Genomic DNA, 56566 nt, shown 5'->3' on the forward strand with positions numbered 1-56566 from the left:
CGTATCGCTTGCTTTAAAACAATTAATAGTTGCTTGATCAAACGTCTGCAAGATGGACAATCATCCTTCCTGCAGGCGCCTTCACAAGATACCTGCGCATACTTTCAAAGATCCGGGGAAGTGGCCTCAGCGCCGTTCCCGTGTGCCGCGAAGTTTCCTTCGTAGCGAGCCGCCCATTATGCCAGACTTTTTCAGTCCGTCAACACCTTCGTTCGATCATCTCGTTCGGCGGTGGTGGGCGCCCTGGCGTCGCTGAAGCCCCTTGGTGGCGACCCCTGCGACGGTGGAGGAGAAGTATGTCCCCATTCCCATCATTTGTGAAGGGGGTGTGGCGATTTTTTTCACCGGATGTTGCATCTGTTCATGCGCCGCGCTGCGGTAGGACCCCGTGAAGAGCAGCCGAGCGTGGGCTTGGCTCTACAAGAGCATAAGGAAGGGCCGGCTGGCGCCGGCCCTTCCTTGATGTCAGGCAGCGATCAGGCGTACGCGGGCGAAGGTGCGCTTGCCTACCTGCAGCAGGCCTTCGAAGCCCGGCTGCAGCACCTGCTGGCCGTCTTCGACCACTTCGCCATCCACCTTCACCGCACGCTCCTTGAGCTTGCGGTTCGCTTCGGAGTTGCTCGGAGTCAGGCCGGCCGCGGTCAGCAACGCGGCGATGCGCAGGCCCTCGGCCGGAATCGCCACCTCCTGCAGCGGCAGCTGGGTGATGTCGCCCTGCCCGGTCACCGCCGCTTCCCAACCGGCGATCGCCTGTTCGGCCGCCGCGGCGTCATGGAAGCGGGTGGCCAGTTCACGCGCCAGGCGCAGCTTGACCACGCGCGGGTTCAGGCCGCCATTGGCCACCTGCTCGCGCAGCTGCACGGCCTCGGCCTGGCCGATGTCGAAGGACAGCAGCTCGATCCAGCGCCACATCAGGGTGTCGTCCACCTTCATTGTCTTGGTGACGATGTCGATGGCCGGCTCGCTGATGCCAATGTAGTTGCCCAGCGACTTGGACATCTTGTTGACGCCGTCCAGGCCTTCCAGCAGCGGCATGGTCAGCACCACCTGCGGCTTCTGGCCGTGGTGTTCCTGCAGGCCACGGCCCATCAGCAGGTTGAACTTCTGGTCGGTGCCGCCGAGTTCGACGTCGGCCTCCAGGGCCACCGAGTCGTAGCCCTGCACCAGCGGGTACAGGAACTCATGGATGGCGATGGACTGCTGGGCGGCATAGCGCTTGGCGAAATCGTCGCGCTCGAGCATGCGCGCCACGGTGTGCTGGCCGGCCAGACGGATCATGTCGGCCGCGCCCATCTTGCCGAACCACTCCGAGTTGAAGCGGACTTCGGTACGGCTGCGGTCCAGCACCTTGAAGACCTGCTCCTCGTAGGTGCGGGCGTTGGCCAGCACATCGTCGCGGCTGAGCGGCTTGCGGGTCAGGCTCTTGCCGGAAGGGTCGCCGATCATGCCGGTGAAGTCGCCGATCAGGAAAATGACCTGGTGGCCGAGGTCCTGGAACTGGCGCATCTTGTTCAGCAGCACCGTATGGCCCAGGTGCAGGTCGGGGGCGGTGGGGTCGAAGCCGGCCTTGATCCGTAGCGGGCGGCCTTCCTGCAGGCGCGCACGCAGATCCTCGAGCTTGAGGATCTCGTCGGCACCGCGGCCGATCAGGGCAAGGGCTTCTTCAATCGAGGACACGTGACTACTCCCGGCAACGCCGATTCTTCTGTGGGGTGTTAAAGCAAAGTTAACCCGATTGGCTTCACAAAAGCCAATGGGCACAAGGGTTTGACGCGCTTTTATCAGGTGTCTATGGTAACCGGCGATCAGGCCCGCGCTCCCGGGCTGCAAGGAAAGAACCGCCGATGCACAACTCCGAACAAGGGCGCGCACGCAAGCAGCGCTTCCAGGAACGCCTCCACGTCCTGCACGACAACGCCCTGCATCGGAAGCTCAGGCAACACCTTCCCGCGGCCTTCAATGAGCGCTGGACCCGCCGCCACTGGGTGCATGCCAGCCTGTTTGCCACCATCGGCGCCCTGGTGGCGACGATCGTGCCGGGCTTCTCGCACACCATCGACGCCCCCTTTGCCGACAGCCATACCAGCCTGGCACTGCCGTTGCCGCCGCTGACCATGGCCCGCCAGCAGCAGGTGCCGGGCGACAGCTGGCAGGTGCTGCGCGTGCAGCGTGGCCAGACCCTGAGCGACCTGTTCGACAAGGCCGGCATTCCGGCCACCACCCTGCACCGGGTACTGGACCACCCGGGGGCGCGCGAGGCGCTGACCAAGCTGCGCCCCGGTGCCGAGATAGCCTTCGACATGCCGCTGTCCGGCGACCTGCGCAGCATCCGTTTCGACCGCGATGCCGACAACCGGGTGGAACTGAGCCTGGTTGGCGATGACATCAAGGAGAAGGTGACCCGACGCGAGACCTCCACGCGCACCGTGGTCACCAGCGGCGAGATCACCAGTTCGCTGTATGCCGCGGCCCGGCGGGCCGGGCTGTCGCCCTCGGCGATCGCGACGATGACCGACGAGATCTTCAAGTACGACATCGACTTCTCCAAGGACCTGCAGCCGGGCGACCGCTTCAGCGTGGTGATGGATGAAACCTGGCGCGAAGGCGAGAAGGTGGACACCAGCAAGATCCTGGCGGCGACCTTCACCACCGGCGGCAAGACCTATTCCGGCTTCCGTTTCGACCGCAACGGCAAGGCCGAGTACTACGACATCAACGGCCGTTCGTTGAAGAAGAGCTTCATCCGCATGCCGATTCCGTTCGCGCGGCTGAGCTCGACCTTCGGCGCGCGCAAGCACCCGGTGCTGGGCAAGATGCGCATGCACAAGGGGGTGGACTACGCCGCGCGCACCGGCACCCCGATCATGGCCGCCGGCGACGCCCGCGTGCAGTTCGCCGGCGTGCAGCGCGGCTATGGCAACGTGGTGATCCTCGATCACGGCCGCGGCCATACCACCCTGTACGGGCACATGTCGCGCTTTGCGAACATCAAGACCGGCCAGCGCGTGGCCCAGGGCACGGTGATCGGCTACGTCGGCTCGACCGGCCTGGCCACCGGCCCGCACCTGCACTACGAATTCCGCGTCAACGGCGAGCACCGCAACCCGCTGACCGTGACCATGCCGCCGCCGGAGCCGCTGAAGGGCGCCGAGCTGGTCGCCTTCCGCGCGCAGACCGCGCCGGCGATGGCCCGCATCCAGGGCATGGAGAAGCTGATCTACGCCGATGCCAGCCCGGCACCGACCAGCCGCGACGAGGCCGCCACCGAGGTTGCCAGCGCCAAGGACAAGCAGGCAACCGGCCGCAAGCGCGGCTGAGCCCCTTCGTTGACGAAGAAGGACGCGGCAGCACAAGCTTGCCGCGTCCTTTTTTTATGCCTGCCATGAACACACCTGCCGACGCTGACGCTCCCCTGTACCTTGGCCTGATGTCGGGCACCAGCGCCGACGGCATCGATGCCGCGCTGGTGCAGTTTCCCGCCGACGGTGGCTGCCGCTTCGTGCACGGGTTGACCGCCCGCTGGGAGCCGGTGCTGCGTGCGCGGCTGGTGGCGCTGGGTGAAGGCGGCCCGCTGGACTCGCTGGAGGAGCTCGGCGAGCTGGATGCGCGCATCGCGATCAACTTCGCCGAGTCGGCCAACCAGCTGCTGGCCGAAGCCGGCGTGGACCGCAGCCAGGTGCGCGCGATCGGCTCGCACGGCCAGACCGTGCGCCACCGCCCGCTGGCCGATCCGGCGTTCACCGTGCAGCTGGGCGACGGCAACCGCATCGCCGAGCTGACCGGAATCACCACGGTGTCCGACTTCCGCCGCCGCGACCTGGCAGCCGGTGGCCATGGCGCACCGCTGATGCCGGCCTTTCACCTGGGCATGCTGGGCACCGCCGATGAGGACCGCGCGGTGCTCAACCTGGGCGGCATCGCCAACCTGACCCTGATCCCGCGCGAAGGTGCGGTGCGTGGCTTCGATACCGGCCCGGCCAACGCGTTGATGGATGCCTGGTGCCAGCGCCATACCGGCCGCACCTTTGATGCCGACGGCGCCTACGCCGCCAGCGGCGCGGTGGACGAGGGCCTGCTTGCCGGCTGGCGTTCGGACCCGTGGTTCGCGCTGCCGCCGCCGAAGAGCACCGGGCGCGAGCAGTTCCACCTGGCCTGGGCCGAGGCGCACATGGGGGAAGGCCAGTACGCCGCCGCCGATGTGCAGGCCACCCTGCTGGAGCTGACCGTGGCAACCGTGGCCGATGCGCTGCTGACGCAGCAGCCGCAGACCCGGCGCCTGCTGGTCTGTGGCGGCGGGGTACGCAACCGGCAGCTGATGACGCGCCTGGCGGCGCGGCTGCCGGGAGTGCAGGTGGAGTCCAGCGCGGTACACGGGCTGGACCCGGAATACGTGGAGGCGATGGGTTTTGCGTGGCTGGCGCAGCGGACCATGGAGGGACTGGCCGGCAACCTGCCGAGCGTGACCGGGGCCAAGGGGCCGCGGATCCTGGGGGCGATCCACCTGGCGTGAGCTGGCGCCATCCACGCATGGCGTGGATCTACCGGGCAGCCGCGCGTGGGCTCGGCTCTACAGCATTGCGGCGCGGCCGCTAATCGAAGCCCTGCCCTGCCGGCAGGGCCTGCAGGGCGGCGATGGCGTCGGAGAGTGCGTCCACTTCGGGATCGCCGAAGCCGGAGCGGACCTCCAGTTCACTGCTGAACAGGCCCTGCTCCAGCAAGGCGGCGCAGGTCTGTTCGTGAGTCCAGCCGCGGGCGACCGCGACGCGTTTGATGCGTTCCAGCAGCAGCGGGTCCAGGTCCCGCAGCACAACGTCGGCCATGCTCGCTTCCCCGTTCGCAAGGCACCGCCCCCTCGGCGCGTCGGGGCGATGATCCCGCAGACCGGACGGGCAGGCAATCAGGTCGAGCTGGCGGCCTGGCGACGACGCTGCTGCAGGATCAGCAGGGCGCACAGGATCACCACCGGGATCGCCACCAGCGCGGTACCGACGAAGAACAGCGCGTAGCCTTCCAGCAGCGTCCGGCCTTGTGCGAGCGCCTGTACCGACCACCCCGAGAGCCCCTTGAGCGCCTTGCCGGGCATCGCGTAGAACGAGCTCAGCAGCGCGTACTGGGTTGCCGTGTATCCGATGCTGGTCAGGCTGGACATATAGGCGATCAGCGCCGTACCGGCGAAACCGCTGGCGAAGTTGTCGATGGCCATGGCCACGGCGAAATGGGTTGTGTCCGGGCCGGAATAGGCCAGCCAGGCAAACGCCAGGTTGGAGGCCGGCCCCAGCACGGCGCCCACCATCAGCGCCGCCAGCACGCCCCAGCGCACCGAAACCAGGCCCGCCGCAGCAATGCCGACGAAGGTCGCGACCAGGCCCACCGAGCCACGCACGGCGCCCACGGTGTCCTCGTCCAGGCCGAGATCGACATAGAAGGGGTTGGCCATCGGCCCCATGACGAAGTCGGCCATGCGATAGATGCTGATGGCCACCAGGATCAGGATCGCGCCGCTGCGGTGTTCGCGGACGAAGGCGATGAACGGCCCGGCCACGGCGTCGAACAGACCGCGTGGCGTCCACAGCGAGGTCGCCTGTGCCTGCACGGCAGCCACTTCCCGCGCGGGCTCGCGGGCCATGAGCACGGCCACCACGCCAAGCGCCATCAGCACGGCCATGATCTCGTAGGAGACCTGCCAGCCGACACGGGCCGCGATGATCAGGATCAGCGCATCGGTGACCAGCAAGGCAGTGCGGTAGCCCAGCGCCGAGGATGAGGTCAGCAGGCCGAGCTGCTCGCTGTTGTCAGCGCTTTCGATGCGCCAGGCATCGATGACGATGTCCTGGGTGGCCGAAGCAAACGCCACGATCACGGCCATCACGCCGAATACGACGATGTGCTGCCAGTCGACACCCAGGAACTGGATCTGGCCGCCCTTGGGCTGGACCAGTGCCATGCCGACCAGCCCCACCACCACGACCAGCTGCGACAGCAGCATCCAGCCGCGGCGGCGGCCGAAACGACCGAACAGAGGCACGTCGGTCTTGTCGACGATCGGCGCCCACAGGAACTTCATGGTGTAGGCCAACCCGACCCATGACAGGAAACCGATCGTGCTCAGCTCGATGCCTTCCTTGCGCATCCAGAAGCCGAGCGTGTTGCCCACCAGATAGATGGGCAGGCCCGAACTGAAACCGAGCAGCAGCATCGCCAGCACCTTGCGCTGGCTCAGGTTGGACAACACCTGCTGCCACGGTCGGCGCGGCTTGGCGGCCTCGGTCACAGGTCGTAGTCCACGGTGAACGGGGCGTGGTCGGAGAAGCGCTCGTCGCGGTAGATCGAACAGCTACGCAGTTTGTCGCGCAGGCCCGGGGTGATGAACTGGTAGTCGATACGCCAACCGACGTTGTTGGCACGGGCGGCGCCGCGGTTGCTCCACCAGGTGTAATCCTCGCCGGTGGGGTTGAGCAGGCGGTAGGCATCGGCCCAGCCACGGCCGGCGGCGACATCGGTGGCCTGGCCATGGTCGGCGCACAGGGCGTTGAGCCAGTCGCGCTCCTCCGGCAGGCAGCCGGAATTCTTCTGGTTGGACTTCCAGTTCTTGATGTCCAGCGCCGAACGCACGATGTTCCAGTCGCCGCACAGCACGTAGTCGCGGCCGCTGCGCGCCCACTCCTCCAGGATCGGCCGCAGCCATTCCATCACTTCGAACTTGAAGCCCTGGCGCAGGTCGCCCGAGCTGCCGGACGGGATGTAGAAGGAGACCACGCTGAGGTTGCCGTAGCGTGCCTCGATATAGCGGCCTTCGTCGTCGAACGGGGCCCAGCCCAGCGAGGTGATGACCTGGTCCGGTTCGCGCTTGCTGTAGATCGCCACGCCGCTGTAGCCCTTCTTGGTGATGGCATCGCGATAGAAGCAGTGGTGCCCGTCCGGACGGAACATCGGGTCGGTCAGCTGGTCTTCCTGGGCCTTGGTCTCCTGGATGCACAGGACGTCGGCGTCCTGGGCACGGAACCAGTCGAGGAAGCCCTTGGTCGCGGCGGAACGGATGCCATTGGCGTTGAAACTGATGATGCGCATGCAAGGGACCTACGACAGGAAACCGGGCAAGCATACCGGTTGCCCACGGGGCTGCGCAGTCTGCCCGGCCGGGCCGCGACGCCCTTCACACGGGTCCGGACGAGCGCGAAACGCCCAGCTGGATTAGGATTTGTGCTCCAAATGAAGATGAATCGAGTTTTGATGAGCGACCACCGCCACCGTTTCCTGCAGCTGGCCCTGACCGCCGATGCCCTGCGCTTCGGCCAGTTCACCCTCAAGTCCGGCCGGCTGAGCCCCTATTTCTTCAATGCCGGTCGTTTCGACTCCGGCTCGCTGCTGTCGCAGCTCGGCGCCTGCTACGCCGATGCCATCGATGCCAGCGGGATCAAGTACGACGTGGTGTTCGGCCCGGCCTACAAGGGCATTCCGCTGGCCACCGCGATGGCCTGCGAGCTGGCCCAGCGTGGCCGTGACCTGCCGCTGTCGTTCAACCGCAAGGAAGCCAAGGACCATGGCGAAGGCGGCCAGCTGATCGGCGCGGACATGAATGGCAAGCGCGTGCTGATCGTCGATGACGTGATCACCGCCGGTACCGCGATCCGCGAAGCGCTGGGCATCATCCGCGCCGCCGGTGGCACCCCGGCCGGCATCGTGGTGGCGCTTGACCGCCAGGAGATCGCTTCGGAAACCGATCGCCGTTCGGCGGCGCAGTCGGTGGCCGAAGAGGCCGGCATTCCGGTGATTGCCGTGGCATCGCTGGCCGATCTGCTTGATTTCGCCTCCGGCAACCCGGAACTTGTGGGTTACCGTCAGCCGCTGGAAGCCTACCGGGCCCAGTACGGCGTTCGTTCGATCCGCTGACCGACCAGGGGAAAGGTCATGTCCCGAGTTCCTGCTGTTCTCCTTGCCGGCCTGCTGCTGGCCATGCCGTTCACGCTGCCGGCGCAGTCGCGGGGTGGCGACAAGGTGGAGAAGAAGCTGTACTGCTGGAACGAGGGCAAGGAGCGGATCTGCAGTGATTCGCTGCCGGCCGATGCGGTCAATCACGCCCGCGAAGAGTTCAACGCGAAGAGCGGCCTGCGCAATGCGCAGGTCCAGCGCGCGTTGACCGACGAAGAGCGTGCCGCCGCCAGCACGGTGGCCGCGCAGCAGCAGCTGGACCTGATGGCTGCGCAGACCCGCCAGCGCACCGAGCAGGCGATGCTGACCACCTATGGCAGCGAGGACGACCTGCGCCGGGTGTTCGCCGAACGCCAGGAAGTGCTGGACAACAACCTGAAGACAGCCGAGTACAACGTCACCAGCCTGCGCGAATCGCTGGTGGCGCTGCTGTCGGCCGCCGGTGACCGCGAACTGGCCGGTGGCAAGGTGGCCGACAAGCAGGCCGAGGCGATCCGCCAGCGGCATGTGCAGCTGCAGGCGCAGCAACGCCTGCAGGCCGGGTTCCTGCAGCAGCAGCAGGCGTTGAAGGCCGAAATTGAAAGCACCCTGCAGCGCTATCGCGAGCTGAAGGGCGTGGCGCCGGCGAGCCAGGCCCCGTGATTCGCTTGTAGAGCCGAGCCCATGCTCGGCTCCGCGTGACCTTGGGAAAGAGCAGCCGAGCATGGGCTCGGCTCTACAGTAGTCGGCGCCTGGTTACGGCCTGGCCCACGAAATTTATGCACTCTTTACGCGTCGGCCCGGTCCGGCGCGTAGTGCGTTTATGGGCGGCAGGACGACGATGGCGGCCTGAGGTGGAGGGGTTCCACCAGGACGCTACTGCAATGTCCCCCTGGCTGTCGTTGTTGTGTGGCGTGCTGGTGCTGGTCGCCGCCGCCTATCTTCTTTATGTCGTGCTGCGGCCCGAGTCGTTCTGAGCGGAGCCGGCCATGACTGAGATGCTTGTGATTATTGCCGCCAGCCTGCTGCTGGCGTGGCCGCTGGGCCTGTACCTGGCCCGCGTGATGCGTGGCACGCCGATGAAGGTGGACGTGCTGTTCCACTGGATCGAGAAGCCGCTGTACAGGGTGTTCGGCGTCGATCCATCGCGCTCGATGTCCTGGCGCGGCTACGTGCTGGCCTTCGTGCTGAGCAACGTGGTGGTCGCGGTACTGACCCAGGCGGTGTTCATGACCCAGGCCTGGCTGCCGCTGAATCCGGACCAGATCCCGAACATGCGCTGGGACACCGCGCTGCACACGATGATCTCGTTCCTCACCAACACCAACCAGCAGCACTATTCGGGCCAGGCGCAGCTGTCCTACCTCTCGCAGATGACCGGCATCACCGGCCTGCAGGTGGTGACGCCGATGATGGGCCTGGCGCTGGCGGTAGCGACACTGCGCGCGCTGTTCTCGCGTGCGCCGCAGGCTGCGGCCGCCACCGGTAGCGGCGATGACCGCCAGGTGGCGGTGGGCAACTACTACGTGGACGTGGTGCGCCTGTGCGTGCGCTTCCTGTTGCCGCTGTGCCTGGTGTGGACCCTGCTGCTGACCAGCCAGGGCGTGCCATCGACGATGGCCGGTGGCCCGCAGGCCACGCCGATCGATGCCAGCGCCGGCATGGCCCAGCAGAAACTGCCGCTGGGCCCGGTGGCAGCGATGGTCGCGGCAAAGCAGCTTGGCGCCAACGGTGGCGGCTGGTACGGCCCGAACAGCAGCTTCCCGCTGGAGAACCCCACCCCGCTGTCGAACGCGCTGGAGATCGTCGGCATCCTGCTGGTGCCGATGGCGGTGATCTTCATGATCGGTGCGTTCACTGGCCGGCGCCGGTTCGGCGCCCTGGTGTTCAGCTGCATGCTGGGCATGTCGCTGCTGTCCACCGGCGCGATGATGTGGAGTGAAGGGCACAGTGCCAGCGCCGCCACGCCGCTGCTGATGGAAGGCAAAGAGGTGCGCTTCGGCGCCGACGGCACGGCGCTGTGGGCCGCGGTGACCACCCAGGTTTCCAACGGCTCGGTCAACGGCATGCATGACTCGCTGGCGCCGCTGAGTGGCGGCATCGCGATGGTCAACATGCTGGTCAGCGCGATCTGGGGTGGCATCGGCTGTGGCCTGCAGCAGTTCATCGTGTACCTGCTGCTGGGCGTGTTCCTGGCCGGGTTGATGACCGGGCGTACGCCGGAACTGTTCGGCCGCAAGCTGGAAACGCCACAGGTACGCCTGCTGGCCCTGCTGGTGTTGCTGCAGCCGATCACCCTGCTGGTGTTCACCGCGATCACCCTGGCCGTGCCCGGGCTGGCCGGTACCTCCAACCCTGGCTTCCATGGCATCAGCCAGGTGTTCTACGAGTACGTCTCGGCCTACGCCAACAACGGCTCGGGCTTCGAGGGGCTGGGCGACGCCACGCTGTGGTGGAACCTGAGCTGCTCGCTGGTGCTGCTGCTGGGCCGCTTCCCGCTGCTGATCATCCCGCTGGTGGTGGCCGCACAGCTGGCCGCCAAGCGCCAGGCGCCGGAGTCTGCCGGCAGCCTGCAGATCGAAACCCCGACCTTCGCCCTGACCCTGGTCTCGGTGATCGTCATCCTGACCGTGCTGCAGTTCATGCCGGCGCTGGTACTCGGCCCGATCGCCGACCACCTCAGCCTGGGACTGCACTGAGGACACCCCGATGAGTACCCACGCAAGTTCCACCCGTAGTTCCCTTGCCCCGCGCCCTGCGCTGCTTGATGGCGCCGGCCTGCGCCGTGCGTTGATCGAGGCGGTGCGCAAGCTGTCGCCGATGCACCTGGTGCGCAGCCCGGTAATGGCGGTGGTGATGGCCGGTACGATCGTTGCCGCGATCGTCACCCTGACCGGCAATGCGCCGCTGGGCTTTGGCCTGGCAGTGACCGCGATCCTGCTGGTGACCGTGCTGTTCGGCAACTTCGCCGAAGCGGTGGCCGAAGCACGTGGCCGTGGCCAGGCCGCATCGCTGCGCCGCGCGCGCCAGGACCTGGTGGCGCGCCGCCTGGCCGCACCGCAGCCGGGGGCTGCGGAAACCCAGGTACCTGCCGCCGAGCTGCGCCCGGGCGACCATGTGATCGTCAGTGCCGGTGAGCTGGTGCCGGCCGATGGCGAGATCGTGCAGGGCCTGGCCACCATCAACGAGGCGGCGGTGACCGGCGAGTCCGCGCCGGTGCTGCGCGAGGCCGGTACCGACCGTTCCGGCGTGATCGGCGGCACCAAGGTGCTGTCCGACCAGATCATCGTGCGGGTGACCGCCGAGCCGGGCCACAGCTTCCTGGACCGGATGATTGCCCTGGTGGAGGGTGCCAACCGGCAGAAGACGCCGAACGAGATCGCGCTGACCCTGCTGCTGGCGGCGATGACGCTGACCTTCCTGGTGGTGGTGGCCACGTTGCCGGCCATTGGTGCAGCCGTCGGCGTCAAGGTCGATCCGCTGCTGCTGATCGCGCTGCTGGTGTGCCTGATCCCGACCACCATTGGCGGCCTGCTGCCGGCCATCGGCATCGCCGGCATGAACCGTGCGCTGGCCGCGAACGTACTGGCCAAGTCGGGCAAGGCGGTGGAAGTGGCCGGCGACGTCGACGTGCTGCTGCTGGACAAGACCGGCACCATCACCTACGGCGACCGCCAGGCCAGCCACTTCCATCCGCTGGCCGGCATCGATGCCAGCCAGCTGCGCGAGGCGGCACTGCTGTCCTCGCTGGCCGACCCGACCCCGGAAGGCAAGTCGATCGTGCGCCTGGCGCGCGAACAGGGCTGCGCCACCGCCGAGCCGGACCATGCCGACTACCTGGCCTTCAGTGCCCAGACCCGCATGTCCGGCGTGGATCTGGAACATGGGCGGCAGATCCGCAAGGGCGCCGCCGATGCGATCCGTGCCCACGTGCAGGCGCTGGGCGGCAACGTGCCGGCTGAACTGGCCGGGCGCGTCGAGCAGGTCGCGCGCAATGGCGCCACCCCGCTGGTGGTGGCCGAGGGTCGCCACGTGCTGGGCGTGATCGAGCTGTCGGACGTGGTCAAGCACGGCATGCGCGAGAAGTTCGCGCAGCTGCGAGCGATGGGCATCCGCACGGTGATGATCACCGGCGACAACCCGATGACCGCCGCCGCGATCGCTGCCGAGGCCGGCGTCGACGACTACATCGCCGAGGCCCGTCCGGAAGACAAGCTGGCACGCATCCGCCAGGAACAGGCCGGTGGCCGCCTGGTGGCGATGGTGGGCGATGGCACCAACGATGCTCCCGCGCTGGCCCAGGCCGACATCGGCCTGGCGATGAACTCCGGCACGCAGGCGGCGAAGGAGGCCGGCAACATGGTCGACCTCGATTCAGACCCGGCCAAGCTGCTGGCGGTCGTGGAAGTGGGCAAGCAGCAGCTGATCACCCGCGGCGCGCTGACCACCTTCTCGCTGGCCAACGACGTGTCCAAGTACTTCGCGATCCTGCCGGCGCTGTTCGCCGCGGCCGTTCCGACCATGGCCGCACTGAACGTGATGCAGCTGTCGAGCCCGCGCAACGCGGTGCTGGCGGCGCTGATCTTCAACGCCCTGGTGATTCCCGCGCTGATCCCGCTCGCCCTGCGTGGCGTGCGCTTCCGCCCGGCCACCGCAACGGCGCTGCTGCGCCGGAACATGCTGGTGTACGGCCTCGGCGGCGTGCTGCTGCCGTTCGCCGCAATCAAGCTGATCGACCTCCTTCTTGTCCTGGTATTCGGCGCATGAACCGTTCTGTTTCCACCTCCACCTCCCTGCCCCGCGAAGCGAAAGCCGAGGCCCGCGTGGCCAGCCTGCAGGATGGCGCCTGCTGGCGCCCGGCGATCGGCCTGGGTCTGGCCACCCTGCTGCTGGCCGGCGCGGTCTACGCCGGCATCGCCACCGGCTTTGCCGGGCTGGCCTACCCGACCCAGGCCGAAGGCAGCCTGCTGCGCGATGGCAGCGGCCAGGTGCGCGGCTCGGCATGGCTGTCGCAGCCGTTCACCGGTGACGGCTACTTCCAGGCGCGTCCGTCAGCGGCCAACTACGATCCGATGGCCGCGGCCGGTTCCAACCTGGCGCGCAGCAACCCGGCGTTGGCCGAACGTGTTGCCGCCAGCACGGCTGCGGTTGCCGCGCGCGAAGGTGTCGCCCCGGCGCAGGTGCCAGCGGACCTGGTCACCCAGTCCGCCGGCGGACTGGATCCGCAGCTGTCGCCGGCCGCCGCGCAGCTGCAGGTGGCGCGCGTGGCGCGTGCCCGTGGCCTGCCGGTGGAGCGCGTGCAGGCACTGGTGCAGGCGCATACCGAAGGGCGCCAGTGGGGCCTGTTCGGGCAGCCACGGGTGAACGTGGTGACGTTGAACTTCGCGCTGGACCATGCGGCCAAGGCACCGTGATGCCGGCCTGCACCGGCTGCGCGCACAATGGCACCCATGACTGATGCGCGTACCCGCCAGGCCGATGCCCTGGTCGAAGGCCTGCAACGCGAAGCCGGCGGCAAGCTGACCGTGTTCCTCGGCGCGGCGCCGGGCGTGGGCAAGACCTACGCCATGCTGACCCGCGCGCAGGAACAGCTGCGCCGCGGCGTGGACCTGGTGGTGGGGCTGGTGGAAACCCATGGCCGCGCCGACACCCAGGCCCTGCTGGAGGGCCTGCCGCAGCTGCCGCTGAAGGAAGTGGCCTACCACGGCCACACCCTGCAGGAGATGGACCTGGATGCCGTGCTGGCACGGCATCCGGCGCTGGTGCTGGTGGATGAACTGGCCCACCGCAATGCACCGGGCAGCCGCCATGAGCGCCGCTGGCAGGATGTGATGGAGCTGCTGGACGCCGGCATCGACGTCTGGACCACGGTCAACATCCAGCATCTGGAAAGTCTCAACGACGTGGTGATGCGGATCACCGGCGTGCGCGTCAGCGAGACCGTGCCGGATGGCGTGCTCGATCGGCTGCACGACATCGTGCTGGTCGATCTGCCGCCGCGCGAACTGATCGCGCGCCTGCAGCAGGGCAAGGTCTATGTGCCCGAACAGGCCGCGCAGGCACTGCAGGCATTCTTCTCGCCGGCCAACCTGACCGCGCTGCGCGAACTGGCCATGCAGGAAGCTGCCGACCGCGTCGACAGCAGCCTGCGCGAAGCACGCGCCGCACGCGGCGAGAGCAACCTGCCGCTGCGTCGCGGCGTGCTGGTGGCCATTGATGGCGGCGGCCAGAGTGAATACCTGGTGCGCGTGGCGAGGCGCATCGCCGAGCGGCGCGACGCACCGTGGACGGTGGTGACCGTGCAAGGGCGACGCCAGGACGAGGCGACCCGGCGCGAGATCGATGCGGCCTTCGCGCTGGCACGGCGCCTGGGCGGCGACGCCGAACTGCTGCACGGATCGAGCATCGCCGATGCCCTGCTCGACCATGCCGCGCACAATGGCGTATCGACCCTGGTGCTGGGCCGGACCCGCGAACGGCCGCTGGCGCGGATGTTCAACCGCACCCTGACCCAGCAGCTGATCCAGCGCGGCGCGCACTACGAGATCACCATCATCAGCACGCCGCAGGCACGCGCACGCTCGCGCCGCGAGAGCCTGCTGCCGCCGATGCGCGGCATCAGCTACGAGCCTGCACAAGCCCTGATCGCGACCGCATTGGCCTGTGCGGTGGCGTGGCTGGCCGAACACTGGGTGGGCATGGCCGACCTGTCGATGGTGTTCATCGTGGCGGTGGTGCTGGTGGCCGCACGCACGCGCGCCAGCGTGGCGGTGATGGCGGCGATCCTGTGCTTCCTCGCCTACAACTTCCTGTTCATCGCGCCCCGCTTCACCTTCGCCATCGGTGCACGCCAGGGTGTGATCACCGTGTTCCTGTTCCTGGCCGCGGCACTGGTGGCCGGGCGCCTGGCCTCGCGCCTGCGCATGCAGGTCATCGCGCTGCGTGCGGCCAACCGGCATGCGCGTGCGCGCCAGCAGCTGGGGCGGCAGCTGGCCAGTGCGGCCGGCAATGGCGAGGTGGCACAGGCGGGTCGGCACGCACTGGAACAGGCCATGGACGTACCTGCGTGGCTGCGGATCGGCGCCGATACCGCAACCGGTGGCCGTTCGCAGCCGGGCGATACCGATCTGGCCGCCGCCGACTGGGCCCTGCGCCACGGCCAGCCCAGCGGCCGCTTCACCGACACCCTGGCCGGTGCGCAGTGGTGGTTCCTGCCGCTGCTGGATGGCGAAGACCGCGCCATCGGCGTGGCTGGCCTGTACCTGCCCGGCGCGCAGGCGCGCCTGCTGCCCGAACAACGGCAGCTGGCCGAGGCGATGGTGGATGACATCGCGCAGGCCGCATTGCGCACGCGGCTGGTGGCCGAACTGGAGCAGGCGCATGTCAGCAACGAAACCGAGCGGCTGCGCTCGGCCCTGCTCTCTTCGGTGTCGCACGACCTGCGCTCGCCGCTGGCGGCGATGATCGGTTCGGCCGACAGCCTGGCCAGCTATGGCGCGGCGATGGATACGGCCGATCGCCGTGCTCTGCTGGACACCATACTGATAGAAGGCGAACGGCTGGATCGCTACATCCAGAACCTGCTGGACATGACCCGCCTCGGCCACGAAGGGCTGAAAATCAACCGCGACTGGATCGGCGTGGACGAACTGATCGGCTCGGCGGCGCGGCGCCTGCAGCGCTACCAGCCGAAGGTGCGGCTGGAACTGGACATCCCGGCCACGCTGGCGCCGATCTGGGTGCACCCGGCGCTGGTCGAGCAGGCGGTGTTCAACGTGATGGAGAACGCGGCCAAGTTCTCGCCGCCCGATGCCGCCGTGCAGGTGCAGGCGCGCGAACTGGACGGCCAGCTGCGCATCGACGTGATCGATGCCGGCCCCGGCATTCCCGACGACGAACGCGCGCGCATCTTCGACATGTTCTACAGCGTCGAGCGCGGCGACCGCGGCCGCCACGGCACCGGCCTGGGCCTGACCATCTGCCAGGGCATGATCGGTGCGCATGGCGGCAGCGTGCAGGCGCTGCCCGGACGCGACGGTCGCGGTACCCTGATCCGCATCACCCTGCCCCTGCTCAAGCCAGCCTCCCACGATGAGCCCGACCCCGATTGAAGCCAGCGCGCCGGCCGCGCGCGTGCTGGTGATCGATGATGAAACCCAGATCCGCCGGTTCCTGGATATCAGCCTGCGCGCGCAGGGCTACCAGGTACGGCAGGCCGCGACCGGCCAGGAAGGCCTGGAGATGGCCGCCAGCGAAGACATGGACCTGGTGATCCTGGACATCGGCCTGCCGGACATGGAAGGCCACGAGGTGCTGGAGCAGCTGCGGCAATGGAGCCAGGTGCCGGTGATCATGCTGACCGTTCGCGCCGGCGAAACCGAGAAGGTGCGGGCGCTGGACAACGGCGCCAACGACTACGTGACCAAACCCTTCGGTACCCAAGAGCTGATGGCGCGGGTACGGGCGCTGCTGCGCACGCGCAGCGTGCCCAGCGACGGCACCCCGCCGGTGTTCGACGACGGCCATCTGCATGTGGACCTGGTGCGCCGTGAAGTGGCACTCGATGGTGAACCGGTGGCGCTGACCCGCAAGGAATACGCGCTGCTGTCGCTGCTGCTGCGCAATGCCGGGCGCGTGGTGACCCAGCCGCAGATCCTGCAGGAGATCTGGGGGCCGACCCACCAGCACGACACCCATTACCTGCGCATCCTGGTCGGCAAATTGCGGCACAAGCTGGGTGATTCAGCGCTGGATTCGCGCTACCTGTTCACCGAGCCGGGCGTGGGATTGCGGTTCAAGGGGTGAGGGTGTGCCGACCAACGGTCGGCACCTACCAAAGCAAATGCGGAAGAGCATCCACGCATGGCGTGGATCTCTGCTGTGTCGACCAAGGTCGACACCTACCAAGAGCAGTTCATGCGGTTCGGACAGATCGCGGGAATCTGTCGAAGGCGGGGTGGGTCCGGTTGCGGGGGCGTGAGCCGCATGGATGCGGCGACCGAGCTTACATGGACGTACTTGCAGAGTCCCCCGTAACCGGACCCACCCCGCATCCTACGGATAGCCGGCCTTTGACGTTGACGTTGATTCGGCGGGTGCCGGGCGCCGCCCGGCCCCACCTCAGAACCCCAGCGGGGTGTCGCCCAGCACCGGCTGCAGCTGGCTGCGGAACAGCGCCTGGATGCGTTCCAGTGCGGCCTCGTCGTTGCCCTCGAAGCGCAGCACCAGCACCGGCGTGGTGTTGGAGGCCCGCACCAGGCCCCAGCCATCGGGGAAGTCCACGCGCAGGCCGTCGATGGTCGACAGTCGGCCGCCGACATACGGGTTGTCCGGCGACTGCGCCGCCGCCACCAGCATTGCCACCAGCGCATGCGGCGTGCCGTCGGCCACCGGCACCTTCAGCTCCGGCGTGGCCACCATCTCCGGCAGCTCGCCCAGTACCTCGTCCGGGGTCTCCTCGCGCTGGGCCAGGATCTCCAGCAGGCGCGCCGCCGCATACAGGCCATCGTCGAAACCGAACCAGCGCTCCTTGAAGAAGAAGTGGCCGCTCATCTCGCCAGCCAGTTCGGCATCGGTCTCGCGCATCTTCGCCTTCATCAGCGAATGCCCGGTCTTCCACATCAGCGGGCTGCCACCATTGCGCAGCACGTGGTCGGACAGCTTGCCGGTGCACTTCACGTCGTAGATCACCATCGCGCCGGGGTTGCGCATCAGCACGTCGGCGGCGAACAGCATCAGCAGGCGGTCGGCATAGATGATTTTGCCGTCAGCACTGACCACGCCCAACCGGTCGCCATCGCCATCGAAGGCGACGCCGAGGTCGGCCCCGAAGCGCTTGACCGTCTGCACCAGGTCTTCCAGGTTGGCCGGTTCGCTCGGGTCGGGATGATGGTTGGGGAAGGTACCGTCGACATCGCAGTACAGCGGAATGACTTCAGCACCGATGGCTTCCAGCAGTTGCGGTGCCAGTGCGCCGGCCACGCCGTTGCCGGCATCGACCACGACCTTCAGCGGACGGTCCAGCTGCACGTCGTCGGCGATGCGCTGGATGTAGTCGGCACTGACATCGCGCTGCTGGTAATCGCCCGGCTCCGCAGCCTGTACCAGGCGGCCCTCGACGATGCGCGCGTAGAGATCGGTGATGGCATCGCCGGACAGCGTCTCGCCGCCGATGACCACCTTGAAACCGTTGTACTCGGGCGGGTTATGACTGCCGGTCACCGCCACGCAGGTGCCGGTACGCAGGTGGAAGGCGGCGTAGTACACCACCGGAGTCGGCGCCAGGCCGATGTCGATCACCGCACAACCGGCGCGGCGCAGGCCCTCGGCCAATCCTGCGGCCAGTTCCGGGCCGGACAGGCGGCCATCGCGACCGATCACCACCTCGCGCAGGCCCTGCTCCAGTGCCACGGTACCGATGGCCTGGCCGATCAGCGCGGCGGTCTTCGGCGTCAGTTGGCTGCCCACCACGCCGCGGATGTCGTAGGCGCGGAAGATACCGGCCGCCAGTTCCTCGGCCGGAACCGGCGGCGGGGGCGGCGGTGCACTTTCAGTGGTGCTGGCCCCGGCCACCGGCGGCGGCGCCATCTGCAGGCTCTCGCTCAGGGTCGGGCCATGATCCGCTTCCGCCACGGCCGCACGCCGCGGCAGCGGCAGCGTCTTCGGCAGGCGGCCGCGACCCACCACCAGCAGTACGGCGATGAACGCCAGCAGCAGCGCAACGATGGCGCTGACCAGCGAACCCAGGCCCAGCGGACCGGGTTCGATATTGGGTACCGCGGCCACCAGCCGCAACGGGGTACCCGGGATCGGCCGCGCCAGGACTTCGGCACTTTCGGCCAGGCTGGCATCGCCCAGGGCGACGAGGTCATGCGCGCCCTGGCGCAGGCCAAGGAAACCGGCCGATGGCGCACTCACCTGGTCCAGCGGCGAGGTCAGGCGCAGCAATGGCTGGCGCACGTAGAGCACTGCCGGGCCCAGGCTGCCCAGCGGCACCGGTGCCGCCAGGCCAAGACGATTGCCACCCCCATCGCGGACCACGCGCAGGCTGGGGCCGGCCTCGGCAAGCGCTCCTTCCAGCAACGCCAGGCGGGCATAGCCGAACGTGGCCGGGTCGGCGTAGGCATTGGCCAGATCGGCGGTCAGCACTTCAGCATGCTCGACGCCGGTCCAGCTCTCGCGGACCGCGAGTGCCGCCGCAGCGGCATCGCCGGCCTGCAGCGCCTGCTGCACGCGCTCGTTCTTCAGCTGCTGCTGCAGCTGCTTCAGCTGGCCGGCGGCGGCCTCCTGCAGGCCCTGCACAGCCTGGTCGCGCGCAGCTTCCAGCGCCTGGCCGTTGGCCTCCTGGCGCCATTGCTGCACCGCGCTCCATCCGAACCAGCCGGCCAGCAGGACCAGCAGCACCCCCAGTAGTGGTGCACTGCGTCCCAACGACCGTCCCCGCTGTCCTTCCCCGATGCCGCTCATCGATGTCCCCTGTCAACGCACCCCGGTATGGCCGAATCCACCCGTTCCGCGCACGCTGTCGGTGAAAGTATCCACCACCTGCAGGCTGACGCGGGCAATCGGCACCACCACCAGCTGCGCGATGCGATCACCCGGCTCGATGGTGAATGCCTCGCGGCCGCGGTTCCAGACGCTGATCAGCAGCGGTCCCTGGTAGTCGGCGTCGATCAGGCCGGTGCCATTGCCGAGCACGATGCCGTGGCGGTGGCCGAGCCCCGAACGCGGCAGGATCACCGCGCACAGGTGCGGGTCGGCGATGTGGATGGCCAGGCCACTGGGCACCAGCGCGGTGTCGCCCGGCTGCAGGGTCAGCGCGGTATCCAGCGCCGCGCGCAGGTCCATGCCGGCGCTGGCTTCGGTGGCGTAGGCCGGCAGCGGCCAGCTGTCGCCAAAGCGCGGATCGAGCAGCTTGACCTGCAGGGGTTGGGAAGTGAAAGCCTGGGTCATGCCTGGAGTCTCCGCGCGATCAGCGCCAGCAGTTGTTCGGCCAGCTCGCGCTTGGAGGTGGCCGGGAATACCTGTTCACCGTCCTGCCAGAAGGCAGTGGCGGCATTGTTGTCGCTCTCGAAACCACCGCCGCTGATGCCGACCTGGTTGGCGATCACCAGGTCAAGGCGCTTGTCGACCAGCTTGCCACGCGCATACTTCTCCACGTCGTGGGTTTCGGCGGCAAAGCCGACCACCAGCTTCAGCGACTGCGTCTGCGCGGCAACTTCGGCCAGGATGTCCGGCGTGCGCACCAGCTCGATCACCAGCGACTGGCTCTCGGCGGTCTTCTTCAGCTTCTGCGGTGCAACCTGGCGCGGTGTGTAGTCGGACACCGCAGCGGCACCGATATAGATGTCGGCCGGCAACGACTTCAGCACGGCATCACGCATCTGCGCGGCCGAGCGCACGTCCACACGCTGCACGCCGGGAGGCGTCGGCAGCTGCACCGGGCCGCTGACCAGCACCACCTGGGCGCCCATCGTCGCGGCGGCCGCAGCCAAGGCAAAGCCCATCTTGCCGCTGCTGCGGTTGCCGACGTAGCGCACCGGATCGATGTCTTCATAGGTCGGGCCAGCGCTGATCAGCAGGCGCAGGCCCTGCAGCGCGTGGGTTTCCGGTGCGGCAACCGCCGCTGCAGCACTGCCATTGGCCGCCAGCGCGGCGACGATGTCGCCGGGCTCGGCCAGACGACCCGGACCGGATTCGCCTTCGGCCAGCGGACCGTCGACCGGGCCGATCACCTGCGCGCCGCGCTGGCGCAGCAGGGCGATGTTGGCCTGGGTGGCCGGATGCAGCCACATGCGGTGGTTCATCGCCGGGCAGATCGTCAGCGGCGCGGTGCTGGCCAGGCACAGCGTGCTGACCAGGTCATCGGCGTGGCCCTGGGCCAGCCGCGCGAGCAGATCGGCGGTACCTGGGGCGACCACGATGCGATCGGCCCAGCGCGCCAGTTCGATATGGCCCATGGCCTGTTCGGCGGCGCTGTCCCACAGCGTGGTGCGGGTCGGCTGCCCGGACAGCGCCTGGAAGCTGAGCGGAGTGACGAACTGCTGGGCACCGGCAGTCATCGCCACCTGCACCTGGGCACCGGCGTCGCGCAGGCGCCGCACCAGTTCCAGGGCCTTGTAGGCCGCGATCCCGCCTCCGACGCACAACAGCAGTTTCTGACCTTCCAGCGCGCGGGCCGGCGCGGGAGAAGCGTTGGGGGAGTCAGCCACCTGGAATTCCTGTGCAAACGAGGGCGCTAGCTTACCCGAAGGTCGGTAATGTCCCGGTGCCCGGTGCACATAGCGGGCGGCTATCAGCAGATGGAGCCCGCCTGCATTGACCCGGCATTCACCCGGTATCGGTTTCGGACCTTTCCTATACCTCCAGGGGCCTGCGCTTTTGCAGAATCAGGCATTGGCTGCCGCCCGCCGTGGCCTGTTCGATCTTCGAGGAACCGCGTGCGTCCACGCATCATCATTGCCGACGACCATCCCGTGGTCCTGCATGGCATCGCCATCGTGCTGCAGACCTACCTGATGGACATCGTCGGCAGTGCGCGTGACGGCGCCCAGCTGCTGGACCTGGTGGACCGCCACGACTGCGATGCAGTCCTGACCGACCTGTCGATGCCGGGTGCCGGCCCGGACGGTCCGGAGCTGATCGACGCGCTGCGCATGCGTCGCCCTGGCCTGCCGGTGGTGGTGCTCACCGGCGCCCGCCATCCCGGCCTGCTGGACGGCCTGCTGCGGGAGGGCATCAGTGGCCTGGTCGACAAGTGCGCCGATTTCGCCGAGCTGCCCCAGGCGCTGAACGCCGCACTGGCCGGGCACGTATTCGTCTCCCAGCAGCTGCGCCATCACCTGCAGGCCCGCGACCTGCTGTTCCCGCGCGAACCGGCACCGCTGTCGGCACGCGAGAAGGAAGTGCTGGATCTGCTGGCGACCGGGCTCAACGTGAACGAAGTCGCCAAGCGTTGTGGGCGCAGCCCGAAGACCATCAGCCGGCAGAAGGCCGAAGCCAAGCGCAAGCTGGGGCTGCAGAACAACCAGGAACTGTTCGACTACCTGCAGACCCGGCGCGACTGAGGTATCGACCGACCCGGGACCGCGGCAAGCCCCGATGGGAGACGCCGCCGAAGCTGGCGATGATGCAGGCATGCCCATCCACGACTGGCCCGAACAGGAACGTCCCCGCGAGAAGCTGATCGCGCGCGGGCCCACGGCACTTTCCGACGCCGAGCTGCTGGCCCTGTTCCTCGGCTCCGGCTTCGGCGGCCGTGATGCCGTGCAGACCGCGCGCGACCTGCTGCAGGCGCATGGCCCCTTGCGGGTGCTGCTCGACCGTCCCGCGGGCGAACTGGCCCGCTTGCCCGGGCTGGGCCCGGCGCGCAGCTGTACGCTGGCTGCCGGGCTGGAACTGGCCCATCGCTACCTGGCGGCTGAGCTGGAGCACGGCGAAGCGGTGGGTAACAACCCTGCCGCGGTCGGCCGCTATCTGCAGCACCGCCTGCGAGGGCAGGCGCGGGAAATCTTCATGGCCCTGTTCCTGGACAACCGCCACCGCCTGATCGCCTGCGAAGAGCTGTTCCACGGCACCATCAACGCCGCGCCGGTCTACCCCCGCGAGGTGGTCCGGCGTGCCCTGCTGCACAACGCGGCGGCGGTGATCCTCAGCCACAACCATCCTTCGGGCGACCCTGAACCGTCCAGCGCCGATACCCGCATCACCGATGAACTGCAGCAGGCGCTGGCGATGGTGGACGTGCGCCTGCTGGACCACTTCGTGGTCGGCGAGGGCCGTCCCGTTTCATTTGCTGAACGGGGCCTGCTGTCCCCGCCCCAGCCTCGGCTGTTCGGCTGAGCGCGCCCCCTTCAGGCGCCACCGGCCGCCCCCGCAGGCATGTTCTGGTCAGCGTGGGCGCGGGTACATGCGCTAAAATGGGCGATTCCGCCGCTCATTCTCACAGCAGGCCTCGTGAAAAATCTCCTCCGCGCCCTGATCAGCCAAGGCATCGAAGCCTTGCGCGCCAATGGCACCCTGCCCGCCGACTCCCTGCCGCCGGACTTCGTGGTCGAGCGCCCGAAGACCCGCGACCACGGCGACTTCGCCACCAACGCCGCGATGCTGCTGGCCAAGGCCGCGCGCAGCAATCCGCGCGCACTGGCGCAGGCGCTGGTCGAGGCGCTGCCGCGCAGCGAGGACGTCAGCAAGGTCGAGATCGCCGGCCCCGGCTTCATCAACTTCCACCTGGCCCCGGCCGCGTACCAGCGTGAAGCCGCGTCGGTCATCAAGGAAGCCCACGACTACGGCCGCAACCTGTCCGGCAATGGCCGCACGGTGGGCGTGGAGTACGTGTCGGCCAACCCGACCGGCCCGCTGCATGTCGGCCATGGCCGCGCGGCGGCCATTGGCGACTGCGTGGCGCGCGTGCTCGATGCCAACGGCTGGAACGCCAAGCGTGAGTTCTACTACAACGACGCCGGCGTGCAGATCGAGAACCTGGCGCTGTCCACCCAGGCACGGATCAAGGGCATCGCGCCGGACCAGGACGGCTGGCCGGAAGGTGGCTACCGCGGTGAGTACATCGTCGACGTCGCCCGCGCCTACATGGCCGGTGCCAGCGTCGACCTGGAAGGCAGCACCGTGGTGGGCGCCAAGGACCCGGACGACATGCAGGCGATCCGTCGCTTCGCCGTGGCTTACCTGCGCAACGAGCAGAACCTGGACCTGGCCGCGTTCGGCGTCGACTTCGACATCTATTTCCTGGAAAGCTCGCTGTACGCCGACGGCAAGGTGGCAGAAGCGGTGGCCAAGCTGCAGGCGTCGGGGCATACCTACGAGGAGGGCGGCGCGCTGTGGCTGCGGAGCACCGACTTCGGTGACGACAAGGACCGCGTGATGCGCAAGTCCGACGGCACCTTCACCTACTTCGTGCCGGACGTGGCCTACCACCTGTCCAAGTGGCAGCGCGGCTACGAGCGCGCGATCACCGAACTCGGTGCCGACCACCACGGCTCGCTGGCGCGTGTGCGCGCCGGCCTGCAGGCGATGGAAGTGGGCATTCCGCAGGGCTGGCCGGAGTACGTGCTGCACCAGATGGTCACCGTCATGCGTGGCGGCGAGGAAGTGAAGCTGTCCAAGCGTGCCGGCAGCTACTTCACCCTGCGTGACCTGATCGAGGAAGCCGGCCGCGATGCCACCCGCTGGTTCCTGATCGCGCGCAAGCCCGATTCGCAGCTGACCTTCGACATCGACCTGGCCCGCCAGCAGAGCAACGACAACCCGGTGTTCTACGTGCAGTACGCGCATGCCCGCGTCTGCAGCCTGCTGCGCCAGGCGCAGGAGAAGGGGCTGGTGTATGAACAGGCTGATGGCCTGGCCAACCTCGGCCGCCTGGCCGACGACGCTTCGCTGCTGCTGATGAACGAGATCTCGCGGTACCCGGAAGTGGTGGAGGCGGCCGGCGTGGCGCTGGAGCCGCATCTGGTGGCGCAGTACCTGCGTGAATTGGCGCACGCGTTCCACACGTGGTATCACGGAACGCCGGTACTGGTGGAAGATGCCGCCGATCGCAACGCCAAGCTGACCCTGGCCTGCGCTGCCCGCCAGGTGCTGGCCAACGGCCTCGACCTCCTGGGCGTCAGCGCCCCGGAAAAAATGTAAGCATCAGGAGACGCAGTACCCATGGCAGCACGACGCGGCAAAAACCAGGCACGACGCAACAGCAGCAGCCAGGGCACACCCGGATGGGTGTGGCTGGTCGCTGGCGTGGCGATTGCGGCCGTGGTGTTCCTGGCGGCGCCGAACCTGTTCAAGGGCGAAGGCGATGGCTTCCTTCGTGCCGGACCGCAGCCGAACCCGAACGCGCAACCGGCCCCGGTCGCTGACGCCGACAGCGATGTCGGCACCCAGCCGGCCGCACAGCCGGCTACGCCGAAGCCGGCCGAGCCGGAAAAGCCGGCCGCGACCCAGTACGACTTCTACACCCTGCTGCCGGGCAAGGAAGTTGAAATGTCCGACGCCGAACTGGCCGCCAGCGCGCGTGCCGAAGACCAGCGCCGGGCCAGGGCCGAAGCGCAGCGCGCGCAGGCTGCACTGGAAGGCAAGCCGGTTCCGCCGCCCGCGGCGCCAGCACCCACAGCCACGGCCAGCGTGGCCAGCACCGCCCCGGTGACCGCGACCAGCCGTCCGCTGCCGGCACCGCTGAGCGAACGCCCGGCGGCGGCAACGCCTGCAGCCGGCACCCCAACGGCGTCGACCAGCAACGCCGCGGCCACGCCTGCAGCACGTGCGGAAGCCGCACCGGCAGCGACCGGTACTCCGGCAGCTGCTGCACCGGCTGCCGCCGACAACGCCCGCTACATCCTGCAGGCCGGTGCGTTCGGTGCCTCCGGCGATGCCGAGGCGACCAAGGCCAAGCTGGCGATGATGGGCCTGGCGGCACGCGTGGAATCGGCGCAGATCAACGGCAAGACCGTGTACCGCGTGCGTATGGGACCGTATGGGAGCGCCGGCGAACTGTCCGAGGCCAAGCAGAAGCTGGATGGCACCGGCCTGCAGGCGATGGCGATCAAGGCGCAGTAAGCCTGCCGCTGTGAACGAGGAAGCCGGGCATTGCCCGGCTTTTTTCGTTTCTGTAGAGCCGAGCCATGCTCGGCTGAATCCAGACGAAGCCGAGCATAGGCTCGGCTCTACGGGACCCGCGACGCAGGTCAGCCTTCGCGGGCGACCTGGAAACCGGCGAAGGACTGGCTGACCGGCATCAGCTCCAGGCGATTGATGTTCAGGTGCGGCGGCAGGCTGGCCACCCAGAAGATCTGTTCGGCGATGTCTTCAGCGGTCATCGGGTTGGCGCCGGTATAGAGCTTGTCCGATGCCGCCTGGTCGCCATGGGTACGCACCACGGTGAACTCGGTTTCAGCCATACCCGGCTCGATCGTGGTGACGCGCACGCCGGTGCCGTGCAGGTCCGAACGCAGGCCCAGCGAGAACTGGCTGACGAAGGCCTTGGTGCCACCGTAGGCGTTGCCACCCGGGTACGGGTAGACGCCGGCCACCGACGAGATGTTGATGATCGCGCCCTTGCGCTCCACCAGCTGCGGCAGCAGGCGATGGGTCAAGGTCACCAGCGCGGTGATGTTGGTGTCGATCATCGTGGTCCAGTCCGACAGCTTGGCGCTCTGTGCCGGCGCGGTGCCCTGTGCCAGGCCCGCGTTGTTGACCAGCAGATCGATCTGGCCGAACGCAGGCGGCAGTGCCAGCAGGGCCGCCTCCATTGCCACCGGATCGCGGATGTCGAAGGCGGCGGCGTGAACCACGTCCTTGCCGTAGCGCTCGACCAGCGACTGCAGGCGTTCGCCGCGGCGGCCGGTGGCGATCACCTTCCACCCGGCTTGGGCGAAGCGGTGGACGGCGGCGGCGCCGAAGCCGGACGTGGCGCCGGTAATCAGGACAGTGCGGGTCATCAGGCAACTCCAGGGGGAAAAACCGGACGCCCATTCTGGCACCGTCGGCCCGCCCCTGCGTTGCCGATGCCGGCTGACCACGCCCGGGGCGTGCGCGGCTCAGCGCACGCGGAATACCCGGGCCTTGGGCAGGTCTTCGTCGACCTGCAGGAACCAGCGCCCGGCAATTCCTGGAACAACGGCGATCTGCGGCGACTGCAGCACCTTGCGCAGCTTCATCTGCCCCTTCATCACCTGCCATTGCTGGCCGTTATCAAGGGTGAACAGCGTGCCCGGCTGCCAGCCTGCGACCTCTCCGACCACGCGTGCATTGACCGGTCCTTCTTCCAGGCCCAGATGCATTGCTGCCGGTGCCGGCACATTGGCAGGCAGCGGCGCAGCGGCGGGGGCCACCGCTGCCGTCGGCCCGGTGGCCGCGCGCTCTGCCTCGCGCAGTACCCGGTTCAGTGCCTGCAACTGCGCTGGATTGAGCCCGACCTCGGCCAGTTGGGATGCACTGAGGCGCCGCTCGACGGGTACGAAGCGGTCCTGGGCGAAGGCAGCGAAGCTGCTGGCGAGCAGCAGTGCGGAAAACAGATACCGGCGCATGCAAGGGTCTCAGCGAACGAGTGCCCACGATGCTGCAGTTCGATGACACTCCGGTGACACGCCAGGGGCCGCTACAATTGGACCATGATCAACAATGATGTCCTGCGCAGCGTGCGCTACTCCCTGGACCTGGGCGACCACCACGTGGTGGCCCTGTGCCAGATGGCCGACCCGGCCTTCGCCGTGGAGACCGAGCAGGTGAAGGCTTGGTTGCGCCGCGAGGACGAAGCCGGTTTCGAGGCGATGAGCGACAGCGCGCTGGCGCACTTCCTCGATGGCCTGATCGTGCACCTGCGCGGTCGCGACGAGAACCAGCCGCAGCGCGCGGTGGAGACCCGCATCGACAACAACCTAGTGCTGAAGAAGCTGCGCGTGGCGTTCCAGCTGCGCGACGTCGATCTGATGGAGATCTTCGCCAGCGCCGGTTTCAATGTCTCCAAGTCGGAAGTGGGCGCACTGTTCCGCCAACCCGGGCACGCCAACTACCGGCGTTGCCTAGACCAGATGCTGCGCAACTTCCTCAAGGGCCTGAGCCTGCGCCTGCGCGGCTGAGCACGGCCTCGACGAACGCCCGCGCCGCCGGTGTCGGCAGCCGCTGCCAGACCAGGTGCACGCGGCGGGTCGGGGTCGGCTGCAGCGGAATCCGCACCACGCCTTCAAAGCCTTCGGCGATCAACGCCGGCACGATGCCGACCGCCAGCCCATGGCGGACGAAGCGCTCGACCAGTTCCATCAGGTTGACCTCGAAGCGGACCGTGTGCGGCAGGCCGGCGGCGGCGAAGGCATCGTCGGTCTGCCGCCGCGCACCGGTGCCTCGCGGGAAGTCGACCAGCGCTTCATCCTGCAGTTCGGTCAAGGGCATCCGCTTGCGCCGGGCCAAGCGGTGCGACGGCGCCAGCACCGCCACCAGGTCTTCTTCCTGCAGCATCTGGTGGCAGACCCCGTCCAGGCCGGCCGAGGGCGCCAACCCCACCAGTGCCACGTCCAATTCACGCGACTGCACCTGCGCGATCAGATCCTCGCTCTTGTCCACCCGCAGCTGGAACTCCACCTGCGGGTGCGCCTGCTGGAAGGCTGCCAGCATCGCCACCATGTCGATGCCGGTCAGCGAGGAAATCTGCCCGATCGCCAGCAGGCCACGCACCTCGCCACTCACCGCGGCCACGTCAGCGCGCAGGTGGCGCAGGCTGGCCAGCACCTGGCGTGCGTGCACCAGCAGCGCCTCACCGGCCGCCGTCGCCCGTACCTGGCGCGGCAGGCGTTCAAACAGCGGCGTGCCCAGTTCCTGCTCCAGGTAGGCAATCTGGTGGCTCAACGCGGACTGCACCACGTGGCAGCGTTCGGCGGCACGGGTGAAATTGCCCTCTTCGGCCAGGGCGACGGCAAATTCGAGCTGCTTGAGATTCATCCAGCTATCTCGTTTCCAGATGGCATGGATGATGATGATTCATTTCCATCATGGTCGCAGCAGGCGGACACTGTGCACCCCGCTTTGTGGAATACCGCGTGAGTCCGTCCCTCCCCCCCCTGCACCGCTGGCAGGTGCTGCTGATGTCGGTCGCCACCGGCGTGGCCGTGGCCAGCAACTACTATGCGCAGCCACTGCTGCATACCATTGCCGATGCCTTCGGTGTGCCGTTCGGCCAGGTCGGCATGGTGGTCACCGCCGCGCAGCTGAGCTATGCCGCCGGACTGATCCTGCTGGTGCCGCTGGGAGACCTGTTCGAACGCCGGCGCCTGATCGTGGTGATGAGCCTGTTGTCCGCCGGCGGGCTGGTGATCAGTGCCTGTGCGCCGTCGCTGGCCTGGCTGCTGGCGGGCACCGCGATCACCGGCCTGTTCTCCGTGGTCGCCCAGGTGCTGGTGCCGTTCGCGGCCACGCTGGCCGCGCCGGAACATCGCGGTCGCGTGGTCGGCACGTTGATGAGCGGCCTGCTGCTGGGCATCCTGCTGGCACGTACCGTGGCCGGCCTGCTTTCCAGCCTGGGCGACTGGCGCCTGGTGTACGCGATCGCCGCTGCCACCCTGGTGCTGACCGCACTGGCATTGCAGCGCGGCCTGCCGCGCTTCCACCACAGCGCCGGCCTTGGCTACTTCGCATTGCTGCGCTCGATCGGCGTGCTGTTCGTGCAGGAACCGGTGCTGCGCCAGCGCACGCTGCTGGGCGCCTGCAGCTTCGCCATGTTCGCGATCTTCTGGACGCCACTGGCGTTCCTGCTGGCACAGCCGCCGTATGCCTACAGCGACGCCACCATCGGCCTGTTCGGGCTGGTCGGCGCGGCCGGCACGCTGGCGGCCGGCCTGGCCGGCCGCATGTCCGACCGTGGCCAGACCGGGCGTGCCACCGCCATCGCGCTGGCGCTGCTGCTGCTCTCGTGGCTGCCACTGGGGCTGTCGGCCCACTCGTTGCTGGCGCTGCTGGTCGGCGTGGTGGTGCTGGACCTGGCCGCGCAGCTGCTGCACGTCAGTAACCAGAACCTGATCTATGCACTGCAACCGGCAGCGCGCAACCGCCTCAATGCCGGCTACATGACCGGCTACTTCATCGGCGGTTCGCTGGGTTCGCTGCTGTCGGCGCAGGTCTACCAGCGCTTCGGCTGGACCGGCGTCTGCGTAGCCGGTGCTGCGGTGGCGGTGCTGGCCCTGCTGCTGTGGCTGCCCGGCGCGCTGCATGCGCGCCAGGCCTCGGTGGCCGACTAGAAACTGCCCTGCAGCGCCAGCTCCCATCGTCCACCGGCATTGCCCGGGAACAGGCGCTTGGCCGCACTGTCGGTGTCATGCACGGTGGCACGCAGCTCCCATGCCGGGGCCAGCGTGGCAATGGCACTGAGCTGCCCATGCAGGTAGTCCGGGCCCTGCGCGGTGGCCAGCCAGTACTGGCCCACCGCTGCTTCCAGGCGGACGCGCTCGTGCAGCGGCACGCGCACGCCCAGCTGGGCATAGGTACCGCGATGGCCACCGGCCAACGCATCGTTGGAATGGGCGACCTGCAACCAGGCGCGCTGCTTCCAGCTCACTGTGGTGTTGAGTTCGGTCCAGTCCAGCGCGCGGCCGGTGCCCGGGTACATGTAGCGGGTCAGGTTGGCATCCAGTGTCCAGTCCGGGGCCAGCGCACCGGACCAGCCGGCCACCAGGTCGAACTCGCTGCGCGCGCCATTGTCCGGCTTGAACGAAACGTTGGAGCCCCACACGCTGGCGTACCAACCCGATGGGATCGAAACCTTCGCACCCGCCTGCACCGCCGGGTCGCCGTCGCTCTGCGAGCTGCCACGCCACACGTAGTCACTGGTCAACGCCGCACTGCCACTGACCTGTACCTGTGCCTGCGCGCTGCCGATCCCGAGCAGCCCTGCCAGGGCGGCCACCACCGCCGCCATCATCCCCTTGCTGTTCACTGCACTGTGTTCCTCGTCGAAGGCGGTTATGCCGCCGGGAACGCAGTGTCGAGGCGGTGGCCGTAACGGATCGAGGGTGCTGCCGGGGCCGTGGCGCAAATTCGGCGTAAATCCCGTGATCGGGGCCACATGCCGGCAGCGCGGTATCATGGTGCCCTGTTTCCAGAGAACCAACCGCGTGGACGCCATCCTGACCCCGGTATCGATCGGCGAGCTGATCGACAAGATCACCATTCTCGAGATCAAGGCCGAACGCATCGACGATGCGGCCAAGCTGAGCAACGTGCGCACCGAGCTGGACGGCCTGCTGCCGTTGCTGCAGCAGCAGCTGCAGGCTCAGCCGGCGCTGGCCGTGCTGAAGCAGCAGTTGAAGGCAATCAACGAGCGCATGTGGGACATCCAGGACCAGCTGCGCGACAAGGAAGCGGCCCAGGTGTTCGACGATGGCTTCATCCAGCTGGCACGCGGTGTCTACGGCACCAATGGCGAGCGCGTGCAGGTGAAGAACGAGATCAACCGCGTGGCCGGTTCGGCTCTGGTGGAAGAGAAGCAGTACCAGGGCGAGTAAGCCCGCTCATCCGCATTCGAGCAGGTGCCGGATGCGGAACAGCTCACCATCGCTGTGGATGCCCAGCTTCTCGTACGCCGTCCGCTTCTGCGTGCTGACCGTACTGGCCGTGCGCCCGAAGCGCCGCGCCACCTCCCCGGTGGTGCAGCCCTGCAGGACCAGCCGGAGCACCTCGCGCTCACGTCGGCTCAAGGGCGTCAGCACCGGCGCCGGTGTGCGCCGCATGCGTGATCGGTTCAACTGCGTGCGCAGCTCCGGGGGCACGAAGCGGCCGCCACGGGCCAGTACCTCCACCGCGCGCCGCAGCATCGCCGGCGTGGTTCCCTTTGACAGGAAGCCGCGCGCGCCGGCCTGCATCGCCATGGTCACCATGCTGGCATTGCAGTGCGCAGACAGCACCAGCACCGGCAGCAGCGGCCAGCGCCGCGACAACAGCCGCAACAGGGACAGGCCCTGTTCGGGACCATAGGGCGCCAGCAGGTCGATCAGCAGCAGGTCGATGCCATCCGGCTGGCGCTGCAGCAGATCGAGCAGATCAGCTTCGCGGGTGAAGCTGCCACAGACCTGCACGCCACCGTGCTGGCAAAGCACCACCTCCACCCCCAGACGCAGCACGGGATGCGGCGCCAGCATTGCCAGGCGGCGGGGCCGATCGAGGGGCAGAGCGGGAACGGCAGGCGGCATCACATGGATCCGACGATACGAAGTGCCCACCGTAGGGCCGCGCCGGGAGCAGCGGAATCCAATTTATTGCAACGCAGCAGCGGCCTCGGAACATGCTCAGCTGCGGTTTCGGGTCGTCACAACGCAACAGGCCCGGCATAAGCCGGGCCTGTCGAGGCATCTTCAGCGCGCAGGCGCGCCGAGGAAGCAATTACCAGCTGAAGCGCGGGCCGACGGTGTATTCCTTGTCGCCGTCGCGGTTCATCTTCAGCTCGCCGTTCAGGCCCCAGTTCTGGTTCAGCTTGACCTGACCACCCAGGCGGCCGTACCACTGGCCTTCCGGATTGATGCCGTGCTTCTTCGAGAAATCTTCGTAGCCGACCATGCCGTAGACTTCGGCGTGGGCACCGAAGGCGGTGCGGATACCGGCTTCAGCGCTGTAGCCGTTGAAGTCCAGGCCGTGCTTCTGGTCGCGCTTCTGGTAGGCAACGCGAGCAACGAAGTCGGTGGTCGGGGCGATTTCAACGTTGTAGCCGGCGCCGATCTTCCACTGGTCCAGCTTGATGTTGGTGTGGTCGATTTCCTGGCGGCTGTAATCACCGAAAGCGTGGAAGTTCGGCAGGAAGCCGTACGAGCCCTTCACGCCCCAGCCGTCGGCCTTGAACGCATCGATGTCGGTCTTGGCGTAGTCGGCTTCGGCATAGTTGTACGACAGGTTCTCAGCAGCCGAGGCGGTGAACGGCAGGGCAGCGGCCAGGGCCAGAGCAATCAGCGAATTCTTCATGGGGGTACACCTTTACTTTCTTATGGTGTGCAGCAGCGCCAAGGCGCCATCGCATCGGGAATGTAAATTCTCCGTTATTCGCCACAACGCTCCCTGAAAACAGCGTTCTTCGCATTGCTGAATTTTTTGGCTTGATTCAGGCTGTCTCTGGCATACGCGCGCGGCGCGCGTGCATTTGTGGTTCGTCACCTACTGCAACAGGAGGTTGCCTTGCACGTTTCCGATCCGCTGCTGATGCCTGTTCGCGCCGCCCTCCTGGCCTGCGCTTCCCTGTTTCCGATCCATGCTGCGCACGCGCTGCAGGCGGCTGACTACCAGCGCGCCGAACGCGTGCATGACAGTCATCTGCGCGGTGCGCTGCGCAATGCATCGGTCCTGCCCCAGTGGCTGGCCGATGGGCGCTTCTGGTACGAACGCGAAGACACACAGGGCCGGCGCCAGGCGATACTGGTCGATCCAATCCAGGCTACGCGCGAGATCCTGTTCGAACCCGATGCGCTGGACGCCGCAGTTGCACCTCTGGGTGCCAGCGGGCCACGCCTGCGCTTGAACAACGTGCAGGTACTGGATGATGGCCTGCGCCTGCAGTTCAACGGCGAGGCGGAGATCAACTGCCAATGGCCACGCCTGCAGTGCACGGCCGCACAACAGGCGTTGCCGCCGGCTGATGCACTGCCGTCGCCCGGCGGTGATGCCTGGCTGCAGGTACGCGACCACAACCTGTGGCTGCAGCGCTCTGGAGCGGCGCCGCAGCTACTGACCCAGGGCGGTGAAGCTGGGCATGGCTATGGCGTACTGCCGGACTTCACCCTGCGCGGCATTCCACGCCGTCAGGGCCGGATGCCGGCACGACCGTTTGCGGTGAGCTGGTCACCCGATGGCCGTTACGCAGCCGGCATCCGCTACGACGAACGCGCGCTGCAGGACTATCCCTATCTGGAAAGCAGCCCGACCCACAGCGCGCGGCCGCGCGTGCATACCGTGAAGCTGGGGGTACTGGGCGATGCACAGCAGGTATGCGACAGCCTGTATGTGATCGATATCCCCAGCGGCAGGCAGCATGACATCGCGCTGCCCGAGGGCTGGAACACGCTCAGTGAGGCCGGCATCCTGGGTTGGGACGGCGATCGGTTGTATGCCGTGATCGCGCACTTCGGCACGCCGCGCAGGCTGCGCCTGGTGGAGATCGATGCCAACAGCGGTGCATTGCGCACGGTTGTGGAAGAAGCCAGCGACACTCGCCTCCAGCTCAACGTGTATTCCTACAACCGGCCAGCGGTGGCCATCCTGCCTGGGCAGGACACCGCCGTGTGGTTCTCGCAGCGCGATGGCTGGGGCCATCTGTACCGGGTGCGCCTGTCCGATGGCAAGGTGCTGCGCCAGCTCACCCGCGGCAAATGGGTGGTGCGTGACCTGCTGGGTGTGGACGCTGCGGGTGGCTGGGCGTACTTCAGCGCCGGTGGCGTCGACGGTGGCGACCCCTACGTGCGCGGCCTGTACCGGGTATCGCTGCAGGGCGGTCCGATCCAGCGCCTGGCCGCCGATGGCAACGACCACATGGCCGATGCCGGTACCGGCGCGCTGTTCGGGGCGCGCGCTCCCCAGGCGCTGTCGCCTGGCGGTGGGTATCTGGTGGATACCGTTTCCCGTCTCGACCAGCCACCACGCACCGTGCTGCGGGCCAGCGATGACGGACGTGAAGTGATGGTGCTGGAAACAGCCGATGACAGCGCGATCGTTGCTGCCGGCTGGCGCGCACCACGGCGCGAACGGCTGCTGGCCGCCGATGGACGCACGCCGATCTTCGCCACCGTCTACCTGCCCCGCGACTATCGCGATGATGGCAGCTTCCCGGTGATCGACGCGATGTACGGTGGTTCCTTCATCAGCAATGCGCCGGTGACCTACGCCGAGGCGGTGTCTGCCCTGAATCCGGTATCCCGCGCCAGCCTGGCCGAACTCGGCTTCATGGTGGTCAGCATCGATGCGCGCGGCACCGGTGGCCGCGACAAGGCGTTCCATGACAGCAGCTTCCTGCGCGCCGCCGATGTACAGCTGGATGACCATGTGGCTGCGCTGCGCCAGCTGGGCGAACGCTACCCGGGCATCGACCTGGAGCGGGTCGGCATCTACGGGCATTCGTTCGGCGGCTATAGTGCAGCGCGCGCCCTGCTGCGCTATCCCACGTTCTACAAGGTGGGCGTGGCCTCGGCTGGCAGCCACAATTTCCAGGGTATGTACGGCGGCGCCCTGCACGGCATGGACCGGCTGTTCGGTGGGGTGCTGCCGGCCACGCCCACTGCCGAAGGCGTGCCGGCGCCCTTTGCCGGGCTCGACAATGCGGCACTGGCCGGCAACCTGCGCGGGCATCTGCTGCTGGTCTATGGCGAACTGGACGAGAACGCGCCACCGGCGCTGACCCTGCAGCTGGCCGCCGCCCTGAACAAGGCCCAGCGCAGCTACGACCTGCTGTACCTGGCCCGGCAGGACCACGAACTGTTCCGCAACGACGCCACCTACACGCACCGCATGTGGGACTACTTCGTGCGCCACCTGGCCGGCCAGCAGCCACCGGATACGGTGCTGGCGCCGCTGCCCGGTGGCCCGGGCTGAACAGGCGCACACAGGATGTCGATCCACGACGCCCTGGTTCGTCGGGTACTTGAAGGCCGTGCATGCGGCACGGTCCATCCGGAGGCAGGCAATGAGCTACATCGATGGTTTCGTCTTGGCGGTGCCCACCGCCAACAAGGAGAAGTTCCTCGCCCACGCACGCACAGGAGATCCCGTTTTCATCGAATACGGCGCGCTGCGCGTGGTCGAGTGCTGGGGCGATGACGTGCCGCACGGCAAGACCACCGACTTCTTCGGCGCAGTGAAAGCCACGCCGGACGAGACGGTGGTGTTTTCCTGGATCGAATGGCCGGACAAGCCGACCCGCGACGCCGGCATGAAGAAGATGATGGAAGACCCGCGGTTTGATCCTGCGAAGAATCCGATGCCGTTCGACGGCGCGCGGATGATCTACGGCGGCTTCGTGCCGCTCTACGAGCTGACGCGCTGAACCGGGCGGACGTGCTCAGCGCGCGTCCGTTTCATCGCTGGCAGACGCATGGCCGGCGCCCAGAGCGGCGCCGGCGCCGAGGCCGACACCCCCCATGCCAGCGCCCATTCCGCCACCGCCACCTCCTCCACCCGCACGACCGCCCTTGGCATCGCCCTCGTTGCGGCCCTTGCCGCCGCCACTGGCGCCACCCGGCCGGGTCGGCCCCTGCGGCGGTATCTGCAGGTCGGCCGGAATCGGCGCCAGATCCAGCGCTTCGCGCACGAAGTCGCGCAGCGAGACCACCAGTTCGTGGGTATGTACCGGCCGCCCCTGTGCCAGTTCATTGGCGGCACGCGCGGCCAGCCGCACCTGTTCGTCGGTGCCCAGCAGCAGGATGTCCGACAACGCCGCTTCAACGGCATCACGAATGCGGCGCGCGCGATCCGAACGGGGCTCGGCGATGCCCTCGGCATCCTCGCGCTGGCGCAGGTCACGGCGATGGCTGGGATCCACACCCAGTTCGCCGGTGAACGAACCGCCCAAGGTCTTGTAGGCCGCCATCAGTGTGCGCAGCCGTTCATTGATCTGCCGGTTCTCGCGCTCGCGGCGCTGTTGCAGGGTCTGCATCACCAGCAGGCGGATGCCCACGCCCAGCAGGGTGATCAGGACCAGGCCGGCCAAGGTGGACAGCACGCCCTGCCAGGAACTGAAGTCGATACCGCGCATGCCCGGGGCTCCGGCGGGAACAACCTGCATCTTGCCCCAGACCGCGTCCCAGAAACGCGAAAGGCCCCACCACCCGGGGGGTGGCAGGGCCTTCGGTCACGGCGCGATTACTTGCGCTTGGCGACCTTGCGCACGGCCTTCTTGGCAACGGCGGTCTTCTTGCCGACAACCTTCTTGGCAGCGGCGGTCTTCTTGCCGACGGCCTTCTTGGCGACAGCAGCCTTCTTGCCCACAACCTTCTTGGCGGCAGCGGTCTTCCTGGTGGCGACCTTCTTGGTGGCGGCAACCTTCTTGCCGACAACCTTCTTCGCAGCCACGGCCTTCTTGCCAGCGACCTTCTTGGCGGCGACGGTCTTCTTGGCCACGGCCTTCTTGGCGGTAGCGACCTTCTTGCCGACAACCTTCTTGGCGGCCGCGGTCTTCTTGGCAACGGTCTTCTTCGCGACGGCAGCCTTCTTGGTGGCGGCCTTCTTCACGGTGGCGACCTTCTTGCCGGCAGCCTTGGTGGCGGCCTTGGTGGTCTTCTTGGCAGCAGCGGCCTTCTTGGTCACAGCCTTGCCTGCAGCTGCCTTCTTCTTGGCCACTTCCTTCTTCAGGGCAGCGGCTTCGGCCTTGGCGTTCTTCTTGGCGGCTTCCAGCTTCTTCTTGGCGTTGGCAACAGTCTTGCCCACCGACTTGGCAGCCTTCTCGGCCTTCTTGGCAACGGTCTTCTCGACCTTGGCCACGGCCTTCTTGGCCTTGGCAACGCGGGTACCGGCAGCCTTGGTGGCGCGCTTGACGGTCTTCTTGACCGACTTCACTGCGTCTTCGGCAGCGTGGGCGATGGTCTCGCCAACGTTGGTGGCGGTTTCTTTGACGTTCTCGACGGCGTCGGTCACGACCGACACACCATTACCGTTGCTCATGTTGCCCTCCTGGGGGCCTTAAGTATCAAAACGGGGCGATGCTATACCGACATTGACGATCGTGGAACGGGGCGCGCGCGAGCAATCGCATCTGATGCGACGGCAATGGTGTAGCCGGGCGCCCTCGCGAGCACAGTGGGTTGACAGGAAACCCCTTTTTTTCAGTGCTGCGCCGCACGATCCGGGTAGCGGCAGGTGCTGCCTGCGTGCACAAGTCCGAATACAGCGAAAGGCGTGCGATATGGCGCATCGCGGCACCAGGATGCGCAGAACTGCGCAAGTATCGGCCTGTATCCACATGCGCTTCGGCAGACGTCGGCACGTTGAGAAGCACGCCCTATGCTGTCGGTACCGCCCCACAGATGGCGATGCCGACCCACGTTCCGGGCGCCGGTTTTCATGGCGCATTTATCCAGATCGCGACACACTCATTCAGCTTGTTTTACCGTAGGGCCGTACCGCCCCCACCCACGCCAGCGAACCGACTCCCATGCGACCGCTTCCTACCCTGCTCACGCTCGCAATCGCCGCCGCCTTCGGTGGCTTCGTTGCCACCGGCATCAATGCCCACCTGGACAACCGTGCCGACGCCGCGCCGCTGCCGGCGGTGTTGCCGACCACGGCGGCCTTGCCGGCTTCGGTGGCCGGTCAGGCGGTGCCGTCGCTGGCACCGATGCTGGAAAAGGCAATGCCGGCGGTGGTCAGTGTCAACACCAAGCAGGTGGTGCGCGTGCGCAACCCCTTCTTCAACGACCCGTTCTTCCGCCGCCTGTTCCCGGATATCCCACAGGAACGCATCAACGAATCGCTGGGCTCGGGCGTGATCATCGACGCCAAGGAGGGGCTGGTGCTGACCAACCACCATGTCATCGACAACGCCGATGACGTACAGGTGACACTGGCGGACGGGCGCACGGTCAAGGCCGAGTTCCTCGGCTCGGACCGCGATACCGACATCGCGCTGATCCGCATCCCGGCGCAGAACCTGACCGACATCAAGCTCGGCAACAGCGACCAGCTGCGCGTAGGCGACTTCGTGGTGGCCATCGGCAACCCGTTCGGCTTCAGCCAGACCGTTACCTCGGGTATCGTTTCGGCGGTGGGCCGCAGCGGCATCCGCGGGCTGGGCTACCAGAACTTCATCCAGACCGATGCGTCGATCAATCCGGGCAACTCCGGTGGCGCGCTGGTCGACCTGCAGGGCCAGCTGGTCGGCATCAATACCGCCAGCTTCAACCCGCAGGGCAGCATGGCCGGCAACATCGGCCTGGGCCTGGCGATTCCTTCCAACCTGGCGCGCAGCGTGGTCGACCAGCTGGTCAAGCACGGCGTGGTGGTGCGCGGCACGCTGGGCGTGGAAAGCCAGAACCTGACCGCGCAGATCGCGCAGGGCCTGGGCCTGGGCGAAACCCGCGGTGCGCTGATCACCCGCGTGCTGGCCGGCTCGGCCGCCGCCGCAGCCGGGCTGAAGCCGGGCGACGTGGTGGTGTCGGCCAACGGCCAGCGCGTGGACAGCGCCGAAGCCCTGCACAACGTGGAAGGCCTGGCGGCCGTCGGCAGCGCGATGACGCTGGACGTACGCCGCGAAGGCAAGCTACTGCAGATCAAGGCGACACTGAAGGAACAGGCGCGCGCGGTCACCGGTGAGAGCCTGGACCCGCGCCTGACCGGCGCGACCTTCGTCGACCTGCCCGAGTCACTGCGCCAATCCGGTGTCGGCGGCGTGCTGGTCAGCGAGGTCAAGCGCGGCAGCCGCGCTGCCAGCAACGGCCTGCAGCAGGGCGACATCATCACCGACGCCACCGTGGGCGAATTCGCCGACCTGGCCAGTTGGCGCGCCAACTTCCAGCAACGCCCGCCGACCCTGGTGGTGCGCGTGCTGCGCAACAACGGCCAGCAGCAGGGCCAGCTCGTGATGCGCTGATCGCCCTGCCGTAACACCCCCTATACCCCGGCAATGCTATTGCTGTCAGTCCAGGTCGGCACCGCCGACGCCGTTCCCCCATCGCAACAGGAGTGATTCGATGAGCCCCACCAATACCGAGAACCTGAAGGAACACCTGGGTGAAGCCGGTTCCCACCTGAAGCAGGCCGCCAGCGCCGCCGGCGGTGCGATCAAGGGCGCCACCGGTGCCGCGACCGACGAACTGCGCATCGGCAAGGCCAACGTCAAGGCTGAACTGTCCGACAGTGCACTGTCCGGCCTGGCCGCTGCCGAGTTTGGTGGTGCCGCCGCCAAGGAGCAGGTCGATGCGCTGATGGACAAGGGCAAGGACCTGATCGACAGCGCCGCCGAATTGATCCGTGAGCGTCCGCTGGCCTCGTTCGGTGTTGCCTTCGCGGCCGGCTGGATCATCGCCAAGCTGGCCCGCGGCAGCAGCGACAAGTAAGCCGCGGCGTGAGCGAAGACAACGCGCAAGCCCCTGATCCGGCGGCTACCCCGCCGCTGGATGAGAGCATCCGCCAGGTCGGCGCGGCCGGTCGTGCCGCTGCCAACTCGGCCAAGCACTCGCTGCGTTCGCTGCGCCGGTTGGCCTCGGCCGACTTCGCGCTGGCACGCAGTGCCTTCGGCCGCGCGCTGGCTTGGGCCGGCGTAGCGATCGTATTTGGTGCGTCGGCCTGGCTGCTGATGGCCGCCACCCTTATCGCGCTGCTGCAAAGCTGGGGCCTGAGCTGGCTGCAGGCACTGCTGATCACCTCGCTGCTGAGCCTGGCCGTCACCGGTTATGCGATCTGGCGGGTGTCCTACTTCTTCCACCACACCGGCATGCACGCCACCCGGCGCCAGCTGTCCCGCCTGGGCCTGTTCGACGAGCCCAGCGAAGACGACCCCGATGCCGATGTGGAGCTGCCAGAGGGCAAGCCATGAAGTTCGGTGCGCTGCAGCGTCGGGTGAAGCGCTGCGAACAGGTGGTAACCGTGCGTCTGGTCGAGACCCAGGACCACTGGTCCACGCTCGGCCAGGTCTGGCGCCAGGGCTGGTCGCCACTACGCATCGTGGTAGTGGGCCTGGCCGGTGGCTTCATTGCCGGCAAGCTGGAAATGCCGGGCAAGGTCAACGGTGCGCGCTGGCTGCAGATGGTGGGTTCGGTCTCGAACCTGTTCGCCAGTGCGCAGGCGGCGTTCGCCACGGCGATGGCGGCGCAGGCGGCGGCCACCGCCGACGATGCGGCCGAAGAAGCCGGCGATGCCAGCGAACAGGCACACGCAGCGGCCTCCGCCGCTGAAGCACGGCCCGCAGCGGCAGCGCGAGCTGTGCCGGAGCCGGAGCCGGAACCGGACCTGCGCGAACCGCGCCCGGCCGAGGCGGCCACCGAGCTGTCCGAACGTTGATCCCTGGAATCCGCCGCGCCGGTCGCGGCCGGCGGATAATGCGCTCCCCTTTCCGGCTGATGCGTCGATGAGCGAGTCCTCCCTGTCCCCGTCACCGGCCGGCCACGACGCATCCGAGGCACCGCTGCCGCCCCCGTCGCGCCCACGCGGACCGATGTCGCTGGTTGTGCTGGCGACCCTGGCCGTGGGCTATACGCTATGGGCGGCGCAGGACATCATCCTGCCGGTGCTGCTTGCGATGTTCTTCGCGCTGGTCGGCAATCCCATCCTGCGCCTGCTGCAGAAGCTGTGGATTCCGCGCGCGCTGGGCGCGCTGTTGATCCTCGGTGCGGGCCTGGGCGTGACCGGTTCGCTGGCCGTGCAGCTGATCGGACCGGCGATGGAATGGGCGCAGGAAGCACCGCAGCAGCTGCGCAAGGTCGCCCGCCAGGTGCAGAACCTGACCAAGCCGGTGCAGCAGGCCAACCAGGCGGCGGAAAACTTCGCCCGTGTGGCCGGCGGTGACAGCAACCACAAGGTGCAGGTGATCCGCACCCAGCTCGACGACCCCTACCGCATGCTGACCCGTGCACCGCGGCTGGCTGCCTCGGTGTTGGCCGTGGTGCTGCTGACGCTGTTCTTCATGATCTACGGGCAGAGCCTGCAGCGCGCGGCGATCGCCCTGTTCCCCAACCGCCAGCAGCAGCGCTTCACTACCGACATCCTGCGTTCGATCGAACGCGAGGTCTCGCGTTACGTGCTGACCATCACCGTCATCAACACCTTGGTCGGGCTGGTGTTCGCCGGCGTGCTGATGCTGCTCGGTATCGGCCTGCAGGAAGCGCTGCTGTGGGGCACGGTGGCCGCGCTGCTGAATTTTGCGCCGTATGTGGGTCCGCTGATCGGCGTGGCGCTGATGCTGTTGATGGGCTTCGTCGAGTTCCGCGACCCGCTGCAGGCCCTGCTGCCCGCAGCCGCCTACCTGGGCCTGCACACACTGGAAGGGCAGATGGTGACCCCGATCGTGCTGGGCCGTCGGATGAAGCTGTCGCCGCTGGTGCTGATCCTGGCGCTGATGGTGTTCGGCTGGGCCTGGGGCATGATCGGGCTGCTGCTGGCGGTGCCGCTGCTGGTGTGCATCAAGCTGGTGCTGGCACGCCTGGACGGCATGCAGGGCTGGGCACGCCTGCTGGAATGAAAGCCCGCGCGGGCAGGGGTAGAATGGCGGGGTGAATTTCCCCGTCCAAGCCATCACCCTCGACCTTGACGACACGCTGTGGCCGTTCGCTCCGATCGGCGCCCGCATCGAACAGGTCCTGCACACCTGGATGTGCGAACACAGCCCCGCTACCGCCGCGATGTATCCGGTGGAGGCGATGCGCGAACTGCGCGAGCGGCTGTACCACGCCCATCCGCACCTCCACCACGACCTGAGTGCGCTGCGCCGGCTGACCCTGCACGAAGCACTGCACACCAGCGGTGCCAGCCTCGATCTGCTGGAGCCTGCGTATGAAGTGTTCTACGCCGCACGCAACCAGGTGGAGTGCTATCCCGATGCGATCGATGCACTGGCACGGATTGCCGCGCGGGTTCCGGTGGCGGCGCTGAGCAATGGCAATGCCGACCTGGAACGGGTCGGCCTGGCCCATCATTTCGCCTTCCAGCTGGGTGCGCGCGAGCATGGCGCGGCCAAGCCCGAAGCCAGCATCTTCCACGCTGCCTGCACCCGACTGGGTGTCGCGCCGGCACAGGTACTGCACGTCGGCGATCATGCCGACATGGACGTGGCCGGGGCGATTGCCGCCGGCCTGCGCGGGTGCTGGATCAACCGCGAGGCAGCCACCTGGACCCATCCGCAGCTGCAGCCGGACCTGCAGTTCGACACCCTCACCGGCCTGGCCGACTGGTTGGATGCCAACCTCGACGCCGCCGCACTCCGGAGTACCTGACGCATGAGCGAGATCACTGGTTTCACTGCCGACACCGCCGCAGCGCTGCCGCTGTACGTGCTGGACCGCGAGCAGTTCGCCGCCTGGAAGGACGGCCAACCGGCCGCCACCCAGGCCTGGCTGGCATCGCAGGGCTTCACCGCCGGTGCCTTCACCACGGCGTTGCTGCCCGGCGCCGATGGCCTGTCCGGAGCGGTGATCGGTGTGGGTGATCGCGCCGATGCCTACAGCTATTCGCATGCCCCGCACGCCCTGCCGGAAGGCAGCGTGTGGCAGCTGGCCAACGAACTGCCGGCCGCCGAACAGGCGCTGCTGCAGCTGGGCTGGGGCTTGGGCAGCTACCGCTTCGACCGCTACCGCAAGCGCCACCGCGCACCGGCGCAACTGGTAGCCGCGCCGACCGGCGAGGTGGCCGACCTGATCACCGCCAGCCTGCGCGTGCGTGACTGGGTCAACACTCCCACCGAAGATATGGGCCCGCAGCAGCTGGAAGACGCTGCCCGCGCCCTGGCCGCTGCGCACGGCGCGCAGGTCGAGGCGATCACCGGTGACGAACTGCTGAAGCACAACTTCCCGGCCATCCACGCCGTGGGCCGCGCATCGCACCGCGCGCCGCGTCTGGTGGTGCTGCGCTGGGGCAAGGACACCGATCCGTCGCTGGTGCTGGTCGGCAAGGGCGTCTGCTTCGACACCGGCGGCCTGGACATCAAGCCGGCCGACGGCATGCGCAACATGAAGAAGGACATGGGCGGCGCCGCGCATGCGCTGGCCCTGGCCGGCCTGGTGATGGCACGCGGGCTGCCGGTACGTTTGACCCTGCTGGTGCCGGCGGTGGAAAACGCGATCGGTCCGGAGGCGTTCCGCCCGGGTGAAGTGATCGCCACCCGCAAGGGCCTGAGCGTGGAGATCGACAACACCGACGCCGAAGGCCGCGTGATCCTGTGCGACGCATTGACCTTCGCCGGTGAGCAGAAGCCGGACCTGGTGCTGGACTTCGCCACCCTCACCGGTGCCGCGCGCATCGCACTGGGCCCGGATCTGCCAGCGCTCTTCAGCAACGATGACACGGTGGCCCAGCAGTGGCTGCAGGCCGGTGACGCGACCCGCGACCCGGTCTGGCGGATGCCGCTGTGGCGCCCCTACCTGCGCTACCTGAGCAGCGGCATCGCCGACCTGGCCAACGCCGGTTCGCGCATGGCCGGCTCGGTGACCGCCGCGCTGTACCTGGAACGCTTCCTGGAAGACGGCCAGCGCTGGGCGCACCTGGACGTGTACGCCTGGAACGACGGCGAACGCCCGGGCCGTCCGGCCGGTGGCGAAGCGCTGGCGTTGCGCTCGGCGTGGGCGATGCTGAAGGCGCGCTACAGCTGATCGGGTGGGTGCCGACCTTGGTCGGCACGCCGTCCCCGGCAAACTTGACGAAAATTTGAATACCGGGCCTGGAAGGGTTCTGCGAGGATGTGTGGGTCGACCACCCACACGCTCCGTGAAGGCAGGACTCCGACCATGTCGCTCTTCCGCTACACCCGTGCCGGCCAGACGGCGGGCGCACCGCGCAGGCATTCGCCGCTGCTCTGGATCGCACTGATCGCGCTCATTCTGGGTGCCGTCGCGCTGGCCTTCGCCTGGCTGGCCGGCTGGATTGGAAACCGCCTCACCGCGCAGCGCTTCACCGATACCATCGAGGCCACCGGCCCGGCCCACCCGGGCTTCCGCCGCGCGCACAGCAAGGGCATCTGCGTGAGCGGCTGGTTCGAACCCAGTGCGCAGGCCCGCACCCTGTCCAGTGCACGGGTGTTCTCGCAGCGCCGCGTGCCGGTGATGGGCCGCCTGTCGATCGGCGGCGGCGACCCGTACGGCGCCGACAACACTGCACGCGTGCGCAGCCTCGCGGTGCAGATGGTCAGCGATGATGGGCAGGAATGGCGCATGGCGATGAACAGCTTCCCGTTCTTCGCGGTGCCCAGCGCCGAGGCGTTCTACGAGCAGACCCGCGCTTCCATTCCCGACCCGGCCACCGGCAAGCCCGACCCGCAGAAGATGGCTGCGGTGCTGGCGAAGTACCCCAGTGCGCAGGCCTTCCAGCAGTGGGCCAGGACGGCGCCGTGGACCAGCAGCTGGGCCGACACCACCTTCAACAGCGTCAACAGCTTCTGGTTCACCAATGCGCAGGGCCAGAAGCGCGCGGTGCGCTGGCGCTGGCAGCCGCAGGCGCCGGTGGTGGAGATGGATGCGGAAACGCGCAAGCAGGCCAGCGTCGATTTCCTCAGCCAGGAACTGCAGCAGCGCCTGGCCAACGGCCCGGTGCGCTGGAACCTGGTCGTGACCACCGCCGAGCCCGGCGATGCCATCGATGATCCGTCGGTGCCATGGCCCGAGTCGCGTGACCAGGTAGTGGCCGGCGTACTCAGCGTGGACCGCATGCAGTCGCAGGAACAGGGTGCCTGCGGTCAGATCAACTTCGATCCGCTGATCCTGCCCAGCGGCGTGCGCGGCAGTGACGATCCGATCCTGGCCGCCCGCTCGGCGGTGTATTCGCAGTCCTTCAACCGCCGCGAACGCGAGCGCGCCACCGGCAACGTCGAACAACCGAAGGAGGCCGCACGATGAGCATCGGCAACGGCCACTTCAACCTGCTGGCGCGGGTGCTGCACTGGTCCATGGCACTGATGATCATCGCCATGCTGTTCATCGGCGTGACCATGGTCGCCTCACTGCACCTGCGGCCAATGCTGATCGACCTGCACCGCCCGCTGGGCATCGCCATCCTGGTGCTGGTGCTGCTGCGCCTGTACAACCGGCTGCGCCATCGCCCGCCGCCGCTGCCTTCCGACCTGCCCGCCTGGCAGGTGCTGGCGGCCAAGGCCTCGCACTGGATGTTGTATGCGCTGATGCTGGCGATGCCGTTGATCGGCTGGGCGATGCTGTCGGCAGGCGGTTACCCGATCGTGCTGTGGGGCGGCCTGCACCTGCCGCCGATCGTGCCACACACACCGGCGCTGTACGCCGCGTTGCGTAATGCGCACAGTCTGCTGGCCTACGTGCTGTTCGCAACGGTGCTGATGCACGTGGGTGCGGCGCTGTTCCACCTGTGGGTGCGGCGCGATGGGGTGTTCCAGGCGATGGCGCGCGGGAAGGATTGAGAGCGAGCTCCTCTGCGCCCACGCATGAGTAGCGCCGGGCCATGCCCGGCGGATCGTTTCCGCGCCTGCGGTGGGGTGTCACTTTTCTTTTCGCGCGAAAAGAAAAGTAACCAAAAGAAACGCGCCGCCAGAGCGCGAGCCGGTGCTGCGCACCGGTGCCCTGTGCTTCTCGGTGAATCAGGGGACGGCGCCGAACTCGCTACGCTCAAACACCGGCGCCTCTTCGCCCTCGCCGGACCTGCGGTGCTCGGCTCGCTCAAGGCGGACTGGAAGGGCAAGATCAACAGCTAGAGCATCCACGCATGGCGTGGATCTACTGGGTGCAGCTGTGCCTTTGACGTTGGGTCCGCCTTCTAGCGAGCCGAGCATCGCAGGGGAATCAGGGGCGCAGAGGCGCCGATGTCTGAGCGTAGCGAGTTCGGCGCCGTCCCCTGATTCACCGAGAAGCACAGGGGACCGGTGCGCAGCGCCGGCTCGCGCTCTGGCGGCGTGTTTCTTTGGTTACTTTCTTTGCACGAGCAAAGAAAGTGACACCCACCCGCGGTCGCGGAAATGACATCACCGGGAAAAGCAGGCCGCCGCTACAACCACCCCTTCTGTCGCGCCAGCCGATAGGCCTCAATCCGGTTGGCCACACCCAGCTTGCCGATGCACTCGGACAGGTAATTGCGCACCGTACCGTGCGACAACCCCAGCTGCTCGGCAATCTCGCTGGCGGTTCGGCCCTCCCCTGCCAGACGCAGCACACGGCGCTCGCGGTCGGTCAGCGGATCGGCCTGCGACCACGCATCCAGTGCCAGCTGCGGGTCGATCGCACGGATGCCCTGTTTCACCTTGCGCAGTGCATCGGCCAGGTTCTCGGCCGGTGCGTCCTTCAGCAGGTAGCCCAGCACGCCCGCCTCCAGCGCGCGGCGCAGGAAACCGGCGCGTGCGAAGGTGGTTACGATCACCACCTTGATCGGCAGCTCATGGCGGGCGATGCGCTGCGCCAGCTCCAGCCCGGACAGGCCCGGCATCTCGATGTCGGTGACCAGGATGTCCGGCTTCAGCTGCTGCAGCATGCGCCACGCGGTTTCGCCGTCGGCGGCGCTGCCCAGCACCTCGATATCAGGCTCCAACCCCAGCAGCGCCGACAGTGCGCCGCGCACCATCGCCTGGTCCTCGGCCAGCAGGATGCGGATCATGCGGCACCGTCCTGCACCAGCGACGACGGCGTGCCTGGCGGCAACGGTGTGGTCGCAGCAGCCAGTGGCACGCGCACGGTCAGCAGCGTGCCCTCGCCCTTTGCGGACTGAACCTGAAGGTTGCCCCCCAGGGCGGCCACGCGTTCGCGCATGCCGCACAACCCGTTGCCCTCGGCCTGCACACCGCCACGACCATCATCGCGGATCTGCATCGCCAGCATGCGTCCTTCCAGCATGAATTCCACCCGTGCCTGTGTCGCCTGTGCATGGCGCACGATGTTGGTCGCGGCCTCGCGCAGCACCAGCGCCAGCCCGCGTTCGACATCCACCGGCATCGCCGGTGGTGGTGCGTATTGAAGGTGGACCTGCTGGCACTCCAGCAGCAGCCGCGCCGACGCCAGCTCACCGGCCAGGTCACTGGCGCGGATACCGGTGACCGCGCTGCGCACCTGCGCCAGCGCTTCGCGGGCAATGTCCTCGGCTTCGCCGATTTCCTGCCGCGCCCGCGCGTCGCCACGATCGTGCAGCTTGCGGGCCAGTTCCAGCTTCAACGTGATCAACGACAGAGTGTGGCCGAGCAGGTCGTGCAGGTCGCGGCCGATGCGTTCGCGCTCGGCGGTGGCTGCGAGCCGCCGCACCTCGTCCTGCGACAGCTGCAGTGCCGCATCCTTCTGCTGGTTGAGTGCCTCCACGTTCACGACCAACCCGACGATATAGGACACGGCGGGGATCCAGACCAGGCTCTGCCACGGGTACTGGAACAGCAGTGCGAGGCCGCAGAACAGGAGGTTCAGGCCAGTGAGCTGCAGCAGGTACTGCCACCAGCCACCGCGTCCGCTCACCCGCAGCAGCACGCAGCCGAACACGAAGTAGGTCAACCCGGACGGGTACCACGGCAGCAGCACCAGCGACATCCCGATCAGGCCCAGGGCATAGCGCGGCGCGTGATGGCGTGGCGCCACCATCACCTTGGCGTACAGCAGCAGGAACACCGGATAGCTGGCCACTGTAAGCAGCAGCCAGCGCAGGGTGAAGCCATGGCCGAGCAAGGGCGTCAGGAAGATCCACACCGACCACAGCAGGTGGATCGCCTCGCTCCAGGGTGATTTTCCCCGGCGCAGCGTCTCGGCCACCGCCGAGTCCGGCGCGGGGCGCAGCAGGGAGGCAAGCCAGGTGGACGGCACAGGCGGTTCCAGGCGGGGATGATCGCCGCCGATCATGCCAGTTCGGCTGGCTGCGCGCAGGCGCCACCGCCGGCAAGGTGGCACCGGCGCAACCCGCCGCAGATCACGGTACGCTTGGCGGTACCGCTGCAGCGGGCCAGCGATGGGGTGGTCGGATCCATGAGCGGTACCGGCAGCGGGGACGTTGCCATCCTGTGCCGCCGCGGTCACATTTCGCAGTTGCCGCCGTCAGTGTCATCGGGTGACAGCTGTCACTGCCGTCATCGCTGTGCCTGCCTTCATGCTGTGCCGCACGCTCCACCGCCGGAACCGCCGCCGTCCGCGCTTCCGGCCACACCCGCCCGAACGCCTGTGATGGAACGAATGAACGCTTCTGCCGAGCTGTTGAAGGAACTCCGTATCGACCGCAAGTCGCCGCCGCCCGCCTCCGGTGGTGGCAGCAACGGCGGTGGTCGCCGTTGGTTGTGGATCGCGACCATCGTGGTCGTGCTGCTGATCGCCGCTGCCGTGGCGTTCCTGTTCGGCCGTGCGCCGGCCGTGGAGGTGGAAACCGCGCCGGCCGTGGCCATCCAGCAGGGTAGCGCCAGCAGTTCGGTGCTCGACGCCAGTGGCTACGTGGTCGCCCGGCGCATGGCCACGGTCTCGGCCAAGATCACCGGCAAGGTGCGCGAGGTGATGATCGAAGAAGGCATGCGGGTCGAGGCCGGCCAGGTGATGGCCACGCTGGACCCGATCGATGCCGATGCGCAGCGCAGCCTGTATGCCTCGCAGCTGCAGGCCGCACGCAGCCAGGTGGCCGGGCTGGAGGCGCAGCAGAAGCAGGCCGCCGCCGAAGCCAGCCGCCTGCAGGCGCTGGTCGGCCAGCAACTGGTCTCGCGCTCGCAGTACGACCAGGCCGTGGCCCAGCGCGACAGCCTGCGCGCGCAACTGGACACCGCCCGGCGCAATGTCAGGGTGGCCAACGATCAGTTGGCCATCGCCGACCTGGGCGTGGACAACAACATCGTGCGTGCGCCGTTTTCTGGCGTAGTCACCGCCAAGGCGGCACAGCCCGGCGAGATCGTGTCGCCGCTGTCGGCCGGCGGCGGCTTCACCCGCACCGGCATCGGCACCATCGTCGACATGGACTCGCTGGAGATCGAAGTCGAGGTCGGCGAGGCCTTCATCGGCCGCGTGCAGCCGAAGATGCCGGTGGAAGCCACGCTCAATGCTTATCCGGAGTGGAAGATCCCGGGCGAGGTCATTGCCATCATCCCCACCGCCGACCGCGGCAAGGCCACGGTGAAGGTGCGCGTGGCACTGAAGGTGAAGGACCCGCGCATCGTGCCGGAAATGGGCGTGCGGGTCAGCTTCCTGGAACAGGCGCAGCCGCAGGCGGCCGCCACGCCGCAGGGCGTGCGCGTGCCCGGCGGCGCCGTGGTCCAGCGCGAGGGCGCATCGGTGGCCTTCGTGCTGGGTGACGAGAACCGCGTGCAGCAGCGCGCGGTCGAGGCCGGCCAGGCGATGGGCAAGGACCGCCAGATCCTCAAGGGCGTGAGCGCAGGTGAATCGGTGGTGGTGAACCCGCCGGACACCATGCGCGATGGCGCCAAGGTGCAACTGAAACAAGCGCAGTAACGGCCTGGCGCCTGCGGGCGCCGCCGGCAGCACCGCTCGACGCACGCCCGCGGCCTCCGCCGGTGCGCTTCCCCGTTTCCCGCCTCCCGTGGAGAACCACCCATGTCGACCCTGGTTTCACTGCGCAACATCACCAAGACCTATCAGCGTGGCCCCGAGAAAGTACAGGTGTTGCACGGCATCGACCTGGACATCGCCAGCGGCGACTTCGTCGCACTGATGGGCCCGTCCGGCTCGGGCAAGACCACCCTGCTCAACCTGATCGGTGGCCTGGACAACCCCAGCAGCGGCGAGATCAGCATCGAAGGCGAGCGCATCGACCAGATGAGCGGCGGGCAGCTGTCGACCTGGCGCAGCCACCACGTCGGCTTCGTGTTCCAGTTCTATAACCTGATGCCGATGCTGACCGCGCAGAAGAACGTGGAGCTGCCGCTGCTGCTGACCCACCTCAATGCCGCGCAGCGCCGCCGCAATGCGGAGATCGCGCTGACCCTGGTCGGACTGGCCGACCGCCGCAGCCATCGCCCGAATGAACTCTCCGGCGGCCAGCAGCAGCGCGTGGCGATCGCCCGGGCGATCGTCTCCGATCCCACCTTCCTGATCTGCGACGAGCCCACCGGCGATCTCGACCGCCAGTCCGCCGAGGAGATCCTGGGCCTGCTGCAGCAGCTCAACCGCGAGCACGGCAAGACCATCATCATGGTCACCCATGACCCGAAGGCCGCCGAGTACGCCACGCACACGGTGCACCTGGACAAGGGCGAGCTGGCCGACGCGCCGCTGGCCCACTGACGGAGGCCACGGCGATGAAATACTTCTCGTTGGTGTGGGCACAGCTGTTCCGCAGCCGCACCCGCACCTTGCTCACCCTGCTCTCGGTGGTGGCTGCGTTCCTGCTGTTCGGCATGCTCGACTCGGTGCGGGTGGCGTTCTCTTCCGGTGGCAGCGTGGAAGGCGCCAACCGCCTGATCGTAGCCTCGCGGCTGTCGATCACGCAGTCGCTGCCGATCCGCCTGGAAACCCAGGTCCGGCAGGTGGCCGGCGTGCGCGACGTCGCCTACGGCATGTGGTTCGGCGGCATCTACCAGGACCCGAAGAACTTCTTCCCGAATTTCTCGGTCTCGCCCAACTACTTCGATGTGTACCGCGAGCTGCAGATCGACCCGGCGCAGCTGGAGGACTGGAAGCAGACCCGCACCGGCGCCATTGTCGGCGAGACACTGGCCAAGCAGTTCGGCTGGAAGATCGGCGATACCATTCCGCTGCAGGCAACGATCTTTCCGCGTGGCGGCAGCAACGACTGGCCGCTGGTGCTGAAGGGCATCTACCGCTCCAAGGATCGTGCGCTGGCCGCCAATGAAGAACGCCAGTTGATGATGAACTGGAAGTACTTCGATGAATCCAACGACTACATCAAGAACCAGGTGAGCTGGTACACGGTGACGCTGGACAATCCGGACCAGTCTTCGCGGGTGGCACAGGCGATCGACGCGATCTCGGCCAACTCCGACCACGAGACCAAGACCCAGACCGAATCGGCATTCCAGCAGGCGTTCGTCAAGCAGTTCGCGGACATCGGCATGATCGTCACCTCGATCATGGGCGCGGTGTTCTTCACCCTGCTGCTGCTGACCGGCAACACCATGGCGCAGGCCGTGCGCGAACGCATTCCGGAACTGGCCACGCTGAAGACGCTGGGCTTCAAGGACAGCACCGTGCTGACCCTGGTGATGGTGGAGTCGGTGCTGCTGATCGGCCTGGGCGGCCTGCTCGGCATGGGCCTGGCCGCCCTGATCCTGCCGGCGATCGGCCCGAAGAGCATGGGCATGCTGCCGCCGCACGTACCGACACCAACCTGGCTGATGGGGCTGGGCCTGATCGTGGTGATCGGCATCATCGTGGGGCTGCTGCCCGCGCTGCGTGCCAAGCGCCTGAAAATCGTCGATGCACTGGCCGGCCGCTGAGGAGGATTGCAGATGAACAAGCTCAAGAAGTGGCTGGGCAACGGCATAACCGTGCTGCTGCTTGCGATCGGCCTGGTGCTGTGGATCAGCCTGCCGTGGATCGGCGTGCTGGCCGTGGCCGTGCTGGTGGCGCTGTGGCTGCTGCTGACCCGCGGCGGACGGCTGGCGTTGGCCGCCACCCGCATCGGCGTGGCCAGCCTGCCTCAGCGCTGGGGCGCATCGTCGGTGATCGTGGTCGGCATTGCCGGCGTGGTCGGCGTGCTGGTGGCGATGCTGGCGATGGGCGAAGGCTTCCAGGCCACGCTCAACAACACCGGCGATGACACCACCGCCATCGTGCTGCGCGGTGGCTCGCAGGCCGAGACCAACTCGGTGATCACCCGCGAGCAGGTACCGATGCTGTCCACCCTGCCCGGCATCAGCCGCGATGCGCAGGGCCGGCCGTTGCTGTCACCGGAACTGTCGCAGGTGGTCAACCTGGTGTCCAAGTCCGATGGCACCGACGTCAACGCGCAGTTCCGCGGCGTCGGTCCGCAGGCCTGGGCCGTGCATGACAAGGTCAAGATCATCGAAGGCCGCAGGTTCGCCACCGGCCTGCGCGAGATCGTGGTCGGCCAGGGTGCCAAGGGTCAGTTCCGCGACATGGACGTGGGCAGGACGCTGACCCTGGGCAACCAGACCTGGACCGTGGTGGGTGTATTCGCCACCGGCGACGCGCACGATTCGGAGCTGTGGACCGACGCCGATACACTGGCCACCACCTACCAGCGCAGCGCCTGGCAGTCGATCAGCGTGCGTACCGAGGGCAAGGCCGGATTCGAGCAGTTCAAGGCAGCAGTCGCCGCCGACCCACGCCTGAAGCTTGACGTGGAAACCACCCGTGTCTACTACAGCAAGCAGGGCGGCGGGCTGACCAAGCTGATCGACATCCTCGGCAAGGTGATCGGCACGATCATGGCGGTGGGTGCAGTGTTCGGCGCACTCAACACCATGTATGCGGCAGTGGCCACCCGTGCGCGCGAGATCGCCACCATGCGCGCGATCGGTTTCCGCGGCCTGCCGGTGGTGACGGCAGTGATGCTGGAGACGATGCTGCTGGCGCTGCTCGGTGGCCTGCTCGGCTGTGCGGTGGCGTGGCTGCTGTTCAATGGCTACAGCGTGTCCACCATCGGCAGCAACTTCAGCGCAGTGGTGTTCAAGTTCCATGTATCGCCGGAACTGCTGTGGACCGGACTGAAATGGGCGCTGGGCATCGGCCTGGTCGGCGGCCTGTTCCCGGCGCTGCGCGCGGCACGTTTGCCGATCACCACGGCGCTGCGCGAAACCTGAGCATCACGCAGCGGCATTTCGCACATCCTGCAGGGACGGAGCGAAGGCTCCGTCCCTTTCAGGTTGCCGAACTCAGACATCCGCCGCCGCAGCATCAAACGGCGGGGCCGCGCGCGGCCAGATGCTGGCGAAGGACTTCCTCGGGCGGATACGCCGTGCCCAGCGCGTGCTGCTCGCCTGTGTGCCGGTCGACGAAGATCGGCCCATTGCCGGCCAATGCATCCGAGATTTCGCCGGATTGCAGGTAGCGCAGCGACTGGAAGCAGAACAGCCAGCCTTCGACCACTTCGTGCTCATGCGTGATGGCAACCGGCTCATCGTCGCTGGCAAGTGCAGCCTCCACGCGACGGCGTGCTTCTTCAAGCTGGATCATTCCTTCATCTCCTGCCTTCGATGACGAGGCGAAGAGCATTTCATGCGGGCAGATGCATCACAACGACTGCGCGCCTGCATACAAGCGCGTACTGCGACGCGTTGTCGCAACTACTCAAGCGTGCCAGCTTCGTGCCGCTATCGATGCCTCTGCCCATCGCAAACGCAGCGCGCGTGACGCCGCGCACAGCGCATCTGTGGATTGTTGGTTGCGATTCATGTTCACGCACATTCCGCAGCATCGCGACAAACAGTTGCGAATGAAAACACTCTAGAATCCGGCCCCCCACGTTGGTTTGCAGCACCCCACGCGTCCACAGAATGGACGCTTGTTTTTTCTGAAACACGAGATTTCACGGATGTCCCTGAAGACCACCCCGCTGCGCAACGCGATCATCATCGCGCTGGCCGCCAGCTGCACTACCCCCGCCTTCGCACAGGATGCGGGCGACAACACCACCAACCTCGACCGCATCGAAATCACCGGCTCGCGCATCCGCCAGGCCAGTGTCGAAACCGCTCAGCCGGTGGTCGCGCTCAACCGCGCGGAGATCGAGAAGAAGGGCTACGTCAACGTCGCCGACATCCTGCAGGATGTGACCGCTGCCGGCTCGCCAAGCATGAGCCGCGCGTCGTCGCTGACCTCATCGCGCGATTTCGGCGGAATGTATGTCAGCCTGCGCAACCTGGGCCCCGAGCGCAGCCTGGTGCTGATCGACGGCCGCCGCATGGGCGTCAGCGCCGGCGGCTACTCCGACCTGGCCTCCATCCCCTCGGCCATCGTGGAGCGCGTTGAAGTGCTGACCGATGGCGCATCGGCGTTGTACGGCTCCGATGCCATCGCCGGTGTGGTCAACATCATCACCCGCAAGAACTTCGATGGTGGCGAAGCCAGCGTCTACGTCGGCCAGTACGGTGAAGGCGATGGGCAGAAACGCTCCTACAGTGCCACTTTCGGCAAGACCTTCGACCGCGGTTGGTTCAGCGTTGGCGCCGAGCGCACCAAGGAAGACGAAGTGATGGGCGGCGCGCGCGAGTTCAGCCGCTACGTCAACGGTCCGCGCCATCCGAACGATGGCCTCAACGGCACCACGCCGTGGGGCAGCGTCACCGTCGGCGGCAAGCCGCTGACCGTCGGTCCGGGCGGCGACCCGACCAGCGCCGGCAACTTCCACGCGCCGAACCCGGCCGATGGTGCCAACACCAAGACCAACATGAGCCTGCTGACCGGCCTGGAGCGCACCTCGGTGTTCGCCAACGGCGGCTTCTCGATCACCGATGACCTGCGCATCGTTGCCGATGCCATGTACAGCAAGCGCGAATCGACCAAGCACCTGGCTGGCTACCCGTACTCGGTCACCGCCACGCAGGCGCGCAACGGCAGCCGCGCCGCCCTGTCCAAGGACAGCGCATTCAACCTGTGGGGCCAGGACGTGCTGTTCTCGCATCGCACCGAAGAGATGCTGCGCGGCACCGAGAACACCCTGGAAACCAAGCGCGGCAGCCTGGGCCTGGAAGGCAGCTTCGAAACCGGCTCGCGCTACTGGGACTGGAACGTCAGCTACACCTACAACCGCAATGAAGGTGAGCGCGTTGGCACCGGCAGCATGTACCAGCCGAACGTCAACCTGGCCGTCGGTCCGTCCTTCATCGAGAACGGCGTGGCCTACTGCGGTACCCGCACTGCGGTGATCGCCGGCTGCGTGCCGTGGAACCCGGCCGCACCGATGGGCTACACCGGTCCGGGTTCGCTGAGCAACCAGGAGGTGCAGGACTACCTGTTCGCCCGCTACGTGGACAAGAGCCAGACCACCACCAAGGTGGCCAGCGCCAACATCTCCGGCTCGCTGTTCTCGCTGCCGGCCGGCGACGTCATGGCCGCGATGGGCTTCGAGCACCGCAGTGAAGAAGCGCGCTACACCCCGGACCTGATGGTGCAGAACGGCCAGATTGCCGGCACCAGCGGCAAGCCGACCCAGGGTGACTACTCGCTCAACGAGGTCTACCTGGAAATGCAGGTGCCGCTGCTGGCCGACATGGCCTTCGCCCGCGAGCTTTCGCTGGACGTTGCCGGTCGCTACTCGGACTACAACAATTTCGGTTCCACCACCAACAGCAAGTTCGGCGTGAAGTGGAAGCCGATCGACAGCCTGTTGGTGCGCGCCACCTACGGCACCGGCTTCCGTGCGCCGACCGTGGACGACCTGTACGGCGGCACTGTCAGCAGCCGTGACTCGTTCACCGACCCGTGCGATACCTCGTTCGGCACTGCCGCCACCAGCGCCGCCGTTGCCGCACGCTGCAAGGCCCTGAAGGTGCCGGCCAACTTCCGCCAGCTCAACAGCGACGGCAGCGTGGCCAGCAAGCCGGGCCAGCAGGCCACCACCGATTTCAACTCCGGTTCCAACCCGAACCTGAAGCCGGAAACCGCCAAGACCTGGACCGTGGGCCTGGTCTACAGCCCCGACTTCGTGCAGGGCCTGGACGTCAGCCTGGACTGGTGGAAGATCCGCATCGACAACGCCATCGTTGGCGAGTCGGCCACCAACATCCTGGAACAGTGCTACGTGCAGGGCTCGGACGCCGCCTGCGGCCGCTTCACCCGTGGCAGCAACGGCCAGGTCAACACGCTGGACCGTTCGCTGGTCAACGCCGGCTACCGCGAAACCGCCGGCTATGACATCAGCGCGCGCTACCGCCTGCCGGAAACCGCGTTCGGCAAGTTCGCCGTTACCTGGAACACCACCTATACCGACTATCTGGAGCAGCGCAACGACAACGCCGCGACCACGCCGGTGGAACAGCTGACCAGCTGGGGTGGCAACTTCCGTGTGCGCTCTACCCTCAACCTGGACTGGCAGTACGGCAACCTGGGCATCGGCTGGACTGCACGCTACTACTCCAGCATGAAGGAGAAGTGCTCCTACATGGACGAGTGCAACATGCCGGGCTTCAGCTCGGCCTACACCGATGCCTCGCCGACCAACAAGGTGGGTTCGAACACCTTCCACGACCTGCAGGTGCGTTACGCCCTGCCGTGGGACGGCACCGTCTCGCTGGGCCTGAACAACGTGTTCGACCACCAGGGTCCGATCATGTACAGCCAGCCCAACAGCAGCTTCGTCTACTACGGCGGCTTCGACATCGGTCGTTTCATGTACATGAAGTACCAGCAGCGCTTCTGAGCCTGCACCCGCGTTCCCGCCACCGCCATCTCTCTCCTGGCGGTGGATGGAAGCAGGGCGGCGCCCCCCGGGGCGCCGCTCTTTTTTTCATGCGTGCCAGTCGATCCGGCCCGGTGCTACCGCTTGGCGCGCATCGTGCGGATGTTGTCGCCGACGAACAGGATCAGGCCGGCCCAGATCGCGGCAAAGCCAATCGCCTTGCCGGCGTCGAAGGCTTCGTGGAAGAAGAACACGCCCAGCAGCAGCTGCAGGCTCGGCGCGATGTACTGCAGGATGCCGACCAGTGACAACGGAATGC

General features: G+C 67.5%; 52 protein-coding genes and 1 pseudogene (1 of these 53 cut by a window edge). 33 read left to right on the top strand and 20 right to left on the bottom strand.

Going from position 1 to position 56566, the window contains the following annotated elements:
• Positions 1–465: 465 nt before the first annotated feature.
• Positions 466–1677, bottom strand: a complete 1212-nt coding sequence (gene tyrS / locus AC5P65_RS14545; protein WP_111097656.1) for a tyrosine--tRNA ligase — start codon at positions 1675–1677, stop codon at positions 466–468.
• Between the two features lie 167 nt (positions 1678–1844).
• On the opposite strand from tyrS, the gene AC5P65_RS14550 reads away from it, so the two are divergent.
• Together AC5P65_RS14550 and AC5P65_RS14555 are read left to right on the top strand one after the other, a co-directional pair.
• The gene (locus AC5P65_RS14550) at positions 1845–3317 is read left to right on the top strand and encodes a M23 family metallopeptidase (RefSeq protein ID WP_021203123.1); all 1473 of its coding nucleotides are present in this window, start codon (positions 1845–1847) and stop codon (positions 3315–3317) included.
• A 65-nt stretch (positions 3318–3382) separates the two neighbouring features.
• A complete protein-coding gene (locus AC5P65_RS14555) occupies positions 3383–4510 on the top strand; it encodes an anhydro-N-acetylmuramic acid kinase (RefSeq protein ID WP_111101789.1) in 1128 nt (375 codons plus the stop codon).
• Positions 4511–4589: 79 nt separating this feature from the next.
• Here AC5P65_RS14555 and AC5P65_RS14560 read toward each other — a convergent pair whose 3' ends face one another.
• The 3 genes from AC5P65_RS14560 to AC5P65_RS14570 all read right to left on the bottom strand — a co-directional run bounded on the left by AC5P65_RS14560 (position 4590) and on the right by AC5P65_RS14570 (position 7068).
• On the bottom strand, positions 4590–4820 hold the full coding sequence (locus AC5P65_RS14560; RefSeq protein WP_005407775.1) for a hypothetical protein: 231 nt from the start codon (positions 4818–4820) through the stop codon (positions 4590–4592).
• Positions 4821–4897: 77 nt separating this feature from the next.
• A complete protein-coding gene (locus AC5P65_RS14565) occupies positions 4898–6271 on the bottom strand; it encodes an AmpG family muropeptide MFS transporter (protein WP_019661780.1) in 1374 nt (457 codons plus the stop codon).
• Positions 6268–7068, bottom strand: coding sequence for an exodeoxyribonuclease III (locus AC5P65_RS14570; protein ID WP_005420469.1), 801 nt, complete (start codon positions 7066–7068; stop codon positions 6268–6270). Before AC5P65_RS14570 ends, AC5P65_RS14565 begins: the two co-directional genes overlap by 4 nt.
• A gap of 162 nt (positions 7069–7230) precedes the next feature.
• Here AC5P65_RS14570 and pyrE point away from each other — a divergent pair, with 162 nt between their 5' ends.
• The 8 genes from pyrE (at position 7231) to AC5P65_RS14610 (ending at position 16713) form a co-directional block, all read left to right on the top strand.
• Positions 7231–7890: an orotate phosphoribosyltransferase gene (pyrE, locus tag AC5P65_RS14575; protein ID WP_005420471.1), complete on the top strand. Its 660-nt coding sequence runs from the start codon at positions 7231–7233 to the stop codon at positions 7888–7890.
• Positions 7891–7908: 18 nt separating this feature from the next.
• A complete protein-coding gene (locus AC5P65_RS14580; protein WP_134735224.1) occupies positions 7909–8571 on the top strand; it encodes a hypothetical protein in 663 nt (220 codons plus the stop codon).
• Between the two features lie 221 nt (positions 8572–8792).
• Positions 8793–8885: a potassium-transporting ATPase subunit F gene (locus AC5P65_RS14585; protein ID WP_005407770.1), complete on the top strand. Its 93-nt coding sequence runs from the start codon at positions 8793–8795 to the stop codon at positions 8883–8885.
• A gap of 12 nt (positions 8886–8897) precedes the next feature.
• Positions 8898–10607, top strand: coding sequence for a potassium-transporting ATPase subunit KdpA (kdpA, locus tag AC5P65_RS14590; protein ID WP_111101787.1), 1710 nt, complete (start codon positions 8898–8900; stop codon positions 10605–10607).
• Between the two features lie 10 nt (positions 10608–10617).
• The gene (gene kdpB / locus AC5P65_RS14595) at positions 10618–12675 is read left to right on the top strand and encodes a potassium-transporting ATPase subunit KdpB (RefSeq protein ID WP_111101786.1); all 2058 of its coding nucleotides are present in this window, start codon (positions 10618–10620) and stop codon (positions 12673–12675) included.
• Entirely contained in the window at positions 12672–13322 is a 651-nt protein-coding gene (gene kdpC / locus AC5P65_RS14600) for a potassium-transporting ATPase subunit KdpC (protein WP_180832807.1), read from the top strand. The genes kdpB and kdpC overlap by 4 nt, the downstream gene beginning before the upstream one ends.
• Before the next feature lie 36 nt (positions 13323–13358).
• Positions 13359–16019: a sensor histidine kinase gene (locus tag AC5P65_RS14605; RefSeq protein WP_180832808.1), complete on the top strand. Its 2661-nt coding sequence runs from the start codon at positions 13359–13361 to the stop codon at positions 16017–16019.
• Positions 16000–16713, top strand: a complete 714-nt coding sequence (locus tag AC5P65_RS14610) for a response regulator transcription factor (protein ID WP_111097662.1) — start codon at positions 16000–16002, stop codon at positions 16711–16713. Before AC5P65_RS14605 ends, AC5P65_RS14610 begins: the two co-directional genes overlap by 20 nt.
• Before the next feature lie 315 nt (positions 16714–17028).
• Here AC5P65_RS14610 and AC5P65_RS14615 read toward each other — a convergent pair whose 3' ends face one another.
• The 3 genes from AC5P65_RS14615 to coaBC are packed head-to-tail and all read right to left on the bottom strand — an operon-like array spanning position 17029 to position 21119.
• Positions 17029–19374 (bottom strand): phosphomannomutase/phosphoglucomutase, encoded by a 2346-nt coding sequence (locus AC5P65_RS14615; protein WP_180832809.1) that lies wholly within the window; start codon positions 19372–19374, stop codon positions 17029–17031.
• Between the two features lie 12 nt (positions 19375–19386).
• Positions 19387–19860, bottom strand: a complete 474-nt coding sequence (gene dut / locus AC5P65_RS14620) for a dUTP diphosphatase (protein WP_005411999.1) — start codon at positions 19858–19860, stop codon at positions 19387–19389.
• On the bottom strand, positions 19857–21119 hold the full coding sequence (gene coaBC / locus AC5P65_RS14625) for a bifunctional phosphopantothenoylcysteine decarboxylase/phosphopantothenate--cysteine ligase CoaBC (RefSeq protein ID WP_111097663.1): 1263 nt from the start codon (positions 21117–21119) through the stop codon (positions 19857–19859). Before coaBC ends, dut begins: the two co-directional genes overlap by 4 nt.
• 228 nt (positions 21120–21347) lie before the next feature.
• On the opposite strand from coaBC, the gene AC5P65_RS14630 reads away from it, so the two are divergent.
• The 4 genes from AC5P65_RS14630 to AC5P65_RS14645 all read left to right on the top strand — a co-directional run bounded on the left by AC5P65_RS14630 (position 21348) and on the right by AC5P65_RS14645 (position 25473).
• Entirely contained in the window at positions 21348–21974 is a 627-nt protein-coding gene (locus AC5P65_RS14630; RefSeq protein WP_019661790.1) for a response regulator, read from the top strand.
• Between the two features lie 70 nt (positions 21975–22044).
• The gene (gene radC / locus AC5P65_RS14635; protein WP_026347232.1) at positions 22045–22749 is read left to right on the top strand and encodes a RadC family protein; all 705 of its coding nucleotides are present in this window, start codon (positions 22045–22047) and stop codon (positions 22747–22749) included.
• 114 nt (positions 22750–22863) lie between these two features.
• Positions 22864–24552, top strand: a complete 1689-nt coding sequence (gene argS, locus AC5P65_RS14640) for an arginine--tRNA ligase (protein WP_019661792.1) — start codon at positions 22864–22866, stop codon at positions 24550–24552.
• Between the two features lie 21 nt (positions 24553–24573).
• Positions 24574–25473 carry an SPOR domain-containing protein gene (locus tag AC5P65_RS14645; protein WP_021204747.1) on the top strand — a complete coding sequence of 300 codons (900 nt, stop codon included), beginning with the start codon at positions 24574–24576 and terminating at the stop codon, positions 25471–25473.
• 128 nt (positions 25474–25601) lie between these two features.
• Here AC5P65_RS14645 and AC5P65_RS14650 read toward each other — a convergent pair whose 3' ends face one another.
• Both AC5P65_RS14650 and AC5P65_RS14655 read right to left on the bottom strand, forming a co-directional pair.
• Positions 25602–26354, bottom strand: coding sequence for an SDR family NAD(P)-dependent oxidoreductase (locus tag AC5P65_RS14650; protein WP_180832810.1), 753 nt, complete (start codon positions 26352–26354; stop codon positions 25602–25604).
• Between the two features lie 99 nt (positions 26355–26453).
• Complete coding sequence (locus tag AC5P65_RS14655) at positions 26454–26942, bottom strand: hypothetical protein (protein WP_164144494.1); 489 nt, start codon at positions 26940–26942, stop codon at positions 26454–26456.
• 84 nt (positions 26943–27026) lie between these two features.
• Between AC5P65_RS14655 and AC5P65_RS14660 the strand changes: the two genes are divergently transcribed.
• Positions 27027–27494 carry a YehS family protein gene (locus AC5P65_RS14660; RefSeq protein ID WP_019661796.1) on the top strand — a complete coding sequence of 156 codons (468 nt, stop codon included), beginning with the start codon at positions 27027–27029 and terminating at the stop codon, positions 27492–27494.
• Here AC5P65_RS14660 and AC5P65_RS14665 read toward each other — a convergent pair.
• Positions 27463–28350: a LysR substrate-binding domain-containing protein gene (locus tag AC5P65_RS14665; RefSeq protein WP_180832812.1), complete on the bottom strand. Its 888-nt coding sequence runs from the start codon at positions 28348–28350 to the stop codon at positions 27463–27465. The two genes, AC5P65_RS14660 and AC5P65_RS14665, sit on opposite strands and share 32 nt — an antisense overlap.
• A 143-nt stretch (positions 28351–28493) precedes the next feature.
• On the opposite strand from AC5P65_RS14665, the gene AC5P65_RS14670 reads away from it, so the two are divergent.
• Complete coding sequence (locus tag AC5P65_RS14670) at positions 28494–29642, top strand: MFS transporter (RefSeq protein ID WP_329842601.1); 1149 nt, start codon at positions 28494–28496, stop codon at positions 29640–29642.
• On the opposite strand, the gene AC5P65_RS14675 is transcribed toward AC5P65_RS14670, so the two are convergent.
• Positions 29639–30337: a TorF family putative porin gene (locus AC5P65_RS14675; RefSeq protein WP_111097664.1), complete on the bottom strand. Its 699-nt coding sequence runs from the start codon at positions 30335–30337 to the stop codon at positions 29639–29641. The two genes, AC5P65_RS14670 and AC5P65_RS14675, sit on opposite strands and share 4 nt — an antisense overlap.
• 178 nt (positions 30338–30515) lie before the next feature.
• Between AC5P65_RS14675 and AC5P65_RS14680 the strand changes: the two genes are divergently transcribed.
• Positions 30516–30905 (top strand): DUF6165 family protein, encoded by a 390-nt coding sequence (locus AC5P65_RS14680; RefSeq protein WP_031270855.1) that lies wholly within the window; start codon positions 30516–30518, stop codon positions 30903–30905.
• A 6-nt stretch (positions 30906–30911) separates the two neighbouring features.
• On the opposite strand, the gene AC5P65_RS14685 is transcribed toward AC5P65_RS14680, so the two are convergent.
• The gene (locus AC5P65_RS14685) at positions 30912–31589 is read right to left on the bottom strand and encodes a response regulator transcription factor (RefSeq protein ID WP_021204740.1); all 678 of its coding nucleotides are present in this window, start codon (positions 31587–31589) and stop codon (positions 30912–30914) included.
• 190 nt (positions 31590–31779) lie between these two features.
• Positions 31780–32352 (bottom strand): OmpO family porin, encoded by a 573-nt coding sequence (locus AC5P65_RS14690; RefSeq protein ID WP_021204739.1) that lies wholly within the window; start codon positions 32350–32352, stop codon positions 31780–31782.
• A gap of 210 nt (positions 32353–32562) precedes the next feature.
• Here AC5P65_RS14690 and AC5P65_RS14695 point away from each other — a divergent pair, with 210 nt between their 5' ends.
• Together AC5P65_RS14695 and AC5P65_RS14700 are read left to right on the top strand one after the other, a co-directional pair.
• The gene (locus AC5P65_RS14695) at positions 32563–34965 is read left to right on the top strand and encodes a S9 family peptidase (RefSeq protein ID WP_180832813.1); all 2403 of its coding nucleotides are present in this window, start codon (positions 32563–32565) and stop codon (positions 34963–34965) included.
• 91 nt (positions 34966–35056) lie between these two features.
• Complete coding sequence (locus AC5P65_RS14700) at positions 35057–35416, top strand: DUF1428 domain-containing protein (RefSeq protein WP_049455507.1); 360 nt, start codon at positions 35057–35059, stop codon at positions 35414–35416.
• A 15-nt stretch (positions 35417–35431) separates the two neighbouring features.
• Here the strand turns inward: AC5P65_RS14700 and AC5P65_RS14705 are convergent, their stop codons facing one another.
• Together AC5P65_RS14705 and AC5P65_RS14710 are read right to left on the bottom strand one after the other, a co-directional pair.
• Positions 35432–36124, bottom strand: a complete 693-nt coding sequence (locus AC5P65_RS14705) for a hypothetical protein (RefSeq protein ID WP_010486925.1) — start codon at positions 36122–36124, stop codon at positions 35432–35434.
• Between the two features lie 125 nt (positions 36125–36249).
• A pseudogene (locus tag AC5P65_RS14710) lies at positions 36250–37029 on the bottom strand (histone); the annotation flags it as partial.
• A gap of 490 nt (positions 37030–37519) precedes the next feature.
• Here AC5P65_RS14710 and AC5P65_RS14715 point away from each other — a divergent pair.
• The 9 genes from AC5P65_RS14715 to AC5P65_RS14755 all read left to right on the top strand — a co-directional run bounded on the left by AC5P65_RS14715 (position 37520) and on the right by AC5P65_RS14755 (position 45433).
• On the top strand, positions 37520–38953 hold the full coding sequence (locus AC5P65_RS14715; protein WP_180832815.1) for a Do family serine endopeptidase: 1434 nt from the start codon (positions 37520–37522) through the stop codon (positions 38951–38953).
• Between the two features lie 100 nt (positions 38954–39053).
• Positions 39054–39419 carry a hypothetical protein gene (locus tag AC5P65_RS14720; RefSeq protein ID WP_010486932.1) on the top strand — a complete coding sequence of 122 codons (366 nt, stop codon included), beginning with the start codon at positions 39054–39056 and terminating at the stop codon, positions 39417–39419.
• An 8-nt stretch (positions 39420–39427) separates the two neighbouring features.
• Complete coding sequence (locus AC5P65_RS14725; protein WP_180832816.1) at positions 39428–39898, top strand: phage holin family protein; 471 nt, start codon at positions 39428–39430, stop codon at positions 39896–39898.
• A complete protein-coding gene (locus tag AC5P65_RS14730; protein ID WP_021204736.1) occupies positions 39895–40362 on the top strand; it encodes a hypothetical protein in 468 nt (155 codons plus the stop codon). The genes AC5P65_RS14725 and AC5P65_RS14730 overlap by 4 nt, the downstream gene beginning before the upstream one ends.
• A gap of 67 nt (positions 40363–40429) precedes the next feature.
• Positions 40430–41539 (top strand): AI-2E family transporter, encoded by a 1110-nt coding sequence (locus tag AC5P65_RS14735; RefSeq protein WP_111101780.1) that lies wholly within the window; start codon positions 40430–40432, stop codon positions 41537–41539.
• Positions 41540–41570: 31 nt separating this feature from the next.
• A complete protein-coding gene (locus AC5P65_RS14740; RefSeq protein ID WP_111101779.1) occupies positions 41571–42290 on the top strand; it encodes an HAD family hydrolase in 720 nt (239 codons plus the stop codon).
• Between the two features lie 3 nt (positions 42291–42293).
• A complete protein-coding gene (locus tag AC5P65_RS14745) occupies positions 42294–43661 on the top strand; it encodes a leucyl aminopeptidase family protein (RefSeq protein WP_021204734.1) in 1368 nt (455 codons plus the stop codon).
• Between the two features lie 135 nt (positions 43662–43796).
• Positions 43797–44900, top strand: coding sequence for a catalase (locus AC5P65_RS14750; protein ID WP_197575448.1), 1104 nt, complete (start codon positions 43797–43799; stop codon positions 44898–44900).
• On the top strand, positions 44897–45433 hold the full coding sequence (locus AC5P65_RS14755; RefSeq protein WP_019661813.1) for a cytochrome b: 537 nt from the start codon (positions 44897–44899) through the stop codon (positions 45431–45433). Before AC5P65_RS14750 ends, AC5P65_RS14755 begins: the two co-directional genes overlap by 4 nt.
• Positions 45434–46014: 581 nt before the next feature.
• On the opposite strand, the gene AC5P65_RS14760 is transcribed toward AC5P65_RS14755, so the two are convergent.
• From AC5P65_RS14760 to AC5P65_RS14770, 3 genes are read right to left on the bottom strand one after another with little or no spacing between them, the layout of a single operon-like run.
• Positions 46015–46617 (bottom strand): response regulator transcription factor, encoded by a 603-nt coding sequence (locus tag AC5P65_RS14760; protein WP_058979816.1) that lies wholly within the window; start codon positions 46615–46617, stop codon positions 46015–46017.
• Complete coding sequence (locus tag AC5P65_RS14765; RefSeq protein WP_021203849.1) at positions 46614–47837, bottom strand: sensor histidine kinase; 1224 nt, start codon at positions 47835–47837, stop codon at positions 46614–46616. The genes AC5P65_RS14760 and AC5P65_RS14765 overlap by 4 nt, the downstream gene beginning before the upstream one ends.
• A complete protein-coding gene (locus AC5P65_RS14770; RefSeq protein WP_021203848.1) occupies positions 47834–47962 on the bottom strand; it encodes a hypothetical protein in 129 nt (42 codons plus the stop codon). The genes AC5P65_RS14765 and AC5P65_RS14770 overlap by 4 nt, the downstream gene beginning before the upstream one ends.
• A gap of 202 nt (positions 47963–48164) precedes the next feature.
• On the opposite strand from AC5P65_RS14770, the gene AC5P65_RS14775 reads away from it, so the two are divergent.
• The 4 genes from AC5P65_RS14775 to AC5P65_RS14790 all read left to right on the top strand — a co-directional run bounded on the left by AC5P65_RS14775 (position 48165) and on the right by AC5P65_RS14790 (position 52711).
• Complete coding sequence (locus AC5P65_RS14775) at positions 48165–49418, top strand: efflux RND transporter periplasmic adaptor subunit (protein WP_180832818.1); 1254 nt, start codon at positions 48165–48167, stop codon at positions 49416–49418.
• 102 nt (positions 49419–49520) lie between these two features.
• Positions 49521–50210: an ABC transporter ATP-binding protein gene (locus tag AC5P65_RS14780; protein WP_065199676.1), complete on the top strand. Its 690-nt coding sequence runs from the start codon at positions 49521–49523 to the stop codon at positions 50208–50210.
• A 14-nt stretch (positions 50211–50224) separates the two neighbouring features.
• On the top strand, positions 50225–51382 hold the full coding sequence (locus AC5P65_RS14785) for an ABC transporter permease (protein ID WP_180832819.1): 1158 nt from the start codon (positions 50225–50227) through the stop codon (positions 51380–51382).
• 12 nt (positions 51383–51394) lie between these two features.
• Positions 51395–52711 carry an ABC transporter permease gene (locus AC5P65_RS14790; RefSeq protein WP_021203845.1) on the top strand — a complete coding sequence of 439 codons (1317 nt, stop codon included), beginning with the start codon at positions 51395–51397 and terminating at the stop codon, positions 52709–52711.
• 94 nt (positions 52712–52805) lie between these two features.
• Here AC5P65_RS14790 and AC5P65_RS14795 read toward each other — a convergent pair whose 3' ends face one another.
• Complete coding sequence (locus AC5P65_RS14795) at positions 52806–53084, bottom strand: YrhB domain-containing protein (RefSeq protein ID WP_019661820.1); 279 nt, start codon at positions 53082–53084, stop codon at positions 52806–52808.
• 358 nt (positions 53085–53442) lie between these two features.
• Here AC5P65_RS14795 and AC5P65_RS14800 point away from each other — a divergent pair, with 358 nt between their 5' ends.
• Complete coding sequence (locus AC5P65_RS14800; RefSeq protein WP_021203843.1) at positions 53443–56268, top strand: TonB-dependent receptor plug domain-containing protein; 2826 nt, start codon at positions 53443–53445, stop codon at positions 56266–56268.
• A gap of 116 nt (positions 56269–56384) precedes the next feature.
• Here the strand turns inward: AC5P65_RS14800 and rarD are convergent, their stop codons facing one another.
• A protein-coding gene (gene rarD / locus AC5P65_RS14805; protein ID WP_019661822.1) for an EamA family transporter RarD crosses the window boundary here: on the bottom strand, positions 56385–56566 show its final stretch. It continues 715 nt past the right edge of the window; 182 of the gene's 897 nt are visible here — the last part of the coding sequence; its start codon lies beyond the right edge, outside the window — the gene reads right to left on this strand; its stop codon occupies positions 56385–56387.

It is taken from the genome of Stenotrophomonas sp. YJH_SMC_48-3 (assembly GCF_059369375.1).

Excerpts from the sequence above, each read along its gene's own strand:
- AC5P65_RS14765 (WP_021203849.1), bottom strand. The coding sequence starts at position 47,837 with ATGATCGGCGGCGATCATCCCCGCCTGGAACCGCCTGTGCCGTCCACC.
- AC5P65_RS14705 (WP_010486925.1), bottom strand. The coding sequence starts at position 36,124 with ATGCGCGGTATCGACTTCAGTTCCTGGCAGGGCGTGCTGTCCACCTTG.
- AC5P65_RS14745 (WP_021204734.1), top strand. The coding sequence starts at position 42,294 with ATGAGCGAGATCACTGGTTTCACTGCCGACACCGCCGCAGCGCTGCCG.
- AC5P65_RS14735 (WP_111101780.1), top strand. The coding sequence starts at position 40,430 with ATGAGCGAGTCCTCCCTGTCCCCGTCACCGGCCGGCCACGACGCATCC.
- AC5P65_RS14610 (WP_111097662.1), top strand. The coding sequence starts at position 16,000 with ATGAGCCCGACCCCGATTGAAGCCAGCGCGCCGGCCGCGCGCGTGCTG.
- AC5P65_RS14770 (WP_021203848.1), bottom strand. The coding sequence starts at position 47,962 with ATGGATCCGACCACCCCATCGCTGGCCCGCTGCAGCGGTACCGCCAAG.
- AC5P65_RS14700 (WP_049455507.1), top strand. The coding sequence starts at position 35,057 with ATGAGCTACATCGATGGTTTCGTCTTGGCGGTGCCCACCGCCAACAAG.
- AC5P65_RS14760 (WP_058979816.1), bottom strand. The coding sequence starts at position 46,617 with ATGATCCGCATCCTGCTGGCCGAGGACCAGGCGATGGTGCGCGGCGCA.
- AC5P65_RS14605 (WP_180832808.1), top strand. The coding sequence starts at position 13,359 with ATGACTGATGCGCGTACCCGCCAGGCCGATGCCCTGGTCGAAGGCCTG.
- AC5P65_RS14775 (WP_180832818.1), top strand. The coding sequence starts at position 48,165 with ATGAACGCTTCTGCCGAGCTGTTGAAGGAACTCCGTATCGACCGCAAG.
- AC5P65_RS14580 (WP_134735224.1), top strand. The coding sequence starts at position 7,909 with ATGTCCCGAGTTCCTGCTGTTCTCCTTGCCGGCCTGCTGCTGGCCATG.
- radC (WP_026347232.1), top strand. The coding sequence starts at position 22,045 with ATGCCCATCCACGACTGGCCCGAACAGGAACGTCCCCGCGAGAAGCTG.
- AC5P65_RS14720 (WP_010486932.1), top strand. The coding sequence starts at position 39,054 with ATGAGCCCCACCAATACCGAGAACCTGAAGGAACACCTGGGTGAAGCC.
- AC5P65_RS14550 (WP_021203123.1), top strand. The coding sequence starts at position 1,845 with ATGCACAACTCCGAACAAGGGCGCGCACGCAAGCAGCGCTTCCAGGAA.
- AC5P65_RS14715 (WP_180832815.1), top strand. The coding sequence starts at position 37,520 with ATGCGACCGCTTCCTACCCTGCTCACGCTCGCAATCGCCGCCGCCTTC.
- AC5P65_RS14755 (WP_019661813.1), top strand. The coding sequence starts at position 44,897 with ATGAGCATCGGCAACGGCCACTTCAACCTGCTGGCGCGGGTGCTGCAC.
- AC5P65_RS14555 (WP_111101789.1), top strand. The coding sequence starts at position 3,383 with ATGAACACACCTGCCGACGCTGACGCTCCCCTGTACCTTGGCCTGATG.
- AC5P65_RS14750 (WP_197575448.1), top strand. The coding sequence starts at position 43,797 with ATGTCGCTCTTCCGCTACACCCGTGCCGGCCAGACGGCGGGCGCACCG.
- AC5P65_RS14690 (WP_021204739.1), bottom strand. The coding sequence starts at position 32,352 with ATGAAGAATTCGCTGATTGCTCTGGCCCTGGCCGCTGCCCTGCCGTTC.
- AC5P65_RS14585 (WP_005407770.1), top strand. The coding sequence starts at position 8,793 with ATGTCCCCCTGGCTGTCGTTGTTGTGTGGCGTGCTGGTGCTGGTCGCC.
- AC5P65_RS14790 (WP_021203845.1), top strand. The coding sequence starts at position 51,395 with ATGAACAAGCTCAAGAAGTGGCTGGGCAACGGCATAACCGTGCTGCTG.
- kdpB (WP_111101786.1), top strand. The coding sequence starts at position 10,618 with ATGAGTACCCACGCAAGTTCCACCCGTAGTTCCCTTGCCCCGCGCCCT.
- AC5P65_RS14795 (WP_019661820.1), bottom strand. The coding sequence starts at position 53,084 with ATGATCCAGCTTGAAGAAGCACGCCGTCGCGTGGAGGCTGCACTTGCC.
- AC5P65_RS14800 (WP_021203843.1), top strand. The coding sequence starts at position 53,443 with ATGTCCCTGAAGACCACCCCGCTGCGCAACGCGATCATCATCGCGCTG.
- AC5P65_RS14660 (WP_019661796.1), top strand. The coding sequence starts at position 27,027 with ATGATCAACAATGATGTCCTGCGCAGCGTGCGCTACTCCCTGGACCTG.
- AC5P65_RS14785 (WP_180832819.1), top strand. The coding sequence starts at position 50,225 with ATGAAATACTTCTCGTTGGTGTGGGCACAGCTGTTCCGCAGCCGCACC.
- dut (WP_005411999.1), bottom strand. The coding sequence starts at position 19,860 with ATGACCCAGGCTTTCACTTCCCAACCCCTGCAGGTCAAGCTGCTCGAT.
- AC5P65_RS14615 (WP_180832809.1), bottom strand. The coding sequence starts at position 19,374 with ATGAGCGGCATCGGGGAAGGACAGCGGGGACGGTCGTTGGGACGCAGT.
- AC5P65_RS14650 (WP_180832810.1), bottom strand. The coding sequence starts at position 26,354 with ATGACCCGCACTGTCCTGATTACCGGCGCCACGTCCGGCTTCGGCGCC.
- kdpC (WP_180832807.1), top strand. The coding sequence starts at position 12,672 with ATGAACCGTTCTGTTTCCACCTCCACCTCCCTGCCCCGCGAAGCGAAA.
- AC5P65_RS14645 (WP_021204747.1), top strand. The coding sequence starts at position 24,574 with ATGGCAGCACGACGCGGCAAAAACCAGGCACGACGCAACAGCAGCAGC.
- AC5P65_RS14665 (WP_180832812.1), bottom strand. The coding sequence starts at position 28,350 with ATGAATCTCAAGCAGCTCGAATTTGCCGTCGCCCTGGCCGAAGAGGGC.
- AC5P65_RS14570 (WP_005420469.1), bottom strand. The coding sequence starts at position 7,068 with ATGCGCATCATCAGTTTCAACGCCAATGGCATCCGTTCCGCCGCGACC.
- pyrE (WP_005420471.1), top strand. The coding sequence starts at position 7,231 with ATGAGCGACCACCGCCACCGTTTCCTGCAGCTGGCCCTGACCGCCGAT.
- AC5P65_RS14560 (WP_005407775.1), bottom strand. The coding sequence starts at position 4,820 with ATGGCCGACGTTGTGCTGCGGGACCTGGACCCGCTGCTGCTGGAACGC.
- AC5P65_RS14655 (WP_164144494.1), bottom strand. The coding sequence starts at position 26,942 with ATGCGCCGGTATCTGTTTTCCGCACTGCTGCTCGCCAGCAGCTTCGCT.
- AC5P65_RS14780 (WP_065199676.1), top strand. The coding sequence starts at position 49,521 with ATGTCGACCCTGGTTTCACTGCGCAACATCACCAAGACCTATCAGCGT.
- AC5P65_RS14685 (WP_021204740.1), bottom strand. The coding sequence starts at position 31,589 with ATGCCGCCTGCCGTTCCCGCTCTGCCCCTCGATCGGCCCCGCCGCCTG.
- AC5P65_RS14670 (WP_329842601.1), top strand. The coding sequence starts at position 28,494 with ATGTCGGTCGCCACCGGCGTGGCCGTGGCCAGCAACTACTATGCGCAG.
- kdpA (WP_111101787.1), top strand. The coding sequence starts at position 8,898 with ATGACTGAGATGCTTGTGATTATTGCCGCCAGCCTGCTGCTGGCGTGG.
- AC5P65_RS14730 (WP_021204736.1), top strand. The coding sequence starts at position 39,895 with ATGAAGTTCGGTGCGCTGCAGCGTCGGGTGAAGCGCTGCGAACAGGTG.